General features: G+C 72.2%; 55 protein-coding genes and 3 pseudogenes (2 of these 58 running past the window's edge). 27 read left to right on the plus strand and 31 right to left on the minus strand.

Features of this window, described 5'->3' with window-relative positions; genetic code table 11:
• Window positions 1-804: the 3' portion of a 1,4-dihydroxy-6-naphthoate synthase gene (locus ACH4E8_RS06950; RefSeq protein ID WP_398445132.1), read on the plus strand. Its footprint begins 87 nt before the window's first position; only the last 804 of its 891 coding nucleotides appear in the window; its start codon lies beyond the left edge, outside the window; its stop codon occupies window positions 802-804.
• 117 nt (window positions 805-921) lie between these two features.
• Here ACH4E8_RS06950 and ACH4E8_RS06955 read toward each other — a convergent pair whose 3' ends face one another.
• Window positions 922-1,305, minus strand: a complete 384-nt coding sequence (locus tag ACH4E8_RS06955; RefSeq protein ID WP_398445134.1) for a cold-shock protein — start codon at window positions 1,303-1,305, stop codon at window positions 922-924.
• Window positions 1,306-1,520: 215 nt separating this feature from the next.
• Between ACH4E8_RS06955 and ACH4E8_RS06960 the strand changes: the two genes are divergently transcribed.
• Window positions 1,521-1,778 (plus strand): hypothetical protein, encoded by a 258-nt coding sequence (locus ACH4E8_RS06960; protein WP_361961604.1) that lies wholly within the window; start codon window positions 1,521-1,523, stop codon window positions 1,776-1,778.
• Between the two features lie 26 nt (window positions 1,779-1,804).
• Here the strand turns inward: ACH4E8_RS06960 and ACH4E8_RS06965 are convergent, their stop codons facing one another.
• A complete protein-coding gene (locus tag ACH4E8_RS06965; protein WP_398445136.1) occupies window positions 1,805-2,503 on the minus strand; it encodes an HAD family hydrolase in 699 nt (232 codons plus the stop codon).
• 161 nt (window positions 2,504-2,664) lie between these two features.
• Between ACH4E8_RS06965 and ACH4E8_RS06970 the strand changes: the two genes are divergently transcribed.
• From ACH4E8_RS06970 to ACH4E8_RS06980, 3 genes are read left to right on the plus strand one after another with little or no spacing between them, the layout of a single operon-like run.
• Window positions 2,665-3,678: a FecCD family ABC transporter permease gene (locus tag ACH4E8_RS06970; RefSeq protein WP_398445138.1), complete on the plus strand. Its 1,014-nt coding sequence runs from the start codon at window positions 2,665-2,667 to the stop codon at window positions 3,676-3,678.
• Entirely contained in the window at window positions 3,675-4,745 is a 1,071-nt protein-coding gene (locus ACH4E8_RS06975; RefSeq protein WP_398445139.1) for a FecCD family ABC transporter permease, read from the plus strand. Before ACH4E8_RS06970 ends, ACH4E8_RS06975 begins: the two co-directional genes overlap by 4 nt.
• Window positions 4,742-5,566: an ABC transporter ATP-binding protein gene (locus ACH4E8_RS06980; RefSeq protein WP_398445141.1), complete on the plus strand. Its 825-nt coding sequence runs from the start codon at window positions 4,742-4,744 to the stop codon at window positions 5,564-5,566. Before ACH4E8_RS06975 ends, ACH4E8_RS06980 begins: the two co-directional genes overlap by 4 nt.
• Window positions 5,567-5,578: 12 nt before the next feature.
• On the opposite strand, the gene ACH4E8_RS06985 is transcribed toward ACH4E8_RS06980, so the two are convergent.
• From ACH4E8_RS06985 to ACH4E8_RS07030, 10 genes and pseudogenes are all read right to left on the minus strand, one after another.
• Window positions 5,579-6,028 (minus strand): PaaI family thioesterase, encoded by a 450-nt coding sequence (locus ACH4E8_RS06985; RefSeq protein ID WP_398445143.1) that lies wholly within the window; start codon window positions 6,026-6,028, stop codon window positions 5,579-5,581.
• A gap of 20 nt (window positions 6,029-6,048) precedes the next feature.
• Window positions 6,049-6,570: an NUDIX hydrolase gene (locus ACH4E8_RS06990; protein ID WP_398446058.1), complete on the minus strand. Its 522-nt coding sequence runs from the start codon at window positions 6,568-6,570 to the stop codon at window positions 6,049-6,051.
• Window positions 6,544-7,008 (minus strand): annotated as a pseudogene (locus ACH4E8_RS06995) (hypothetical protein); the annotation flags it as partial. The pseudogene ACH4E8_RS06995 and the gene ACH4E8_RS06990, both read right to left, overlap by 27 nt.
• 80 nt (window positions 7,009-7,088) lie before the next feature.
• The gene (locus ACH4E8_RS07000) at window positions 7,089-7,319 is read right to left on the minus strand and encodes a DUF397 domain-containing protein (protein ID WP_398446060.1); all 231 of its coding nucleotides are present in this window, start codon (window positions 7,317-7,319) and stop codon (window positions 7,089-7,091) included.
• Window positions 7,320-7,458: 139 nt separating this feature from the next.
• Window positions 7,459-8,295 carry a Scr1 family TA system antitoxin-like transcriptional regulator gene (locus ACH4E8_RS07005; RefSeq protein WP_398445145.1) on the minus strand — a complete coding sequence of 279 codons (837 nt, stop codon included), beginning with the start codon at window positions 8,293-8,295 and terminating at the stop codon, window positions 7,459-7,461.
• A complete protein-coding gene (locus tag ACH4E8_RS07010) occupies window positions 8,271-8,804 on the minus strand; it encodes a DUF6879 family protein (RefSeq protein ID WP_398445147.1) in 534 nt (177 codons plus the stop codon). The genes ACH4E8_RS07005 and ACH4E8_RS07010 overlap by 25 nt, the downstream gene beginning before the upstream one ends.
• Window positions 8,788-8,994: a hypothetical protein gene (locus ACH4E8_RS07015; RefSeq protein WP_398445149.1), complete on the minus strand. Its 207-nt coding sequence runs from the start codon at window positions 8,992-8,994 to the stop codon at window positions 8,788-8,790. The genes ACH4E8_RS07010 and ACH4E8_RS07015 overlap by 17 nt, the downstream gene beginning before the upstream one ends.
• A 488-nt stretch (window positions 8,995-9,482) precedes the next feature.
• A complete protein-coding gene (locus tag ACH4E8_RS07020; protein ID WP_398445150.1) occupies window positions 9,483-10,598 on the minus strand; it encodes a hypothetical protein in 1,116 nt (371 codons plus the stop codon).
• Between the two features lie 163 nt (window positions 10,599-10,761).
• Window positions 10,762-12,852 carry an NACHT domain-containing protein gene (locus tag ACH4E8_RS07025; protein WP_398445152.1) on the minus strand — a complete coding sequence of 697 codons (2,091 nt, stop codon included), beginning with the start codon at window positions 12,850-12,852 and terminating at the stop codon, window positions 10,762-10,764.
• Window positions 12,853-13,410: 558 nt separating this feature from the next.
• Entirely contained in the window at window positions 13,411-14,763 is a 1,353-nt protein-coding gene (locus ACH4E8_RS07030; protein WP_398445154.1) for a hypothetical protein, read from the minus strand.
• A gap of 142 nt (window positions 14,764-14,905) precedes the next feature.
• Between ACH4E8_RS07030 and ACH4E8_RS07035 the strand changes: the two genes are divergently transcribed.
• Window positions 14,906-15,685, plus strand: coding sequence for a hypothetical protein (locus ACH4E8_RS07035; protein WP_398445155.1), 780 nt, complete (start codon window positions 14,906-14,908; stop codon window positions 15,683-15,685).
• Window positions 15,686-15,894: 209 nt separating this feature from the next.
• On the opposite strand, the gene ACH4E8_RS07040 is transcribed toward ACH4E8_RS07035, so the two are convergent.
• Together ACH4E8_RS07040 and ACH4E8_RS07045 are read right to left on the minus strand one after the other, a co-directional pair.
• On the minus strand, window positions 15,895-16,443 hold the full coding sequence (locus tag ACH4E8_RS07040; RefSeq protein ID WP_398445157.1) for a DUF1062 domain-containing protein: 549 nt from the start codon (window positions 16,441-16,443) through the stop codon (window positions 15,895-15,897).
• 265 nt (window positions 16,444-16,708) lie between these two features.
• Window positions 16,709-17,821, minus strand: coding sequence for a hypothetical protein (locus tag ACH4E8_RS07045; RefSeq protein ID WP_398445159.1), 1,113 nt, complete (start codon window positions 17,819-17,821; stop codon window positions 16,709-16,711).
• An 81-nt stretch (window positions 17,822-17,902) separates the two neighbouring features.
• Here ACH4E8_RS07045 and ACH4E8_RS07050 point away from each other — a divergent pair, with 81 nt between their 5' ends.
• Both ACH4E8_RS07050 and thpR read left to right on the plus strand, forming a co-directional pair.
• The gene (locus ACH4E8_RS07050; RefSeq protein ID WP_398445160.1) at window positions 17,903-20,665 is read left to right on the plus strand and encodes a helicase-associated domain-containing protein; all 2,763 of its coding nucleotides are present in this window, start codon (window positions 17,903-17,905) and stop codon (window positions 20,663-20,665) included.
• A 283-nt stretch (window positions 20,666-20,948) separates the two neighbouring features.
• Window positions 20,949-21,764 carry an RNA 2',3'-cyclic phosphodiesterase gene (gene thpR, locus ACH4E8_RS07055; RefSeq protein WP_398445162.1) on the plus strand — a complete coding sequence of 272 codons (816 nt, stop codon included), beginning with the start codon at window positions 20,949-20,951 and terminating at the stop codon, window positions 21,762-21,764.
• 204 nt (window positions 21,765-21,968) lie between these two features.
• On the opposite strand, the gene ACH4E8_RS07060 is transcribed toward thpR, so the two are convergent.
• Window positions 21,969-22,961: an aldo/keto reductase gene (locus tag ACH4E8_RS07060; RefSeq protein WP_398445164.1), complete on the minus strand. Its 993-nt coding sequence runs from the start codon at window positions 22,959-22,961 to the stop codon at window positions 21,969-21,971.
• Between the two features lie 107 nt (window positions 22,962-23,068).
• A complete protein-coding gene (locus tag ACH4E8_RS07065) occupies window positions 23,069-23,443 on the minus strand; it encodes a hypothetical protein (protein ID WP_398446130.1) in 375 nt (124 codons plus the stop codon).
• Window positions 23,444-23,483: 40 nt separating this feature from the next.
• Between ACH4E8_RS07065 and ACH4E8_RS07070 the strand changes: the two are divergent.
• Both ACH4E8_RS07070 and ACH4E8_RS07075 read left to right on the plus strand, forming a co-directional pair.
• A pseudogene (locus ACH4E8_RS07070) lies at window positions 23,484-24,392 on the plus strand (glycosyltransferase family 2 protein); the annotation flags it as partial.
• A 2-nt stretch (window positions 24,393-24,394) separates the two neighbouring features.
• Window positions 24,395-25,978 (plus strand): DUF6056 family protein, encoded by a 1,584-nt coding sequence (locus tag ACH4E8_RS07075; protein WP_398445166.1) that lies wholly within the window; start codon window positions 24,395-24,397, stop codon window positions 25,976-25,978.
• A 20-nt stretch (window positions 25,979-25,998) separates the two neighbouring features.
• On the opposite strand, the gene ACH4E8_RS07080 is transcribed toward ACH4E8_RS07075, so the two are convergent.
• Window positions 25,999-26,694, minus strand: a complete 696-nt coding sequence (locus ACH4E8_RS07080; RefSeq protein WP_398445168.1) for a GDSL-type esterase/lipase family protein — start codon at window positions 26,692-26,694, stop codon at window positions 25,999-26,001.
• Window positions 26,695-26,701: 7 nt separating this feature from the next.
• Here ACH4E8_RS07080 and ACH4E8_RS07085 point away from each other — a divergent pair, with 7 nt between their 5' ends.
• Entirely contained in the window at window positions 26,702-27,517 is an 816-nt protein-coding gene (locus tag ACH4E8_RS07085; protein ID WP_398446061.1) for an MBL fold metallo-hydrolase, read from the plus strand.
• Window positions 27,518-27,555: 38 nt separating this feature from the next.
• Window positions 27,556-28,536, plus strand: coding sequence for a WD40 repeat domain-containing protein (locus tag ACH4E8_RS07090; RefSeq protein WP_398445170.1), 981 nt, complete (start codon window positions 27,556-27,558; stop codon window positions 28,534-28,536).
• Window positions 28,537-28,634: 98 nt separating this feature from the next.
• On the opposite strand, the gene ACH4E8_RS07095 is transcribed toward ACH4E8_RS07090, so the two are convergent.
• Window positions 28,635-29,402 carry a TetR/AcrR family transcriptional regulator gene (locus tag ACH4E8_RS07095; protein ID WP_398445172.1) on the minus strand — a complete coding sequence of 256 codons (768 nt, stop codon included), beginning with the start codon at window positions 29,400-29,402 and terminating at the stop codon, window positions 28,635-28,637.
• Between the two features lie 153 nt (window positions 29,403-29,555).
• Here ACH4E8_RS07095 and ACH4E8_RS07100 point away from each other — a divergent pair, with 153 nt between their 5' ends.
• Together ACH4E8_RS07100 and ACH4E8_RS07105 are read left to right on the plus strand one after the other, a co-directional pair.
• The gene (locus ACH4E8_RS07100; protein ID WP_398445174.1) at window positions 29,556-30,608 is read left to right on the plus strand and encodes an ATP-binding cassette domain-containing protein; all 1,053 of its coding nucleotides are present in this window, start codon (window positions 29,556-29,558) and stop codon (window positions 30,606-30,608) included.
• Window positions 30,605-31,468, plus strand: coding sequence for an ABC transporter permease (locus tag ACH4E8_RS07105; protein ID WP_398445175.1), 864 nt, complete (start codon window positions 30,605-30,607; stop codon window positions 31,466-31,468). Before ACH4E8_RS07100 ends, ACH4E8_RS07105 begins: the two co-directional genes overlap by 4 nt.
• A 384-nt stretch (window positions 31,469-31,852) precedes the next feature.
• Here the strand turns inward: ACH4E8_RS07105 and serC are convergent, their stop codons facing one another.
• Window positions 31,853-32,971 (minus strand): phosphoserine transaminase, encoded by a 1,119-nt coding sequence (serC, locus tag ACH4E8_RS07110; RefSeq protein ID WP_398445177.1) that lies wholly within the window; start codon window positions 32,969-32,971, stop codon window positions 31,853-31,855.
• Between the two features lie 91 nt (window positions 32,972-33,062).
• Window positions 33,063-33,659: a GTP-binding protein gene (locus tag ACH4E8_RS07115; RefSeq protein WP_398445179.1), complete on the minus strand. Its 597-nt coding sequence runs from the start codon at window positions 33,657-33,659 to the stop codon at window positions 33,063-33,065.
• Between the two features lie 351 nt (window positions 33,660-34,010).
• On the opposite strand from ACH4E8_RS07115, the gene ACH4E8_RS07120 reads away from it, so the two are divergent.
• Both ACH4E8_RS07120 and ACH4E8_RS07125 read left to right on the plus strand, forming a co-directional pair.
• Entirely contained in the window at window positions 34,011-36,947 is a 2,937-nt protein-coding gene (locus ACH4E8_RS07120) for an FAD-binding and (Fe-S)-binding domain-containing protein (protein WP_398445181.1), read from the plus strand.
• A 76-nt stretch (window positions 36,948-37,023) separates the two neighbouring features.
• Complete coding sequence (locus ACH4E8_RS07125) at window positions 37,024-37,407, plus strand: Uma2 family endonuclease (protein ID WP_398445183.1); 384 nt, start codon at window positions 37,024-37,026, stop codon at window positions 37,405-37,407.
• Between the two features lie 19 nt (window positions 37,408-37,426).
• Here the strand turns inward: ACH4E8_RS07125 and ACH4E8_RS07130 are convergent, their stop codons facing one another.
• Complete coding sequence (locus tag ACH4E8_RS07130; protein ID WP_398445185.1) at window positions 37,427-38,284, minus strand: LysR family transcriptional regulator; 858 nt, start codon at window positions 38,282-38,284, stop codon at window positions 37,427-37,429.
• A gap of 76 nt (window positions 38,285-38,360) precedes the next feature.
• On the opposite strand from ACH4E8_RS07130, the gene ACH4E8_RS07135 reads away from it, so the two are divergent.
• Window positions 38,361-39,353, plus strand: a complete 993-nt coding sequence (locus ACH4E8_RS07135; protein WP_398445187.1) for an EamA family transporter — start codon at window positions 38,361-38,363, stop codon at window positions 39,351-39,353.
• A gap of 20 nt (window positions 39,354-39,373) precedes the next feature.
• Here the strand turns inward: ACH4E8_RS07135 and ACH4E8_RS07140 are convergent, their stop codons facing one another.
• Window positions 39,374-40,108: an alpha/beta fold hydrolase gene (locus ACH4E8_RS07140; RefSeq protein WP_398445188.1), complete on the minus strand. Its 735-nt coding sequence runs from the start codon at window positions 40,106-40,108 to the stop codon at window positions 39,374-39,376.
• An 89-nt stretch (window positions 40,109-40,197) separates the two neighbouring features.
• Here ACH4E8_RS07140 and ACH4E8_RS07145 point away from each other — a divergent pair, with 89 nt between their 5' ends.
• Both ACH4E8_RS07145 and ACH4E8_RS07150 read left to right on the plus strand, forming a co-directional pair.
• Window positions 40,198-41,172 (plus strand): helix-turn-helix transcriptional regulator, encoded by a 975-nt coding sequence (locus tag ACH4E8_RS07145; RefSeq protein WP_398445190.1) that lies wholly within the window; start codon window positions 40,198-40,200, stop codon window positions 41,170-41,172.
• A 111-nt stretch (window positions 41,173-41,283) separates the two neighbouring features.
• Entirely contained in the window at window positions 41,284-41,889 is a 606-nt protein-coding gene (locus ACH4E8_RS07150) for a hypothetical protein (protein ID WP_398445192.1), read from the plus strand.
• Between the two features lie 120 nt (window positions 41,890-42,009).
• Here the strand turns inward: ACH4E8_RS07150 and ACH4E8_RS07155 are convergent, their stop codons facing one another.
• The 6 genes and pseudogenes from ACH4E8_RS07155 to ACH4E8_RS07180 all read right to left on the minus strand — a co-directional run bounded on the left by ACH4E8_RS07155 (window position 42,010) and on the right by ACH4E8_RS07180 (window position 44,485).
• Window positions 42,010-42,342, minus strand: a complete 333-nt coding sequence (locus tag ACH4E8_RS07155) for a hypothetical protein (RefSeq protein WP_398445194.1) — start codon at window positions 42,340-42,342, stop codon at window positions 42,010-42,012.
• 61 nt (window positions 42,343-42,403) lie between these two features.
• On the minus strand, window positions 42,404-42,820 hold the full coding sequence (locus tag ACH4E8_RS07160; RefSeq protein WP_398445195.1) for a hypothetical protein: 417 nt from the start codon (window positions 42,818-42,820) through the stop codon (window positions 42,404-42,406).
• A 117-nt stretch (window positions 42,821-42,937) separates the two neighbouring features.
• A complete protein-coding gene (locus tag ACH4E8_RS07165) occupies window positions 42,938-43,405 on the minus strand; it encodes a hypothetical protein (RefSeq protein ID WP_398445197.1) in 468 nt (155 codons plus the stop codon).
• Between the two features lie 89 nt (window positions 43,406-43,494).
• Entirely contained in the window at window positions 43,495-43,704 is a 210-nt protein-coding gene (locus tag ACH4E8_RS07170; protein ID WP_398446063.1) for a DUF397 domain-containing protein, read from the minus strand.
• A 36-nt stretch (window positions 43,705-43,740) separates the two neighbouring features.
• Window positions 43,741-43,971 (minus strand): annotated as a pseudogene (locus ACH4E8_RS07175) (helix-turn-helix domain-containing protein); the annotation flags it as partial.
• Window positions 43,946-44,485, minus strand: coding sequence for a DUF6879 family protein (locus ACH4E8_RS07180; RefSeq protein WP_398445199.1), 540 nt, complete (start codon window positions 44,483-44,485; stop codon window positions 43,946-43,948). The gene ACH4E8_RS07180 and the pseudogene ACH4E8_RS07175, both read right to left, overlap by 26 nt.
• 98 nt (window positions 44,486-44,583) lie before the next feature.
• On the opposite strand from ACH4E8_RS07180, the gene ACH4E8_RS07185 reads away from it, so the two are divergent.
• Window positions 44,584-44,814 carry a DUF397 domain-containing protein gene (locus tag ACH4E8_RS07185; RefSeq protein WP_398445200.1) on the plus strand — a complete coding sequence of 77 codons (231 nt, stop codon included), beginning with the start codon at window positions 44,584-44,586 and terminating at the stop codon, window positions 44,812-44,814.
• A 99-nt stretch (window positions 44,815-44,913) separates the two neighbouring features.
• Here the strand turns inward: ACH4E8_RS07185 and ACH4E8_RS07190 are convergent, their stop codons facing one another.
• The 3 genes from ACH4E8_RS07190 to ACH4E8_RS07200 form a co-directional block, all read right to left on the minus strand.
• The gene (locus ACH4E8_RS07190; protein ID WP_398445202.1) at window positions 44,914-45,642 is read right to left on the minus strand and encodes a cation transporter; all 729 of its coding nucleotides are present in this window, start codon (window positions 45,640-45,642) and stop codon (window positions 44,914-44,916) included.
• Window positions 45,643-45,644: 2 nt separating this feature from the next.
• On the minus strand, window positions 45,645-45,980 hold the full coding sequence (locus tag ACH4E8_RS07195; protein WP_398445204.1) for an ArsR/SmtB family transcription factor: 336 nt from the start codon (window positions 45,978-45,980) through the stop codon (window positions 45,645-45,647).
• Between the two features lie 249 nt (window positions 45,981-46,229).
• Window positions 46,230-46,691, minus strand: a complete 462-nt coding sequence (locus ACH4E8_RS07200; protein WP_398445206.1) for a nitroreductase family deazaflavin-dependent oxidoreductase — start codon at window positions 46,689-46,691, stop codon at window positions 46,230-46,232.
• 311 nt (window positions 46,692-47,002) lie between these two features.
• Between ACH4E8_RS07200 and ACH4E8_RS07205 the strand changes: the two genes are divergently transcribed.
• The 7 genes from ACH4E8_RS07205 to ACH4E8_RS07235 all read left to right on the plus strand — a co-directional run.
• A complete protein-coding gene (locus ACH4E8_RS07205; protein ID WP_398445208.1) occupies window positions 47,003-47,815 on the plus strand; it encodes a TIGR03084 family metal-binding protein in 813 nt (270 codons plus the stop codon).
• The gene (locus ACH4E8_RS07210) at window positions 47,812-49,542 is read left to right on the plus strand and encodes an acyclic terpene utilization AtuA family protein (protein WP_398445210.1); all 1,731 of its coding nucleotides are present in this window, start codon (window positions 47,812-47,814) and stop codon (window positions 49,540-49,542) included. Before ACH4E8_RS07205 ends, ACH4E8_RS07210 begins: the two co-directional genes overlap by 4 nt.
• Before the next feature lie 140 nt (window positions 49,543-49,682).
• Window positions 49,683-51,281, plus strand: a complete 1,599-nt coding sequence (locus ACH4E8_RS07215; RefSeq protein WP_398445212.1) for an acyl-CoA carboxylase subunit beta — start codon at window positions 49,683-49,685, stop codon at window positions 51,279-51,281.
• 13 nt (window positions 51,282-51,294) lie between these two features.
• The gene (locus ACH4E8_RS07220) at window positions 51,295-53,367 is read left to right on the plus strand and encodes a biotin carboxylase N-terminal domain-containing protein (RefSeq protein WP_398446065.1); all 2,073 of its coding nucleotides are present in this window, start codon (window positions 51,295-51,297) and stop codon (window positions 53,365-53,367) included.
• A complete protein-coding gene (locus ACH4E8_RS07225) occupies window positions 53,364-54,494 on the plus strand; it encodes an acyl-CoA dehydrogenase family protein (RefSeq protein ID WP_398445214.1) in 1,131 nt (376 codons plus the stop codon). Before ACH4E8_RS07220 ends, ACH4E8_RS07225 begins: the two co-directional genes overlap by 4 nt.
• A gap of 106 nt (window positions 54,495-54,600) precedes the next feature.
• Window positions 54,601-55,338 (plus strand): enoyl-CoA hydratase family protein, encoded by a 738-nt coding sequence (locus tag ACH4E8_RS07230; RefSeq protein WP_398445216.1) that lies wholly within the window; start codon window positions 54,601-54,603, stop codon window positions 55,336-55,338.
• Window positions 55,326-55,628 carry the 5' portion of a TetR/AcrR family transcriptional regulator gene (locus tag ACH4E8_RS07235; RefSeq protein ID WP_398445218.1) on the plus strand. 291 nt of this gene lie beyond the right edge of the window, so the window shows 303 of its 594 coding nt (coding positions 1-303); the start codon lies at window positions 55,326-55,328; the stop codon falls past the right edge of the window. Before ACH4E8_RS07230 ends, ACH4E8_RS07235 begins: the two co-directional genes overlap by 13 nt.

Consider the following 55,628-nt stretch of genomic DNA (forward strand, 5'->3'; position numbering starts at 1 on the left):
GTCTTCGACGCCCTGGCCCACGGCCGGGTGCCGGGCGCGCCCGCGCTGGACGTCACCTTCGCGGACATCGACGTCACCAACGGCATGGCGGAGCGCGGCGAGGGCACGGTCTTGAAGGTGTCGTACGCGGTGCTGCCGTGGATCCTCGACGAGTACGCGCTGCTGCCCTGCGGCGGCGCGCTCGGCCGCGGCTGCGGCCCGCTGGTGCTGACCCGGGACGCCGGGGGCTCCGGCGCCGACCTCGCGGGCCGTACGGTCGCGGTGCCGAGCGAGCGGTCGACGGCGTACCTGCTGTTCCGGCTGTGGGCGGCGACCGAGGTGCCGGGCGGGGTCGGCGAGGTGGTCGTGCTGCCGTTCCACGAGATCATGCCGGCGGTGCGGGACGGTCGGGTGGACGCCGGGCTGGTGATCCACGAGGCGCGGTTCACGTACCAGGAGTACGGGCTGCACCGGCTCGCGGACATGGGCGAGCACTGGGAGTCGACGACCGGGCTGCCCATCCCGCTGGGCGCGATCGTCGCCAAGCGGTCGCTGGGCGACGAGCGGCTGCGGGCCGTCGCGGAGGCGGTCCGGACGTCGGTGCGGATGGCCTGGGACGACCCGGAGGTCTCGCGTCCGTACGTGCGGGAGCACGCGCAGGAGATGGATCCGTCGGTGGCCGACCGGCACATCGGGCTCTACGTGAACGAGTTCACCGCGAACCTGGGGCCCGACGGGTACGCGGCGGTGCGCGGGTTGCTCACGCGCGCGGCGGCCGAGGGGCTCGTGCCGGCGCTCGCGCCGGGCGCGCTCGACTTCCCCTGAGCGCCGGAGTGCTTCCGAAGGTGCTCCGGGGCGGGTCGAAGACCCCCTGAAGCGCCGAACGGCCGAAGGGCCTCGCACCGCCCCTCGGCCGGGATGCGCCTTCGTAGCGCGGGACCGTCACACGTCCAGTTGGTCCGCCACCGCCCGCAGCATGCCCGCGATCTTCGAGCCCTGTGCCTTGTCGGGGTAGCGCCCGCGCTCCAACTGCTGGGTGACGTTCTCCAGCAGGGTCGTCAGGTCCTGCACGATGGAGGCCAGCTCGTCCGGCTTGCGGCGCTGCGCCGCCGCGACGGACGGGGTGGGGTCCAGGACCGTGACGGACAGGGCCTGGTCGCCGCGCTGACCGGCGACGACTCCGAACTCGACGCGCTGACCGGGCTTGAGCGCGTCGACCCCGTCGGGCAGCACTGACGAGTGGACGAAGACGTCGCCGCCGTCGTCGCGGGAGAGAAAGCCGAAGCCCTTCTCGCTGTTGAACCACTTCACCTTGCCGGTGGGCACGTCTGTCCTCGTCCTCGTACTCGTTGGGGCGCTTCGTCGGGCGCTGATGCGCCGAAAACGGCTCTCGAAAAAGGGCTCTCGAAAACGACTCTCGACAGCCTGGATAGCAATGCAGCGGGTCGATCGACCCGCTTCGACTCCAAGGCTAATGGTCCAGGGGCTGGTGACAAGACGTCGCCGAACGGTTCCTACCCGCAGGGAACTACCCTGGCTGGATGACTGCTACTCCTTCCGCGCCGGGTGACGGGCTGGTCCGGGTCGGTGCCATCGTCTTCATCGTCGGCGCAGTGGCCACGCTCGTCACGCTGGCCCCGCTGTTCCTGGGCACCGAACCGTTCCCGCCGCTGGCGTACGGGGTGTGCATGCTGATGGGCGTCGGCTTCGCGATCGCCGGCGCGGGGGTACTCCGTTCGGTCGCGGCCCAGCGGCGGGCGGCCAAATCGGTGATGCCGCAATCGTCCGGGATGTCCTGACCCAACGAGGGCTCGCGCCCGGTGCGTTACGCCTGCTGCGCGCGCGGCGCGCGCCGGTCCGCGAGGTGGTCGCGTAGCCAGTCGGGGAAGGCGAGCAGATCGTCGAGGACCACGTCGGCCCCGGCTTCTTGCAGGTCAGTGCGGCTGCACGGGCCGGTGGGCACGGCGACGGAGAGCGCGCCGGCGGTGTGTGCCCCGCGGACGTCCCCGATGTGGTCGCCGACGTAGGCGCTCGCGCCGTACTCGCGCAGCGCCTCCGCCTTGCCCTCGGCCCACAGCCAACCGATCACCGCGTCCGGCGCGATGTCGAGGTGGTCCAGGTGGAGCTTGGCGTTCGGCTCGTGCTTGGCGGTGACGACGATGGCCCGGCCGCCGTGCTCGCGCACCGCGCGCACGGCTTCGCGCGCGCCGGGGAGCGCCAGCGAAGGCTCGATCGCGTACGTCGGGTATATCTCGCGATACCGATCACCCATGGCTGGAATTCGATCATCGGGGAACCAGTGCGCGAGCTCCTGCTCCAGCGGCGGCCCCAATCGGGTGACCGCGAGGTCGGCGTCGATCCACACTCCGGTCTCCGCGGAGAGCGCGCGGTAGGCGGCGCGGATGCCGGGCCGGGAGTCGATCAGCGTCATGTCCAGGTCGAAGCCCACGGTGAAGGGTGCAGGTGGAGCCGGTGCCGCGGGGGCGGATCCGGGTCGGGGCGTCGTCTCCTGGTGTGCGGCCATGGGGCCATTGTGCCCGTCGTTGCGCCGCACGAGCCCTCTCGTACACTCAGCTAAGCCTTACCTATCCTTTTCGGTCACGCTTTACTGCTCAACTTCTTCTCGTCCGCTCTCCTTCTCCTTCCGCTACTGCTTCTGCTTCTCGACTCCTTCGATTGGTCGCCATGTCAGCCAGACGCGCGCTTGCGGCCCGCCGCATCGGCTGGACGGCGGCGGCCGTCGCTGCCCTGCTGGTCGCGGTGCTGCTCAGCCTCGGGGTGGGGGCGCGGACCATTCCGCCCTCGGCCGTCTTCGAGGCGCTGTTCCAGGACGGGGGCGGCGCCGACGCCCAGGTCGTCCGGGAACTGCGAGTGCCCCGCACCCTCATCGCCCTGATGGTGGGCGCGGCGCTCGCGCTTGCCGGAACGGTTCTGCAAGGGCTCACCCGCAACCCCATCGCCGACCCCGGCATCCTCGGGATCAGCCAGGGGGCGTCCGTCGCCGTCGTCCTCGCGATCGCGTACGCCGGCGTGCACACCCTCACCGGATACGTCTGGTTCGCCTTCGCGGGCGCGGCGGTGGCGTCCGTCGCGGTGTACGCGATCGCCTCCAGCGGGCGCGGCGGCGCCACACCGGTGAAGCTGGCGCTCGGCGGCGCGGCCATCAACGCCCTGCTCGTCTCCGTCACCAACGGCGTGCTCACCACCAAGGCGGCGGCGCTCGACGAGTACCGCTTCTGGCAGGTCGGCTCGGTGGCCGGCCGGGAGCAGGAGGTCGTCGAACAGGTCTGGCCCTTCCTGCTGCTGGGCGTGGTGCTGCTGGCGTTCGTGGCGCGCGGCCTGGACGCGCTCGCGCTCGGCGACGACGTGGCGAAGGGCCTCGGGCAGAACGTGGCGACCGTACGGGTCGTTGGCGGCGTCGCCGCGACCGTGCTGACCGGGGTCGCGGTCGCCGCGGCCGGCCCGATCGCCTTCGTCGGCCTCGCCGTGCCGCACATCGCCCGCGCGGTCGTCGGCGGCGACCACCGGTGGCTGCTGCCGATGGCGGCGCTGATCGGCCCGGTGATGTTGCTCGTGGCGGACGTGGTCGGACGCGTGGTGTTCCCGCCCGGGGAAGTGCCGGCCGGGGTGACCACGGCGCTGATCGGGGTGCCGTTCCTGGTGTTCCTGCTGCGTCGGAAGAAGGCGGTGGCGGCGTGAGTGCAGACGTGCGCAGCGGGGGAGTGCGGCCCGCGGGGTACGGGGTGCTGCGCGGCCGCGGGCGCGGCAGCGTGCTGGTGCACCGCCGCAGCGTGGTGGTCGCCGGCGCCCTCGCCGTCCTCCTCGCCGCGATCTGCGTGGCGTACCTCTCCGTCGGCGAGAGCTTCGTACCGCCGGCCGAGGTCGTGAAGGTGCTGCTCGGCGAGGAGTCCCCGAACGAACTCGTCGTCGGCACGCTGCGGCTGCCGCGCCTGGTGACCGGGCTGCTGGTGGGCGCGGCGTTCGGGATCGCGGGCGCGCTGATCCAGACCGTGGCGCGCAATCCGCTCGCCAGCCCCGACGTCATCGGCATCAGCCAGGGCGCGAGCGTCGTCACGGTCGCGGCGATGACCTTCGGCGTCACCTCGTACACCCTGCTGCCGTACCTCTCCGTCGCCGGCGGGATCGCGGCGGCGGCACTGGTGTACGCCTTCGCCTGGCGCGGCGGGCTGCACGCGGCGCGCTTCGTGCTGATCGGCATCGGGTTCGCGATCGCGCTGCGCTCGCTGACCACGCTGTTCATGACGAAGGGCGACTACCTCGTCGCCCAGCAGGCGCAGATCTGGATGACCGGCTCGCTCAACGGGCGCGGCTGGGACGAACTCGCCCCGCTGGCCTGGACGCTGCTGGTGCTCGCGCCCGCGATCGTCTGGGCGGCCCGGGCCCAGCGGACCGTGGCGCTCGACGACGACACCGCGACCGCGCTCGGCGTGCGCCTCGGCCGGGTGCGGCTGGGGCTGGTGGCGCTCGGGGTGCTGCTGGCTTCCATGGCGACGGGCACGGCGGGGCCCGTGGACTTCGTGGCGCTGCTCGCGCCGCAGATCGCCCGCCGGCTGACGCGCACCGCGCAGCTCCCGCTGCTGAGTTCGGCGCTGACCGGCGCGGTGATCGTGGTCCTCGCGGACCTGCTGGCGCGCCGGCTGTTCTCGCCGACGGAGCTGGCCGTGGGCGTGCTCACGGCGGCCGTCGGCGCGCCGTATCTGATCTGGCTCATCATGCGGAGCCGTACCACCGGAGGGAAGGCGTGAGCCGACTGACCGCGCGCGGGCTGACGCTCGCGTACGAGGACCGCACCGTGGTCCACGAACTGGACCTGGCGATCCCCGACGGCGCCGTGACCGTGATCGTGGGCCCCAACGCCTGCGGCAAGTCCACGACGCTGCGGGCGCTGGGCCGGCTGCTGAAGCCGAAGGGCGGCGCGGTGCTGCTGGACGGCCGGGACCTGGCCGAGCTGCCGACGAAGAAGATCGCGCAGCGGGTGGGGGTGCTGCCGCAGTCGCCGGTGGCGCCGGAGGCGATCACCGTCGGCGACCTGGTGGCCCGGGGCCGCCAGCCGCACCAGGCGTGGTGGCGGCAGTGGTCCGAGGAGGACGAGCGGGCGGTCACGGACGCGATGGCCCGCACCGACGTCACCGCGCTCGCGGACCGTCCCGTCGACGAACTCTCCGGCGGCCAGCGGCAGCGGGTGTGGATCGCGATGGCGCTGGCCCAGGAGACGGAGCTGCTGCTCCTGGACGAGCCGACGACGTTCCTGGACATCGCCCACCAGGTGGAGGTGCTCGACCTGGTGCGCCGCCTCAACCACGAGCGCGGCCGCACGGTCGTCGCGGTCCTCCACGACCTCAACCAGGCGGCGCGCTACGCGGACCACCTGGTCGCGATGAAGTCGGGCCGCGTGGTGGCGGAGGGCGCACCTGCCGAGGTGGTCACGGCGGAACTGGTGCGCGAGGTCTTCGGCCTGACGGCGGTCGTGGTCCCGGACCCGGTGACGGGGTCGCCGCTGGTGGTGCCGGGGGCGCCGTACGGGGCGGGGGTGCCGCACGGGTCGAAGGTGCCGGATCCGCGCTGAGGCGTTGCCGGGCTAGGACTTGGCGATCCGTATCAACGTCTGCTGCCCGTTCGCGACGAGCGTGCGCTGCTCACCCTGCACGGCGTACGCCTCCAGCGTGCACACGGTCAGCGTGCGCCCGGCCTTCAGCACGGTCCCGATCGCCTCGATGTGGTCGCCGACGGCCGGCGCGAGCAGGTTGATCTTGTACTCGACGGTGAGGACTTCGGTGCCCGCGGGGAACAGCGTGTAGGCGGCGTACCCGCCGGCGGTGTCCGCGACGGCGCTGGTGGCGCCCGCGTGGACGTACCCGTTCTGCTGGGTGACCTCCGGCCGGCTGGGCAGCACGATGTGCACGCGCCCCGGTGCGACGTGCGTCAGCCGCGCGCCGAGGTGGGCCATGAGCCCCTGGCTCTCGAAGCTGGTCCGGATGCGCTCCTCGACGTCTGGGGCGAGCGTTTCCCGGTGCGTCCGGTCTGCCACGGCCTCTCCTTCGCGGGGCGTCACAACTTCGGCAGCACGTCGGTGAAGAAGGAGTGGTCCCCCGGGAACGTCGGCTGCAACTCCATGAACTCCTCGGCGGTGACCCAGCGGACCTCGCTGACCTCGCCCGGGTCGAGGACCAACTCCCCGCCCTCGACCGCGGCGGTCCACCAGTGCAGGACGAAGTCGCCGTCGTCGGTCGCGCTCTCCCACACCTTCGCCAGCGGAGCCACCCGCAACCCGAGCTCCTCCTGCACCTCGCGCACCAGCGCGTCCTGCTGCCGCTCGCCCGCCTCGATCGTGCCGGCTGGCGGCGCCCAGTGGCCGGGTTGCCGCGCCTGCGGGCCCCGCAGGATCACCAGGATCCGGCCGTCCTCCCGGAGGACGGCGACGACGGCTTCCCGCTTGACTCCGGTCGTCTCCACGGTCGCTTCCATGGCGTGGACACTACCCACGTCGAGCATCATCACGGCGTGCTGGTCCGCGGTCTGGGGAGTGTGCGTCGCCGACCATCCGGCCGTCGGGCATCCCAGCCCGGGCATGCTGCGGTTAGGGGAGCAGCACACCAGCGCCAGGGACAGGAAGGCGGGGCGTTCGAGGTAGCAGCCGTACGTCACGTCCCCACCCCAGCACAGTCGTTCGGCAGCGGAGTTGGCCAGCGGCGTCAGCCGTGTACGGTCGCGTTCCGACGCGGACGAGAACCGGGGCGCGTACTCGGTGAGCCGGCCCCCGAGCCAAGCCGCCGCCTCCTTCGGCTCCTCCCAGGTGCCGCGCACGAGATTCCTTGGCTTGACCAGCCAGTACGCCGTCTCCAGCGGCGGCAGGTCCACGATCGGAAACTCCGCCTTCAGTTCCCTGTGTCGCTGGATCAGCTCCGGTTTGCCGTCGGTCGGGGGTGGATCGGGGTGCGGAGGGCGTCGCAGCGCCTCGTCGTCAAAGCGCTGCTTGGCGCCGGTCCACAGGTAGCCGTGGTAGTGCAACCGTTCGTCCTGTCCGGAGCGGTTGGAGGCGGCCTCTGACCTCCTCGGAGGTCAGAGGCCGCCAGCCGGTGAGCGGTCCCTCAGGCCGAGACGGTGAAATGCGCGGGGTCGATGCCGGCAGCGTCCAGTTCGGCGGTGGTGAAGCGCAGCGGGGGCATGTCAGGCCGTTTGTCGTCGCCCAAGGCCCATGCGTCGGGGCCGATCCGCGCCAACGTCGCGCAGGACTCGCCGTCCGGATGCGTGTTGCCCCCGCACGCCTTGAAGTACCTGGCTCCGTGGACGGGCAAGCTGTACAGGTCGGTGCCGGGCATGGGTGTGCCTTCCTGTGAGGTCAGTGATGGGCCGGCGCAGAAACGACATTGCTCCGACTTCGCATCGGTCGCCGGCATGGGAATATCCTCGGCCCGCCGAAGGGGAACTCCTAGCGTTATGCGCGTTGTCGAATAAAGATCATCTGCGGCAGTGTTCTGCCCAGGACGCCAGGTGTTCCCTTGCTTGCTCCCCGAAGACCGAGTGTTCCTCGTATCCGCTGAATCGGCGGATCAGGTCGTGCACGTCGCGACTGTCGCGGAACACGATCGCTCCGAGGTCGAGTTCGGCGGTTGCGAGCGCTTCGTCGTAGACCGTGAAGGTGTTCAAGGCCCCGGATGCGAAGTGATCTCCCATGGGAATGACGCCGATGCGAATGTTCGGCTGGTGACTCAAGGACGCCAGCCGGTCGATCTGCATCGCCAGTTGATCAGGCGGGACGAGCGGGTATCTGACGGCCTGCTCGGTCAGGATGAACGTGAAGTGCTTGGACCGGTCGAACAGCACCCGTTGTCTGTCCAACTTCATGGCCACGGCTTTCGCCTGTTGCTCCGGCGGTGCCTGCGCCAGGCTGGCCCGGACGTACTCGGGCGTGGCCAGGAGCCCTGTGACCATGGAGAGAAGGAAGTAGCGAAACGTCGTTGATGTTGCTTCGAGCCCGGCCAGCTGCAGCTGCTTCTTGTCGAGGCCCTTCCTCCGGAGGGACCTGCCGTCCTGCCACTCGGTCTGAGCGATCCGCGCCAGCGCCATGACCTCGGCGGCCACGGCGGACGAAACCCCAAGACCTCGGAGGATCTGTTCCACGTCCAGCAGCGAGGGGCGGGTCCTGTTGCCCTCGATCCGGCTGACCTTGGACTGACTCATGTTGCAACGCGCGGCAAGCCGGGCCCCAGAGAGCCCGGCTTGTTTGCGTAGGTGCTTGAGCGCGGCTGCCAGTTCACGGCCCGTTTGGTCTAGCTGGTCAGGCTCGATGGCCACCGGTTCACGTACTCCCTGAACGGCATCGATTCCGCCAGCGCGATTCGCTGGTATTCGACGTACGGTGCGGGATCGCCCTCGTGTAGTTCCCTGCTGATCTGTGCCCCGTCTTCTTCATAGTTCATGAGGACCACCTCGGACCGGTCGAAGAGCCAGAAGTCCTGAACCCCTTCTAGAGGGTTCGTCCGGTCCGTGACGTCGAGAATGCGGATCTCGTCTCCGGCGGCTTCGTGTACGTCGTAGTACATGAACTCAAACCGCAGATAGTCCGTCAGCGGCCGGGAAACGATGTGGACACGTCCCTTGGATCTCCCCTCCGACCGGATTCTCCGCAGGCTCTCCGTGTAGCCCGAGGAATAGCCTCGTGGGTCGATCCGGTGACCGGCGAGGAAGTCCCGGATGTCTCCGTCCTCGCTGGGGACTCGATACTGGGGAAGCGTTTCGAGCCGCCACGCTTCCTGCTCGAAGCCCTGGACCTTGGCGGTCCAGTCTTCACCATCCAAGAGCACGCACGGCCTCCTTCAGCACGCTCTCAGGGACACGAACCAGAGCTTCCCCAACGGGAGGCTGGAAGGTGGCGTCCGCGTCCCCCTGCACCACGATGGAGCCGTCCGATGCTCGATACACGTTCGGGCAGTCGTCGTTGTTGCAGTTGCCGTTCCCGTTGCCGGTGAGCCTGGTCAGTTCCTCACGAGCCATGTGCGAACCCCCTACTGCGGGCCCCTGCGGGCCGGTCGTCACGACCGTACGAGCGCTTCGGGTGCGTCGTCCACGAGGGGACGCGGCTATGCACGTCATTGCATAAAGTCCCTGGCCGGGTCGGTGCGGAGGATGCACGGGCCGTCGTCGTGCCTGGAACGACGGCACGTCACGCCTTGAGCGCTGCGATCTCGATGACGCGTGGGGCCAGTTGTCGGACGGCGCGGGTCTTCTCGAAGGGCTTGAGGCGGTGGCGCATCGTCTTGAAGTGCTCGTCGCCGCGCGCGGACGAAAGGTGTTCCTAGTCCGTCAGGAAGCGCGTCCACGCGTCGCACGCGGCGTCCACGTGGCCGTGTTCGAGTTGGCGTTGGGCGAGTACGGCGTGGAAGTGGGCCCGGCCCTGGCGCTCGTGGGCGGGCTGTGCTCGGGCTGAGAGGGGTGCGGCCTCGACCGCGCCGGCGCCGCGAACCGGTGCTGCTCGCTGCCGGTCACAGCATGAGGAGGGGCCGGCGGAGGTGCCCGTGCGGGAGGTTCTTGAGGATCGTGCGCAGCCAAGGGCTCCGTACCGCCGGTAGCCGGACCAAGGTGTGCTGGAACGTTCCCCAGTCGGCCCAGAACGAGTGGTTGGGGAGCAGGGGGAGAGGGTCGTCGCGGAGGACGTCTCGGGGCAGGCGTCCGGACGCGGGAACCGGCAAGTGCGGCCGGGTGGAGACCAGCCACAGCCACACCCCCAGCGGCAGGGGCACGAGGTGTGCCGATGCGGTCGGGCTGGCGGGTGTCCAGGTCTGACCCGTCTGGGGGTGCACCGGTACGAGGAGGATGTCGACGCCCGCGTCCGGGCGGGGCTGTCCCGGTCCGGCCAGGACGGCGCGCCGCTCGGGGGAGTCGGCGGGCAGCAGGGCGTCGAGCTCGCGTTGGAAGACGTCCGCGGTCAGCCCGCCCGGGACCCTCACCGGCCGCCCTTGGGAGGCAACGAGCAGGTGGGCGAGTGCCCGGCCGGCTGCGGCCTCCCACTGCGGACTCCACGACCAGTAGTGGTTCGACCCCAGCCGTCCTCCCCATGTGGCGATCGGCTCGAACGGGGGCGTCTTCTCGCCCTGCTCCACCAACTCCGCCCAGGAGAGGGGGGCGGGCTGGATGCCGTCAACGGGGACGCGGTGCACGGCGTCCGCGCTGAGCCGCACCATCTGCCAGAGCGAGCAGTCGTCGACCCTGGCCGCCACGGGGAGGTCGCATGCCTCGCAGGCCATGTTGGGCCCGCCGGCCCCGTCGAGGCCACAGCAGGCACCGCCGCGTTCCTCGGGCATCAGCCGCGTTCCCCGGACGTCCCCGGGCGCGATGACAGCCGCCCCGGGCGGGCCGTCGGAAAGGGCGTGGACCGGGGCGTAGATGCCGCGTGCCGCCGCCTCGCCCGGCTCGATCTCGTCCCACATCCGCCACGGCCCGCCCCAGGGGTCCGGGTCCACGGCGAACGTCCCCGACCGCATGAGTACGGGGAGTTGGGCCCCGTTCCCGTACGTCTGGCGGGCGTGGACCGGGAGGGCGACCTGGGACAGCGGGGCGGTCAACTCGGAGCCGCATCCCTTACACACGAAAACGAACAAATATCCTCCGTCGGGGAGCAGACGCATCTTCGCAGTACGTCGGCGCCCGGCCGACCTGTTTTTCCAGGAGGTTGCTTTGAGCCAGTACTACGACATGGGCGACGAGACCCTGTGGAACCCGTCCAACGGGGCCTCCCGGCTGTTGTGCTAGCCACGACGGACATCAGCGTTGAGCGAGGTGATGCTGGATCTCGATGTGGCGGAACTGATACACCGCCCCTGCCTGTCGCAGAACACCTCGTTGATGGGCGTCTGCCAGGAAGGCCATGAGGTCCCGAGGCAGTCGGTGGCGCAGCATGAGGTAGTAGCGGGCGAGAGTGAAGTGGCCCCAGGCCGAGTATGCGAAAGACCCGCAGACTCCGAAGGCGGTGATGAGGGAAAGGGTGGTGATCCTGACTGAGTCTGCCGTCGTGCCGTTCAACATGGCGGTTAGCGCGAGTGCCAGCACGAGCCCGTAGCCGAAACCGAACTCGATGGTGAGCCGCCAGAAGACGCGACGGTCCCTGCGGAGAAGTAGCGTCGGTCCGACAGCAAATGCGAGATCGGGTGACCGAGTTTCCTGGCTGGCCAGCGCCACTACCCCGCGCCCAAGCCAGGCGCCCGTCACAGGGCCTAGGAACAGACCGCTCAGCAGGCCGAGTACTGGGTCGTTTTGGGCTGACAGGACGAGGATGAGACCGAACCATAGAGCCCACGCCAGGCCAAGAACAAACCCCATACCGGACCATCGGAAGGCAATGGCCGGTAGCCGTCTGGGCTTACCGCCGGTGCGCCAACCTAGAAAGCCGGCTGCGAGACCGATCCCGAGGCTGACGCCCGGATCGGCACTCAGGGCGCTGAGTCCAGCAGCGAACGCGGTGGCTGTGGCGAGGAGGAACTGGTACGCGCGCCGACATACGGCTTCGTGCAGCTGCCACCAGGCCAGATCGGGGGTCCCGATGAGCGTGTGTTGCAAGTGCTTGGCCAAGTAGATCAATACGTGTTTCGCACGATCAGGGCCCCAACGGCAGTTTCTCCCCGAGCGCCGCCGGTATGCCGCAGGGATGAATGCATCGAACAGATGCCGCTCAACGGCTTCCTTGGTAGGTAACCGATCTTCATCGCAGAGTTCGGCAGGGTTGGGCAGGCTGGCCGCGTAGTCGCCAGGACGCGGGTTGTAGACGGTCCGGGCGAGGAACACCATCAGTGGGGTGCGCAGAGCCTGCCCGACGGGTGTGTCAGAGCCGAGCTGGGCGAGGACGCGCTCCCAGCGGACAGCCGACACGCTGTGCTCCCCACCAGCGTCACGAGTCAGATAGGCAACTGTTTCAGCAGCCGCCTGCGGTCGCAGGCTGATGCCTGCTGCTCCGGCCAATTTCACCGGAACCCCTGCCGCGGGGAACTGCGCCTGCCGGTATTCATCGACACGGCTGGATAAAACCACGGCTTGGCCGGGGGGCAGAGCATGGCTGATCGCGTCGAATGCCATGGACCGGGTGGTCGGGGGGAGTTCGTCGAGCCCGTCCAGGATCGGAAGGATCAAGCGGTGCTCCACCAGCGCCCGGGCTCGGTCCATGTTGCCTGACGACGCCGGGGCGGGGTCTCGTAGGCTGGCGTAGTCCCGGGTCAGCTGTTCGACAAGCCATGCGTTCAGGTCCTGTGCAGCCGGATTCCATGAAGCAAGGGGAAGTAGCACGGGGACGGCGTCGCCGGGGACACGCTGCTCGACCACAGCCAGCAGGAGGCGGACCATCAGCATGGTCTTACCCGACCCCGGTGCCCCAAGTATGACCAGGCGTCGGGTGGGGATCCTGCGCATGAGGACGTCGACAATCTCCATGTCCGTCCCCGCCAGGTCACCGGGGCCCGCTGCCCATTCATGTGGGTCGCATGGCGGACCTCCCGGCCAGCTTGTCGCAATCGCGCGGAGCCGCGGCCAGTCCTCGGTCAAGTCCGGATCCGCCGGTGCCCAGGAGACTGACATGGGATAGGGATCGTAGAGGCGACGTACCTGTGCCTCAGCTTCCCACTGGTTGCGTACGGCCACCGCCAACTGGTCTGCAACTTCCGCCAGGCCAGGGTCCTCCGACGCTTCGGCGCGGTCGGCGCGAAAGCTCTCCCACGCCAAATACAGCCCCGCCGAAGCAGGCAGCAGAGTGGCTGCGGACTCCGCAACTCCCGACTGACGTTCGTAAGCCACCCACAGTGCGCTAACCGTTCCGGCCAGTGCCAGAGCCAGATAGATCAGGCCGGCGAGCCGCGTCTGCCCAGTCACGAGGCATGGACCGTACTGGACGCCGAACCACGGTGATCCACGGCTCGCCCTGGCGGGTGGTGACCTTCACCCTGCCCGCCGAGCCGTCGGCGAGCGGCGCTGACAGCCGGTCCAGGTCGCCCGTCGTCCGCCGCTTGAGGACGGCGGCGAACTCTTTGGGGACCTCGGGCCGGCGGATCGCGGCGTAGTGCACGGTGCGGGCGCGCCCAGCACGCCACCACGTCCTCGGATGACCACTCCTGGCACATGAACGCCCCGCCCCTCCGTCGACAACTCGTTCGGGCTAACGAAGGGATCAGGCGCAAAGCAACGGGGAGAGGTAGCGGACCGACGGCACCTACTTTGCACTGTGGTCAGTGATGGGAGACCGAGGCCAGCATTGAGGTGTCGGCGGCCCTAACTCCCCCTGGGGGGAGCTTGGGCAGCCGTCCTCCAGGACAAGTCACGTGAGCTGAGCCGCATCATGGCGGCCTGAGCCTGGTCTGCCTGGCGTGCGCGGTCTTGTAGGCGCTCCGGGTCAGGAGGGAGCGGTCGGTGATGCCGGTGGAGTCCTTCACGTCACGCCTTGAGCGCCGCGACCTCGGCGACGCGTGGGGCCAGTTGCTGGACGGTCCGGGTCTTCGCGAAGGGCTTCAGACGGTGGCGCATCGTCTCGAAGTGCTCGTCGCCGCGCGCGGACGAAAGGTGTTCGTAGTCCGCCAGGAAGCGCGTCCACGCGTCGCACGCGGCGTCCACGTGGCCGTGTTCGAGTTGGCGTTGGGCGAGGACGGCGTGGAAGTGGGCCCGGCCCTGGCGCTCCTGGGCGGGCTGCGCCCTGATTGCCTGCTGCAATGCGCGGATCGAGCCCGGCAGGTCCTTTCCCTCGTACAGCACGTGGGCGACGTGGAAGGAGTACGCGGCCCGGTCGTACCCGCCGATCGACTCGCGCCGGTCGTCGGCCTTCAGCAGCGCCGACTCCGTCGCGGCCAGCAGCCGGCGCGCCCGCCGGTGGTCGCCCACCATCGAAGCGGAGTGGGCCTGTTGCCCCGTGAGGAACGCCCGGAGCCGCGGCCCGGCCTGGGGCGCCGCCTCGGCCGCGGAGTCCGCGAGTTGGAGCGCCCGGGTGCCGTGTCCGAGGTGGGAAGCCTGGAGGCTCATGCCCCGCAGGGTGCGGCAGTACGTCAGGTGGTCGCCCGCCCGGGCCGCCAGCTTCAGCGCCTTGACGTAGTAGTCCTGCGCGGTGCCGTGGTCCCGTTCGTACATCGCCATCCAGCCCGTCAGGTACACCAGGTCCGACGCGGCCGACCACATGTCCTTGCGCACCGCGCTGCCGGCCTCCGCCCGTAGCCACGGGACGACCGTGTTGACCAGGAACGCCGCGGCCATCGGGCGGGCGTGGGCGCCGCCGAGTTCGTCGAGGATGTCGGCGATCCGGTCCGTCATCGTGCGCACCGCCGCGACTTGAGCGGCGCCGATGCGTACGGTCCCCGGCGTCGAGGGCGGCGCCTCGGTGGCGTGCGCGGTGGAGTCGGCGAAGAGCGGCACCGCCAATGCCGCGGAGAACAGACCTGCTGCTGCGACGACGCCACGGCGCGACGGATCCATGTCGGCCCTTCCGAGATCGGCGACTTCTTCCACGGTGTCGACGCCTGGCGGAGGCTGGTCACTGGCGGCCAGGGTCAGCCCGGCTTCCGCGTGCGTCACGCTCCGGTGCAACTTGCGCGAGAAGGCTTCCACGATCAGACGCCTGACCGCGGGCTTAGGGGTCGTGCCGGCCACCCAATGGGAGACGGCCGACTGGTCGTAGCGCAGCTCCAACCCGACTTCTGCGCCCATGCGGTTGACGACGAGGGCGAACTGGGAGCGCGACCATTTGGCCTGTTGGAGCAGGCTTTCCAAGCCCGTATTGGGGGTGCGTGCGCGTGGGGCCATGTCGTCAACTCCCGAAGAGGCGCGTGGTGCTCATGGCTTTCATACTCCGACCGCTCCTCCACCGTACCGCTGTGCGTAGCCGTGCGGTTGCGTAGAGGGAGGAGAGAGCGAAAGGTGGAGGTGTTCCGTGAGAGGGAACAAGGTGCCTCGCGGGTCTGCGGGGCTGCACGCGGTACGGCACGCGCTGGACGCGCTCGGGTGCTGGCGGCTGCGGGAGTGGGCCGAGACGGCGCGGGTCGCCGGGGAAGCGCCGGTGCTCGTGTGGGACGCGCTCAAGGAGACGGGGGCCTGGGGCGAGTTAGCCGAGCACGACCGCGCCGGGCTGTACTGGTGCCTCGCCGACGGGCACCGGATCAGCATGGGGTGGCCGCTGAGCGTCAGCGCGGAGGAGTACCGGGGGCCGATCACCGCGCTCTGCTCCGACGTGGCGTACTTCGCGAGCCGCTGCGACCCCGCGGGCGAGGTCGCCTGGTGGCCCGAGGCCGACGGGGAACGGAGCGATCACGGGTCGCGGGCCGTGGAGTTGTTGCGGCGGTACGAGAAGCTGCCCGTCCTCTGGCGGGCGGCCGTGCTGCGGCGGGTGCACAGCACCCGGAGGGCCGTGCTGATCGCGGGGCCGCCGATGCACCGTTCGTACCCGTCGTTCGTCGAAGTCCTGGACTGGGCCGCCGACCGGGCGGAGCGCGGGGTCGCGCCGCCCGAGCCGGACTATCAGGAACTGCGCACGGTCGACGGGCCCGAACTCGTCAAGCGGATCGGTGAACTGCCCGAGGGGTGGCAGGTCGAGGCGGTGCGGCGGGTCGCCGCGGGCGGGGAACCCGTGGCCGTCGAGTCCGGGGCCCGCGACGCGATCGGCACCGTACGCAGCTACGGAGTGCTGGCGGGTGGCGCGGAGGGGGACGCTGCTTCCCTGTGTCCCTGATGAAGAAGCCCGCCACAGGCGCCGTGCCGTTGTGCAGCAACTCGCCGCGGAGGGGGTGGGTACGGGGGCGAGTGCGAGGTCGGATGCGCGGACGACGACATCGGCGACGAGCGCGGGAGCATCGGAACCAGTCGACCGCAGGCGGCCCGGAGCTGGGGCGGGGTCTGCCCGGCAAGGTCTGCCGGGCAGGCCCCTGGCCAGGGGTGGGATCAGGGCTTGAGCGTGAACGAGAAGTCGCCGGAGAGCTTTCCGCTCAGCCGAACTGCCGAAACGAGATTCCCCTCCCCGATCAGTCTCTCGACCTCGGCCCGCGAAAGACCGCAGGCTTCGGCGATCAGGCGTACCGGCCGGACGGGGATCCGCGCCGCGAAGCGCACCGAGACGTCGATCACCGCACGGTCCAGGTGGTCCGATCCGCCGGTGTCGAGGCGCCAGGCGTTGGTCCAGTCGAGGGCGATGCGATTGCGGCGCCGTAGGACCGGGTCCTGGAGCAACTCGGCCGCCAGGCCGGGGTCGTTCTCGTGCATCCGGTCCAGCAGTTCGGGCCGAACCGAGCGCACGTTCACCCGCTCCAGGACCGTGAGCTTCGCCGTGTCCCCGCAAGCGGTGCAGAGCACGAGGAGCCAGACGTCGAGGAGCTTGTGGTGTGCGTTGACGCGGAATTTGCCGTTCGCCCGGAAGCGGTCCGACGCGCACGCGTGGCAACGGCGGACGACGGTCGGCAGGCAGGTGGGCATGACCACCCATTCATGGAGCACAGAAGTACACCGGTTTCAGTGAGAAGTCCGCAGCAAAAAGCAGCGCGGCGCAGCAGCGCGACGCGCGACAGGTCAGCTCTCGGGAGGTCTCACAGGGTGTACAACGGCACGTCCTTGCCCAGACGACTCGGTTCGACGGCACGGTAATGGCGCACGGCGGCGCCGCCCACTGGTTTTCGAGCGCCGCACCGCCTGTGCGGTCAGCACGGGTGCGGTGCGTTGATCTCGGCCGCGGGCCGGCCCGGAAGCCCTGACCGGCGGGCGGCTACGCCCGGCGCGCCCGCACGACCAGGTACAGCGCGGACGCGAGGGCCGCGGCGCGGACGACCCAGGGGCCGGTCGAGGCGATCGCGTCGCCGAGGGCGTCTTCGGGCAGGGCCTCGCCCCAGCGGCCGGTGGAGCGGCCCCAGAGCCAGACCAGGCCCGCGGTGACCGCTGTTGCGGGCAGGCCGATGACGGCGACCTTGCGTTCGGTGACCGTCAGTTTCCGGGAGGCGTAGGCGCAGAGCCAGCCGAGGCCGAGGGCGAACCAGGAGGTGAACAGGGCGCCGCCGATCAGGAGGAGGGCGGCGAGGAGGAGGAAGGGGTTGCCGAGGCCGGAGGTGGCGGCGGGGGCTTCGTCGGAGGTGGGGCGGCGGCGCAGGCGGGAGAGCAGGCCGCGGGGCTGGGGCTGCTCGGTGGCGGGGTCGTCCTCCGCGGCGCCCTCTTCGGCCTCGCCGTCCTCGTCGTCGGGGGCGTCGTCCTTGCGCGGCGGTCGCAGTATCTCCGGGATCTCGACGCCACCGGTGAAGCCCGCGATGCGCTCGCCGGCGCCGTACGGTTCGGGCTTGACGCTCCACCAGTCGCCGTCGGCGTCGGGGCCCGCGGACGGGCCGAGTTCGTCGAGGCCGGCGAGGTGCGGCGGCAGGCCCTGGCGCGGGGGTGCGGGCGGGGCGGGGGGCGCGGCGGGGGCGGTCGGACGGTCCTTGCGGGGGTTGGGGATCAGCTTGCGCAGGCGCTGGCCGGGGAGCGTGATGCGCGGGGGCTCGGGCGCAGAAGGGGGCGTGCCCGCCGGTTTCGCGCTCTTGCGCGCCGGCGCGGACGGCGCGGATGCCACGGGCGGCGCCGACGGCGTGGACGACACGGACGACGGGGAAGGCGGGCGCGCGGAGCCGTCCGTCGCCGCCTCCACGACCTCCTTCGGCGTGCCGAGCCGGCCCAGGATGCGCCGTACGGACGCAGGGCTGTCGCCCGCCCCGCCGGCCCGCTGCCGGTCGATCTCCCCGCGCAGCGACGACACCAGCTCCATCCGTGTGCCGGACGGCAGTTGCCGCTGCTGGGCCAGATCGCCGACCCGGCTCAGATAGTCGTAGACGAGCTGGTCGCTCTCGATCCCCACGGACGGTTCCCCTCGGACGCTCCCCGTACCCTGCACCGACGTTAGCGCGGCGTCGGCGCCGCAGCGACTACCGTGGTGCGGATGGGGACCACGCCCGAAGCCGCGCCCGGATCGCCTCAAGATCCGCCCGACGGATCACACACCGGATCGTTCGACGGTTCAACTGAAGGTACGCCCGAAGGTACGCCTGACGGCCCGTCCGGCGGGCCGTCCGACGGCACACCTGCCCGCGCCCCCGCCCCGAGCGGCCCGCGCACCCTCGCCGAAGCCCTGCGCTCCTGCGGCGACGACGAACTCGCCGCGCTGTTGCGCACCCGCCCCGACCTGCTGAACCCCGTGCCCGGCGACCTCACGCAGCTCGCGACCCGGGCGGGCACCCGCGCGTCCGTCGTCCGCGCGCTCGACCGGCTGGACCGGTTCGCCCTCCAGACCGCCGAGGCGCTCGCGGTCGCCCTCGAGCCCACGCCGTACGGCACCCTGCTCGCGCTGCTCACCGGCGACGACGCGTACGGCGACACCGACGGAACGATCGCCGGCGCGCTGCCCGGCGCACTCGGCGCGCTGCGCGCCCAGGCCCTGGTGTGGGGCGACGACGACCGGCTGCGGCTGGTGCGCACCGCCCGCGAGCTGCTGACCCCGTCCCCGGCCCGCCCGTCCCCGACCGGCCTCGGGCCCACCGCCGCCGAAGCGACGGCCGGGATGTCGCCGGGCCGGCTCCAGGAGGTCGTCACGGCGGCCGGGCTGCCGTCCACCCACGACCCGGTGTCCGCGGTGGCCGCGCTGACGGCGCTCTTCACGGACCGCACGCGCATGGCGGCGCTCCTCGACACGGCGCCGCCGGGCGCGCTGGCGGTGTTGGACCGGCTGGTGTGGGGGCCGCCGTACGGCGAGGTCACGGCCGACCCCGCGCCCCCGGTGCGCTGGCTGCGCGACCGTGGCCTGCTGCTGCCGGCGTCCCCGCGCACCCTCGTCCTGCCGCGCGAGGTCGCGCTGCACCTGCGCGCCGGCCGGGCGCACCGCGCGCCCGAGCCGCTGCCGCCCGAGGTGCGGCCCGCGGTCTCCGCGCTCGCCGCTCGTCCACAGGTTGTGGACAGCACGGCGGCGGGCCAGGCGCTGGCGGCGCTGTCGACCGTCGAGGACCTGCTCCAGGACTGGCACGAGGGCGGCCCGCAGGTGCTGCGCGCCGGCGGTCTGTCCGTACGCGACCTCAAGCGCACGGCGGTCGCGCTGGACGCGAGCGAGCCGATGGCCGCGTTCTGGGTGGAGCTGGCGTACGCGGCGGGGCTGCTGGCGTCCGACGGCGAGGCGGACGAGGCGTACGCGCCCACGCCGGCGTACGACGACTGGTTGGAGCTGCCCGCGGCCGACCGCTGGGCGGTGCTGGCTGCGGCGTGGCTCGCTGCGACCCGTACGCCCGGGCTGGTCGGCGACGTCGACGGCAAGGGGCGCACGCTGGCGGCGCTCGGGCCCGGCATCGACCGGAGCGTGGCGCCGGAAGTGCGCCGGCGCGTGCTCACGCTGCTGGGTGCGCTGCCGGAGGCGCAGGCGCCGGATCCCGACACGCTGTTGGCGCGGCTGCGCTGGGAGCGCCCGCTGCGCCGCCCGGAGGGGGCGACGGGGGCAGCCGGTCCGGCGGGCAGCGCGATGGACGGGATGGACCTCAGGGCCAGGGTCGCGACCTGGACGTTGGCGGAGGCGGAGTCCCTGGGCGTGACGGGCCGCGGCGCGCTCGCCTCCCACGGCAGGGCACTGCTGGCCGCGCTCCGGCCGACGGCAGGGACCGAAGCCGAAGCCGGGCCCGAGGCGGGCGCGGGGGCCGATGCGGGAGCTGGGGGAGGGGGCGTGGGTGCGGCGGTGCGCGCTGCCGCGGACGCCTTGGCGCCGCTGCTGCCCGCGCCCCTGGACCACGTACTGCTCCAGGCCGACCTCACCGCCGTCGCCCCCGGCCCGCTGGAGCGCCCGCTCGCCGAGACGCTGTCGGTGCTCGCGGACGTGGAGTCCAAGGGCGGGGCGACGGTGTACCGCTTCACGCCAGGCTCCGTGCGCCGCGCGCTGGACGCCGGCCGGACCGCGTCCGAACTGCACGCCCTGCTGGCCGCCCACTCCCGCACCCCGGTGCCGCAGCCGCTGAGCTATCTGATCGACGACGTGGCCCGCCGCCACGGCCATCTGCGGATCGGCGCGGCTTCGGCGTACGTCCGCTGCGACGACGACGCCCTGCTCGACGAGATCCTCGCCGACAAGCGTTCGGCGGGGCTGCGGCTGCGCCGGCTCGCCCCCACCGTCGTCGCGTCCGCCGCCGACCCGGCGACGCTGCTGACCGGGCTGCGGTCGATGGGGTACGCCCCGGCGGCCGAATCGGCGGAGGGCGACGTGTTGATCGCCCGCGCGCACGCCCGCCGCACCCCGCCCCGTAAGCCCCCGGCACCGCAGTCGGACGGCCTGCCGGTCCCGGCCCCCGCGCTGCTCGCAGCGGCGGTGAAGGCGATCAGGGCGGGCGACCTGGCGGCCACGGTGGCGCGCAAGCCGGTCCACGACACGGCGCACGGGGCAGCGCGCGAATCGGCGCCCGCGCCGGGGCCCGACGAGGCGCCCGCGCCGGGGCGGGGCGAACTGCCGCGCACCAGCGCCGCGGAGACCCTGGCCACCGTCCAGGCGGCGGCGATGACGGGCTCAGCGGTGTGGATCGGCTACGTCAACGCCGACGGCGCCGCCAGCCAGCGGGTGATCGCCCCGGTCCGGGTCGAGGGCGGCTTCGTCACCGGCTACGACCACACCGCCGACGAGGTCCGCACCTATCCGCTGCACCGGATCACGGGCGTCGCGGAACTCGCGGAGGACTGACCGGCCAGGACTGACCGCCCAGGGCCGGCAGGCCGGGACTGACCACTGCCGCAACGAGAGAAGGCGCCGCCGCCGGGGGCAACGGCGGCGCCTGGTCCAGGGGTTTCTTGCTGCCCGCGTCATCGTGTGATCGCGCGCCACCATTACGCAACGGGATGCGCGCAATGGGATTCAACGGACGTTCGCCATCACCGCGCGATAAGCGTCCGAATGGCAATCCCCGGCCCGTTCAATTGGTGGTCCGGAATTCTCGGCATCGAATGCGCTCGGCGATGGATGGTCCATGCAGGCATTTGGTGGTACGGCGTACGGCGCAGCTCGGAAGACCATCGGCCCGGGCATCGGCCCGGCCGTCAGCCCGGGCATCAGTCCGGCTAATGGGGCGGCCGAGAGCGCGGCCGTCAGCGCGGCCGTCAGCGCGGCCATCGGCTCGGCTGCCGGCACGGTCCTTTCCCGCATCGCCGGTGATACTCGGGTGATGAGACTCTTCGTCGCCGTCGTGCCGCCCGCGCCGCAACTCGACGAATTGGGCGCCGCGGCCGCGCGCCTCGAAGGGCTGCCCGGGGCTGACGGACTGCGGTGGACGGGGCGCGCCGGGTGGCACTACACCCTGGCCTTCTACGGATCGGTGCCCGAGGACGTCCTGCCCGAGTTGTCGGAGCGGCTGGGGCGGGCCGCGCGGCGCTCCGATGCGTTCCCGCTGTCGATCAGCGGCGGCGGGCACTTCGGGAACGGGGTGCTGTGGGCGGGTGCCGCCGGCGCCGTCGAAGAGCTGCGGCGGCTCGCGGCCCGGACGGACGCCGCGGGCCGGCGCAGCGGGATCGCGATGGAGGAGCCGCGGCGCTTCACCCCGCACCTCACGCTCGCCCGCGCCCGCCGTCGACGCGGCGCCGCGGGCGGGGGCCCCGCGCTCAGCACGTACGCGGAAGCGCTCGGCGACTTCGTCGGCACCCCTTGGGACGTGTCGGAGTTCGTGCTCGTCCGCAGCAGTCTGCCGGCCGGCGGCACCCCGGGCGCCGAGCCGCGGTACGAGACCTTGGCCGCTTGGCGCCTGGGCCGGGACCCAGGCGCCGCGGGCCCGCTCGAACAGGCGCGTTAACCTCGTGATGTGAAGACCAAGACCAGGAACCGGATCATGGCCGGTGCGCTCGTGCTGATGTTCGCGATCATCGCGGTGGCGTCCGTGCTCGGCTAGTAGCCCCCAGGCCGACCGCGACCGGGCCGACCGCGACCGAGCCGGCTGCCACCGACACCGGCCGCGACCGACCCGGACGTCAACCCCCGAACGCCGCTGAACCGTACGTCACCAGGCGAACGCCTCCGGCGCCGGACCGACCGCCGGGAACACCTCCTCCAGCGCCGCCAGCAGCTCGGCGCCGAGCTTGAGCTCGACCGCGCGCAGTGCGCCCGTGAGCTGCTCCGCCGTCCGCGGCCCCACGATCGGCCCGGTCACCCCGGGCCGGGTCAACAGCCAGGCCAACGCGACCTCGCCGGGCGCCAGCCCGTGCTCGTCCAACAGGTCCTCGTACGCCTGGATGCGCTCCCGCACCCCCGGCAGCGCCAGTGACTCCGCGCCCAGCCCGGTGCCGCGCCGGGTGCCGTAGCCGTCCTTCTTCAAGATCCCGCCGAGCAGCCCGCCGTGCAGCGGCGACCAGGGGATGACCCCGAGGCCGTACTCCTGCGCGGCCGGAATCACCTCCATCTCGGCGCGCCGCTCGAAGAGGTTGTAGATGCACTGCTCGCTCACCAGACCGAGGGAGCCCCTGCGACGTGCGGCTTCGTTCGTCTGGGCGATCTTCCAGCCGGGGAAGTTGGACGAGCCGGCGTAGAGGATCTTGCCCTGCTGGACCAGGGTGTCGAGCGCCTGCCAGATCTCGTCGACCGGGGTGCTCCGGTCGACGTGGTGGAACTGGTACAGGTCGATCCGGTCGGTCTGGAGCCGCTTGAGGCTGGCGTCGACCGCGCGCCGGATGTTGTACGCGGAGAGCTTGTCGTGGTTGGGCCACTGGGTGCCGTTCGCCCCCACGTGCCCGTACACCTTGGTCGCGAGCACGATCTTGTCGCGCCGCCGCTCGCCGCCCCGGGCGAGCCAGTTGCCGATGATCGTCTCGGTACGGCCCCGGTGCTCCGGGCCGCCGTAGGTGTTGGAGGTGTCGAAGAAGTTGACGCCCGCGTCGAGCGCGGCGTCCATGATCGCGTGGCTGTGCGCTTCGTCGGTGTGCGGCCCGAAGTTCATCGTCCCGAGGACGATGCGGCTGACCTTGAGTCCGGTACGTCCTAGCTGCGTGTACTCCATGGGTGCACAGCCAACTGTGTCGAGCGGGCGTCAGGCAAGACGCATTTACCCGTGCCGGCAAGGCCAATTGCTGCGGAACGCCCAGCAGAAGACATGTAGCGGTTCTGCTACACAAGAGTGGGCGTCAGTTGACGAATCGGGTCGAATCTCGCCATCCTGGGCCGGCCGCGCAGCCATTGCGTGTTTGACGTCACATCGGGGCGGGGGAACCGGCCGAGTCCGGAAGCGCTCTGACTGCCTGACCACCACAGAGGATTCGTCCACATGCCCGAGATCTCCATTGTCGTTCCGTGTTTCAACGAGAGCGAGGTGATCGAGACCTTCCACGCCACGCTTGTCACCACGTTGGAAACGGCCCAGACCAGGCCCGCGCCCAATGGCCCGAGCACGTCCACCGACTCGGCCGAGGCCGGCGTCAAATCCAGCACGAAATCCAGCACCAAATCCGGCGCCACCGCCAAGAGCGGCACGATTACCAGCACCAAAACCGCGCCTGATGCCCCGTCCGCCGCCGCCCCCGCGAGCTTCGAGATCTGCTACGTGGACGACGGCAGCCGCGACGGCACCCGCGACCTGCTGCGCAAGCTCGCCGAAACCGACCCGCGCGCCCGCTACACCTCCTTCAGCCGCAACTTCGGCAAGGAGTCCGCGATGCTCGCCGGACTGCGCATGGCGCACGGCGACGCCGTCGTCCTCATGGACGCCGACCTCCAGCATCCGCCGTCCCTGATCCCCCGGATGCTGGAGCTGCACCGGCACGGTTACGACCAGGTGATCGCCCAGCGCGACCGCGCCGGCGAGGGCGTGCTGCGCACCGCACTCAGCCAGCTCTACTACCGCCTCGTGCGCCGCTTCATGGACGTCGAGATCGTCGACGGCGCCGGCGACTTCCGGCTCCTTTCCCGGCGCGCGGTGAACGCCATGCTCGCGCTTCCCGAGAGCAACCGCTTCTCCAAGGGCCTCTTCTCCTGGATCGGCTTCGACACCGTCACCTTCGCGTACGAGAACCAGCAGCGCGCGGCCGGCAGTTCGAAGTGGGGCGGGCGCCGGCTCCTGAACTACGGCATCGACGGACTGCTCTCCTTCAACAGTCGCCCGCTGCGCCTGGCCATCCACGCCGGGCTGTGGCTGGTGCTCTCCGCGCTCGCGTACGCCCTGTGGATCGTCGTCAACGTGATCGTCAGCGGCGTCGACACCCCCGGATACGCCACCATCATCGCCGCGATGGTCGGCCTCGGCGGCATCCAGATCGCCACGCTCGGCGTGATCGGCGAGTATGTGGGGCGGATCTACCACGAGTCGAAGCGGCGACCGCACTACGTGGTCCGGGAGACCGATCTGGCGAGCGGTCCGCCCGACTTCCCGCCCGACCACCCCCTGCTGGAGGCCGCGACCGCCCGGCCCCGCCCCCTGCACGAGAGGCACCCCTGACGATGAGCGTCGACGCGTCCGCGAACGCGGCGGACGAGGCAGCGCGCAAGACGAACGCGGCGGACGAGGCGGCGCGCAAGACGAGCGCGGCGAGCGCGGACGGCGGCGGACCGGCGCCCGACGGCGGCCCCGAGCGGCCGGCGATCTGGCCGCTCGCCCTGGCCGCGCTGCCGCTGGGACTCCTCGCCCTCGCCATGTGGTTCGGCCGGCACGTACGGCCCAGCGCCGACGAGTGGTGCTTCCTGCCGCAGGTCCGCGAGGACGGCATGTGGGGCCTGGTCCACACCTTCTACTTCAACGACAACGGGCGCGTCGCCAACGGCATCCTGGTCGGCGCGTACACGAAGTTCCCCGTCGGCGGCCACCAGTGGTACGGCCTGGTCAGCGGGGCGCTGATGCTGGTGCTGCTGTGGGCGGTGGTCGCGCAGGTGCTGGCCAGGGCGGGGCAGCGGGCGCCGCGCGGAGTGCCGCTGCTGGTCGCGGCGATGATCAGCGCGGTGTTCCTGTTCGCCACGCCCAACACGTACAAGACGTTCTACTGGCCGGCCGCCTCCGTCTCGCACACCCTCGCACCCGTGCTCGCGGTCGCCGCCGCCCTGCCGCTGCTGCGGGCGCACGACCGGCGCAGCCGCGTCGCCGCGCTGGTGGTCGTCGTCCTCGCCGGCGTCTTCATGGGCACGCTCTCCGAAGAGGCGTCCGTGGTGGCGCTGGTGGTGCTCTCCTGCGTGGTCCTCTTCGCCGGGCAGTTCTTCGTGGCGAGGGTGCGCCGCTTCGTACGGATCTGGTCGCTGGCGGGGATGGCCGGCATCGCCGTCGGCACCCTGGTGCTCTTCACCTCCCCGGGCTCGCGCAACCGCCGCAACCGCTTCGACGCGGAGAGCACCTCGATGCTGGCGCCGGAGTCCTTGGAAGGCGCACTGCGCGGGTACGTCCGCATCCTCGGCACGGTCTTCACCACCTGGCAGTACGTGGGCGCGATCGCCGCGGGCGTCATCATCGGGCTGCTGGCGCGGCGCCGGGCGGGCGGCTCGCGCGTGCTGCTGCCGGCCCGTCCGCTGCCGCTGCTCGGGCTGGGCGCGGCCGCGTTCCTGGTCGCCGGCTACCTGTGCACGGTGATCACGTACCCGGTCTTCGGCCCGAAGGTCTTCACCACGGAGCGGACCTGGAACGACTACCTGCTGATGTACGCGTTCCTGCTGGTGGCCGCGGGCGCGTTCCTGGGCCGCTGGCTGCGGCTGCGGCTGGGGGCTGGCGCCGCGGGGTCCGGGCGCCGCGACCGTACGACGCTCGCGCTGACCGCCGGCGCCGCCGCGGTGTGCGCGGTCACCGTCGCCGGTCTCACCGTGCCGCTCCTCGACCTGGGCCGCGACATGCGGACGCGGGCCGAGCTGTGGGACCGTCAGGACGCCTACCTGCGGGACGGCGCGGCGCGCGGTGAGACGGAGATGCCGTACACCCCGACGAAGGTCGGCCGGATGCTGGAGCCCTTCAGCAAGAACGGCACCGCGCTCTGGCCAGGCCAGTGCGTCGCCGAGTGGTACGGCCTGGAGAAGGTCACCCACTCGAAGGACTTCCAGGCCCCGTAGCCCGCGGCCAAGCGGAAGCGCTACCGCTCGCCCCGCCAGCGGTACGGGCCGCCCACGCCCCACGCCTGGTGGAGCGCCGTTGCGAAGGCCGCGGCGAGTTTCTGTTCGCCCGTGGGGCCCGGGTGGGTGCCGTCGTAGGTGTCGGCGTCGAGGTCGTAGTCGGCCGGCGGCGACGCCAGCAGTAGCGGTGACGCCGGCTCGTCCAGGTCCGCCACCGCCTTCGCGAGCAGCTCGTTGAAGCGCACGCACTCCGCGGCGAACGGCGCGTCGGTGCGGGCCCGGACGTTCGGGATCACCGGCAGCAGCACCATCCGCAGCCCGGGCGCCGCGGCGCGCGCCCCGGCGACGAAGCGGCGCACGTTGACCGCGGTCTGCTCGCTGTTGGTGTAGAAACCGAGGTCTATCAGCCCCAGGGAGACCAGCAGGACGTCCGGGCGGTGCTCGGCGACGGCCGCCCCGACGGTCGGCGCCTGGTGCAGCCAGCCCTCGCCCCAGCCCGCGAGGTGGCGGCGCGCGTCGGCGGGGAAGGCGGGGTCCGCGTACGCGGTGGACAGCGGCGCGTCCGCCGCCGGGTCGTACAGCCCGCTGCGCGGCCCCACGATCTCGGGCGGCCAGGGGAAGGATGAGGCGGACAGGTGCTGCCACATCCGGTAGCGCCAGGTGTAGTCGCCGGCGCGTCCGATGGTCATGGAGTCGCCGACGAACATGAAACGCATGGGGGTCATGATGTCCGAAGCCGCAGGTGGGACGCGATGTGAGAACGGCCACGGCGCCCCCGTGGTCGGCGGTGCGGTCCGGGTGCACCGGCTCGATCTGGGGTACTTCGTCCGGCCCGCCGGCGAGACGGGCACCGGCCGTCCGCGCGCCGAGCCCGTCTTCGCCCATCTCGTACGCCATCCGCGCGGGTTGCTGCTCTTCGACTCCGGGATCGGCACGGGCGACCCGGAGGCCGACGCGCACTACCGGCCGCACCGCAGGTCACTGCGGGCCGCACTGGCGGCGGTGGACGTCGCCGTCGAGGACGTCGCGATGGTGGTGAACTGCCACCTCCACTTCGACCACCTGGGCGGCAACCCGCTCTTCCCCGGCGTCCCGATCGTCGTCCAGCGCACGGAACTGGCCACCGCCCGCGCCGGCGACTACACCATCGACGCGCTCGTCGACTTCCCGGGCGCGGTGTACGAGGAGGTCGACGGCGAGGTCGAGCCGTGGCCGGGGCTGCGCGTCGTGCCGACCCCGGGCCACACGCCCGGTCACCAGTCGCTGTGGGTGGCGCGGCCGGGCGGCTCGGTGCTGCTGGCGGGGCAGGCGTACGACTTCGCGTCCGAGTACGCGTCGGCGGAGCTGGCGCGCCGGGTGGTGGCGGAGGGGCTGGAGCCGCCGTTGCCGCCGTACCGCCCTTGGCTGGATCGGATCGCCCGGCTCGCACCGCTCGCCGTGCACTTCGCCCACGACGCGGCCCAGTACGTCCCGCCGCCGGACGCCGTGCGCTTCGCCCATGACACGGCTGTGTACCAGGGCGGATGCACAGCGGTCTGAAGCGGGCCCCGCCCCGCGCGGGATGGCAGGCTTGGTCCATGCGTTCGCTTCCGTACGTCGCCGGTGCCGCCGCCCTCGCGCTCTGCGTGCTGCCGGCCGCTTCCCCGGCCTTCGCCGCCGAGCCCGACTCCGAGTTCGCCTTCCAGGACTCCCGGATCACGGAGTCCAGCGGGCTCGCGGCCAGCCGGGCGCACCCCGGCGTCTACTGGACGCACAACGACCAGGACGAGCCGCGGGTGTTCGCGGTCGACTCGCGGACGGGCAAGACGGTCGCGACGGTGACGCTGAAGGGCGTGGGCAAGCCGCGGGACATGGAGGCGATCTCGGTGGGCGCCGACGGCAAGGTGTACGTCGGCGACATCGGGGACAACCGCAACGGCACGTGGGACCACGTGTGGATCTACACCTTCCCCGAGCCGGCCGAACTGGGCGACACCACCGTGCGCGCCACCCAGTACACGGTGCAGTACGCGGACGGCCCGCGGGACGCGGAGGCGCTGATGGTGCACCCCACGACGGGCCGGGTGTACATCGCGTCGAAGAACGAGGAGGGCGGCGGGCTCTACGAGGGCCCGCACCCGCTGCGCGCCAAGGGCACCAACGTCTTCAAGAAGATCGGCGAGGTGCCGTGGGTGACGGACGGCGCCTTCTCGCCGGACGGGAAGCGGCTGGTGCTGCGCTCGTACTTCTCCGCGCGGGGGTACGAGTGGGGCTCCGACGGCCGCCTCGGCGCGGACTACCGGGTGAAGGGGCCCATCCAGCGGCAGTCCGAGGGGGTGTCGTACACGGCGGACGGCAAGGGGCTGATGTTCAGCTCCGAGGGCGTGGGCGCCGAGGTGCGCAAGGTCGAGGTCGAGGGCGGCGGGGACGACGGCAAGGCGTCGTCGAAGGGCGGCGGTTCGGCTTCGGGCGACGACACCGAGGGAGAGGTGCCGGCCAAGGCCGCGTACGGCGCGGTCGTGCTGGTGGTGGCGACCCTGCTGTTCCTCGGCGTGCGCCGGCTGTTCAGGAAGGGCTGACGGGACGGGCAGGACGGTGCGTGGCTGACGGGACGGGCGCGACGGCACGGGGCTGACGGGACCGGCGTACGCCACGGACGCGCGGACGCGGGCGTACGTCAGGCCGTCGGGCTCTCCGTGCTGCGCTGCACCATCGCCTCCAGTCCGCCGATCAGCATCGCGAGCCCGAACTCGAAGTGGTCGAACTCCTCGCTGAAGGTGTCGTCGTCCATGTTCGCCATCATCGGGTAGTCGCCGCTCGCCATCGCCCGCTCCAGGAACGGCCGCTGCGCCGACCAGAACTCGTAGTGCCCCAAGCCGGTCTCCTCGGCGGCGTCCTTCGCGTCCGCCTCCATCCGTACGACGCCGGTGACCAGGCTCTGCACGGAGATGATCACCGAGATCTTCTCGGCGTCGCGCAGTTGGAGGCCCTGGAGTCCGGTGAGCGCGGCCTCCAGGCCGCCCAGGGTGCTGGGGCCGAGGACGCTGCGCGCCTGGTTCACCCGCAGCAGCCAGGGGTGCTTCTGGTAGAGGTCGCGGTAACTGTGGGCCAGGCGCTCGACGGCGGCGCGCCAGTCGGGGACCTCGCCGGCGGGCGGCGGCTCCCAGGGGTCGGGCGCGCTGACCCGGTCGAGCATCAGGTCGAGCAGTTCGGCCTTGCCGGGGACGTAGCGGTAGAGCGACATCGTGCCGGTGCCGAGTTCCGCGGCGATGCGGCGCATGGAGACCGCGCCGATGCCCTCCGAGTCCGCGACGTCGACGGCGGCGGCCACGATCGCGTCGAGCGTGAGCCCCGGCTTGGGGCCGCGGCTCGGTCGCTCCGCCGTACCCCACAACAGCTCCAGGGTGCGGGCGATGTCACCGCTGCCGCTCGTCTCGGTCGTCATGTCCGCCACTTTATTCCTCCTGCCGTCACTGCTGGTCGCGGGCCCGGGGAGGCCGTGCGTTTTAAAACTGGGTACAACGTACTCTGTTTCGGGTACGCTGTACGCACTGATGACGGGGACGCTCCCGCACCAGTACGGAACCTGGAGGGACACGTGAACGGAAACGGCGGGCGCGACCGGAGCGCCGCACGCAGCGAGTACTCGGTGGTCGCCGAGTCCGTCGAGAAGAGGTACGGGCAAAAGCGCGCCCTGGACGGCCTGGACCTCACGGTCCGCAGGGGCACCGTGCACGGCCTGCTGGGACCCAACGGCGCCGGCAAGACCACCGCGGTCCGGGTGCTCGCCACGCTCCTCAAGTTCGACGCCGGGCGCGCCGAGGTCGCCGGCCTCGACGTGGCCCGCGACGCGCGCGGCGTACGCCGCCGCATCGGGCTGACCGGCCAGTACGCGGCCGTCGACGAGGTGATGTCCGGCCGGCAGAACCTGGAGATGTTCGGTCGCCTCTTCCACCTCGACGGCAAGCGCGCCGCGCGCCGCGCCACCGAACTGCTGGAGCAGTTCGACCTGGTGGACGCGGCCGACAGGTCCGCCGGCAAGTACAGCGGCGGCATGCGCCGCCGGCTCGACCTGGCGTCGTCGATGATCCTGGCGCCCGAGGTGCTCTTCCTCGACGAGCCGACGACCGGGCTCGACCCGCGCAGTCGCGGCGAGGTCTGGCAGGCGGTGCGGGACCTGGTGGCCGGCGGCACGACCGTGCTGCTCACCACCCAGTACCTGGAGGAGGCGGACAAGCTCGCCTCCCGGATCACCGTCATCGACAACGGCCGGGCCATCGCCGACGACACCCCCGACGGGCTCAAGTCCACCGTCGGCGGCGACCGCATCGAGGTCGTCGTCGCCGACGCGGACGGCTTGGACGCGGCGTGGCGGGCCGTCGCCCGGGTCGCGACCGGCGTCCCCGAGATGGACCGCGAGGAGCTGCGCGTCCACGCCGCCGTCTCCGACCGGGTCGCCGCCCTGACCGACGTGGCCCGCACCCTCCAGGACGACGGCGTCGCCGTGGAGGACCTCGGGCTGCGCAGGCCGAGCCTCGACGACGTCTTCATGCGGCTGACGGGCCACCGCACCGGAGACGACGAGCAGGACCGGCCGAAGCAGGAGCAGGAGCAGAAGCAGCAGCAGGAGAAGGAGGTGGCCGCGGCATGAGCGCCACGACCGTCAAGACTGAAGCCGTCGACGTCGAACGGGTCGACCTGACCGTGCACGGCGACGGGCGCGAGCGCCGCGCGTACTGGGCCGTCGTGGACTGCTGGAGCGTGGTGCGCCGGGGGTTCCTCAACTACCAGCGCCAGCCGCTCGCCATCGTCTGGCAGCTCGGCTTCCCGATCCTGTCCGTGCTGCTGTACGCGTACGTCTTCGGCGGCGCGATGAAGTCGCCGGGCGGCGACTACCGGGACTACCTGATGCCGGGCATGTTCGTGATGACGATGGCCTTCGGCTTCATGGGCACCGCGATGACCGTCGTCGTCGACGCGCAGAAGGGCGTCATCGACCGGTTCCGCTCCATGCCGATGTCGCCGTCCGCGGTGGTCTCCGGCCGCGGGGTCACCGACCTCTTCGTCGCCGCCGCCGAGTTGACGATCCTCGCGGCCACCGCGCTGCTCATCGGCTGGCGTTCGGACGGCGGCTTCCTGGGCACCCTCGGCGCCTTCGGGCTGCTGATGCTGCTGCGCTTCGCGCTGATCTGGGTCGGCGTGTGGCTCGGGCTGATGCTGCCGAACCAGGAGGCCGCCGGCGGACTGTACGCGGTCGTCTTCCCGCTCACGATGGTCTCCAGCATCTTCGTCCCGCCGTCCTCCATGCCCGACTGGCTGGGCGCGGTCGCGGCGTGGAACCCGATCTCGTCGACCGCCGGCGCCACCCGCGAACTCTTCGGGAACCCGGTCGCCAGCGACGGGAGCTGGATCCAGGAGAACGCGATCCTGATGGCGACGGTCTGGCCGCTGGTCATCACCGCGATCTTCCTGCCGCTGGCGGTGCGCCGCTTCCAGCGACTCAGCCGGTGAGGGAAAGTCCTGCACCGGCAGCCGCGGTCTCGCCGTGCGGCGGGCCGCGGTGCGGCGTCTGTGGTTGATCGCGCAGTTCCGCCCCCGTGCCCGCAGGGCACGGGGGTACCCCCAGCGCTCCTAAAGACCAGCGCCCTAGCCGCAGGCGAGTGACGGGAGCAGCGAAACAGGGGCGCGGGGAGTACCACCACGCCCGCAGGGCGTAGGGGGCGGAACTGCGCGACAAGCCCACCACCGGGCCGCAGAGACCAACGCTCCCGCGGGGAAACGGCGGCTACATCCAAGGCGCAGGGAAGCGCGCGGGACCTTCCGGTGAAGCCCTGGACGTGCGGAAGGGCCCACCGAGCGGTGGGCCCTTCCGCACTCAGGTACGCGGCGTGCTGCTCAGAGGCGTTCGATGACGTAGTCGATGCAGACCGTCAGCGCCTCGACGTCCGCCGGGTCGATCGCCGGGAACATCGCGACGCGGAGCTGGTTGCGGCCCAGCTTGCGGTACGGCTCGGTGTCGACGACGCCGTTGGCGCGCAGCGCCTTGGCGACCGCCGCCGCGTCCACGTCGTCGGAGAAGTCGATCGTGCCGATGACCTGCGAGCGCTGCGCCGGGTCGGCGACGAACGGGTCCGCGTACTTGGACGCCTCGGCCCAGCCGTACAGGGCGCGCGAGGACGCGGCGGTGCGGCCCGTCGCGAAGTCCAGGCCGCCCTGCCCGTTCAGCCACTTCAGCTGCTCGTTCAGCAGGAAGAGGGTGGCCAGCGCGGGGGTGTTGTACGTCTGGTTCTTCAGGGAGTTGTCGATCGCGGTCGGCAGGCTGAAGAACTCGGGCACGTGGCGCCCGGAGGCGTGCACCCGGGCCGCGCGCTCCAGCGCGGCGGGGGAGAAGAGCGCGAGCCACAGCCCGCCGTCGGCGGCGAAGGACTTCTGCGGTGCGAAGTAGTAGACGTCGGACTCGGCGACGTCGACCGGCAGGCCGCCGGCGCCCGAGGTGGCGTCGACCAGCACCAGCGCGCCCTCGTCGGCGCCCGCGACGCGCTTGATGGGCGCGGCGACGCCGGTGGAGGTCTCGTTGTGGGTGAGGGCGTAGACGTCCACGCCCGCCTCGGCCTGCGGCTCCGGGTGGGTGCCCGGGGCGGAGGAGATCACGGTCGGCTCGTCCAGCCACGGCGCCAGCTTGGCGGCCTTGGCGAACTTGGAGGAGAACTCGCCGAACGACAGGTGCTGGGACTTGCGGTCGATCAGTCCGTGCGTCGCGACGTCCCAGAAGGCGGTGGAGCCGCCGTTGCCCAGGATCACCTCGTAGCCCTCGGGGAGCTGGAACAGCTCGCGCACTCCCTGGCGCACCTCGCCGACCAGGTTCTTCACGGGAGCCTGGCGGTGGGAGGTGCCGAGCAGGGACGTGCCGGTGGCGGCGAGGGCGTCGACCGCCTCCTTGCGCACCTTGGAGGGGCCCGCACCGAAACGGCCGTCGGCGGGCTTGATGTCAGCGGGAATCTGGATCTCAGCCACGTATGCGAGCGTATCGGGTGCCGGGGGGCGGCCGTCCCGCGGTCCGGCGGCTGAGACGCCGCAGCCCCGGGGCCCGCAGCCCGTCGGCCCGTCAGTCCTTGGCGTCCTGCCGCAGGGACAGCGCGTGCAGGTGTTCCACCAGGGCGATCAGGACGAACTTGCTGGACGAGTGGTCGCGGGCGTCGAACTCCATCAGCGGCACGTTCGGGTCCAGCGCCAGCGCCTGCCGGATCTGGGCGTCCGTGTGGAAGGGCCCGCCGAAGTCGTTCACGGCGACGATGAAGGGGATCCCGTGGTGCTCCAGCCGGTCCAGCGCGTACCAGGCGTCCGGCAGCCGCCGGGAGTCGACGAGCAGCACCGCGCCGATCGTCCCCGCCAGCAGCCGGTCCCACAGGAACCAGAACCGCTCCTGGCCGGGCGCGCCGAAGAGGTAGAGGACGGCGCGCTCGTCGACCGCGATCCGGCCGAAGTCGAACGCGACCGTCGTGGCGCTCTTGCGCGAGGTGACGCGGGAGGGGTCGTCGAGGGCGCGGCCCTCGCTGCTCATGACCTCTTCCGTGTGCATGGGGCGGATCTCGCTGACGGAGCGGACCATCGTCGTCTTGCCGACCCCGAAGCCGCCGACCACGACGATCTTCAGTGCCTGCGCCGCCTCCGCGGGTCGGAGGGCCGGTGCGCCGCGGGTCATCGGCTGTGGGCGGTGCCGGTCATCGAGTGTTGCCTTCCGAGGGGTGGCGGGGGCAGAACTGGAGCCGAGGGTTCCTGATCAAGTTCTCGTCACTATAGGAGAGTTGACGATCACTTTGGGCGCTTCCCCCTGGCTTTGCCAAGGGTCCAAGGACTCTAATGGCCCGGACGGGGGGCTTTTCCTCTCCCCGGCGGCGACTTTCGGGCACCTTTCCGGCATCTTTTTGGCTCCTTTGCCATGGCTTTCCAGCGGTTTTCCGATGCCCCTGCGGCGGCTTTCCGGTGGTTTTCCGGCGGTTTACTGGCGATTTTCCAGGGGTGCGACGGGGGCGGCGCGGGCATGCTGGAACGCATGGCCGAGCCACGGAGTGCACGGAGCGACGCGAATCAGGGGCGGGGCGACCGGGGGCGGGGCGACCGCGGCCGGGGCGGTGGCGGTCGGGGCGGTGGCGCGGACGCCGAGTTGAGCGCCGCGCTCGGTGCCGACCTGCGCGCGGCCGTCCGCGGCGGGGTGGACTTCTCGACCACCGCCCGCGCCCTGACCACGATGGACGCCTCCAACTACCGCCGCGTACCGCTCGGCGTCGTCGCCCCGCTGGACGCCGCGGACGTCGCCGCGACGCTGGAGGCGTGCCGCACCCACGGCGTCCCGGTGGTCGCCCGCGGCGGCGGTACGTCGATCGCCGGCCAGGCCACCGGCACCGGGGTCGTACTCGACTTCGGCCGGCACATGAACGCGGTCGTGGAGGTGGACGCGGCCGCGCGCACGGCGGTCGTGCAGCCGGGCGTCGTCCTGGACGTGCTGCGGGACGCGGTCGCGCCGCACGGCCTCACCTTCGGCCCGGACCCCTCCACCCACGCCCGCTGCACCCTCGGCGGCATGATCGGCAACAACGCGTGCGGCTCGCACTCGGTGGCCTGGGGCACGACCGCGGACAACGTCCGCGAAGCGTCGGTGGTGACGTACGGGGGCGTACGGCTCCGGCTCGGCCGGGGCCGGTCCGACGGTGACCCGGGCGCCGATCCGCGCGCCCGGGCGCTCCTGGCCGCGACGCACGACCTCGTCGCGGACCACCTCGCCCTGCTGCGCACCGGCTACCCGACCGGGCTGCCCCGCCGCATCTCCGGATACGCCCTCGACGCACTGCTCCCGGAGAACGGCGTCGACCTCGCCCGGGCCTTCTGCGGCACCGAGGGCACCCTCGGCGTGCTCACCGAGGCCACCGTCCGACTCGTCGAAGCCCCCCGCGCCCGCGCCCTCGCCGTGCTCGGCTACCCCGACGAGACCGCGGCCGCCGACGCCGCCGCCGGGCTGCTCCCGCACGCCCCGCTCACCGTCGAGGGCATGGCCGACGACCTCGTACCGCCCGGTCACGGCCTGCCCCGCGGCCGGGCGTGGCTGTTCGTCGAGACCGGCGGCGACACCCCGGCCGAAGCCCGGGCGCACGCCGGCGCGATCGTGCGCGCGGCCGACGCGCTGGGCGCGGCCGTGGTGACCGACGCCGCGCAGATGCGCGCGCTGTGGCGGGTCCGGGAGGACGCGGCCGGCACCGCGACCCGCACCCCCGCCGGCGCCGAGGCGTGGCCCGGCTGGGAGGACTGCGCGGTGCCGCCCGCCCGACTCGGCGCGTACCTGCGGGACTTCCGCGCGCTCCTCGCCGACCACGGGCTGCACGGCACCCCGTACGGGCACTTCGGCGACGGCTGCATCCACGTCCGCATCGACGCGGACCTGATCACCGAGGCGGGCGTACGGGCCTACCGCCGCTTCTCCGAGGACGTCGCGGCGCTCGTCGTCGCGCACGGCGGCTCCCTGTCGGGCGAGCACGGCGACGGCCAGGCGCGTGCGGAGCTGCTGCCGCGGATGTACGGGCCGGAACTCGTCGCGCTCTTCGGCCGGTTCAAGGACCTGTGGGACCCGGCGGGCGGGCTGAACCCCGGGATGCTGGTGCGGCCGGCGCCGCTCGACGCCAACCTGCGCTTCGCCGTCCTGCCGAAGGAGCCCGTCGATGTCGCCTTCGGATATCCGCACGACGGCGGGGACTTCGCCGCCGCGGTGCGCCGCTGCGTCGGGGTCGCCAAGTGCCGGGAGACGACGCCCGGGCCCGGGGTGATGTGCCCGTCCTTCCGCGTCACCGGCGAGGAGGAGCACTCCACCCGCGGCCGGGCCCGGCTGCTGCACGAGATGCTCGCCGGCGAGGTCGTGCAGGGCGGCTGGCGCTCGACCGAGGTGCGGGACGCGCTCGACCTGTGCCTGTCGTGCAAGGGCTGCCGCAGCGACTGCCCGGTGGGCGTCGACATGGCCACGTACAAGGCGGAGTTCCTGCACCACCACTACCGGGGCCGGCTGCGCCCGGCCGCCCACTACGCGCTGGGCCGACTGCCGCAGTGGCTGCGCGCCGCGGCCCCGCTGGCGCCCGCCGTCAACGCGCTCGCCCGGGTGCGCCCGCTCGCGGCGCTCGCGAAGCGCGCCGCGGGGATCGCGCCCCAGCGCGCACTGCCCCCGCTCGCGCCGGTCACCTTCCGCCGCTGGGCGCGCGGCCGGCTCCCCGGCGGCGAACGCATGACGGTGCTCTGGCCCGACACCTTCACGGAACACCTGTCGCCCCAGGTCGGCCGGGCGGCGACCCGGGTGCTGGGCGCGGCCGGGCTCGGCACCGTACTCCCGCCGGACCGGGTGTGCTGCGGGCTGACGTACGTCACCACGGGCCAACTGGACCGCGCCCGTACGGTCCTGCGCCGCACCCTGGACACCATGGCGCCGCTGCTCGCCGCCGACCCGCAGCTCCCGATCGTCGTCCTGGAACCGAGCTGCGCTGCCGCCCTCCGCACCGACCTCCCCGAACTGCTGCCCGCCGACCCGCGCGCCGCCCGCCTCGCCGCGTCGGTGCGCACCTTCGCGGAGACGCTGGAGGAGTACGCCCCCGAGTGGACCCCACCGGTCCTGGACCGCCCCGCCGTCGGCCAGACCCACTGCCACCAGCACGCCGTCCTCGGCACCGCCCCCGACCACCGCCTGCGCGCCCGCGCCGGCCTGCACGGCGACCTGAGCGGCGGCTGCTGCGGCCTCGCGGGCAACTTCGGCTTCGAACGCGGCCACTACGAGGTGTCCGTGGCGTGCGCCGAGGAACAACTCCTCCCCTCCGTCCGCTCCGCACCCCCGGAAGCAGAACTCCTGGCCGACGGCTACTCCTGCCGCACCCAACTCACCCACCTCACCGGCCGCCCCGCCCGGCACTTGGCGGAGGTGCTGGCGGAGGCGCTTGCGAAGCGTCCGGCGGAGGGCTGAGGCGCCCGCCGGACACTGCGACACCGGCCGGCGTGCCGAGGCACACTGTCCGTGTTGTCCACGAGGAGGTGGAGGAGTGAGCGTCGCCGGCTTTACGCACCACCACGGGCCCTGGACCGTCGCCGACGTCCTGGCCCTGCCCGAAGACCGCTCCGTACGGTACGAGCTGCTGGGGGAGTCCCTCGTGATGTCCCCCGCCCCGGGCCTGCGCCACCAGCGCGCCAGCTACCGACTCCACGTCGCACTCGACGCAGCCGCCCAGGCCGCCGAAGCGCCGGTCGAGGTCCTGGAGGCGGTCAACGTGACCCTGCCCTCCGGGCTGGTGGTTCCCGACATCGTCGTTGCGGACGCGGGGGCGACCGCCGAGGACGCCGTCAGCATCGACGCAGACGCGGTGCAACTGATCGTCGAACTCGTCTCGCCCGGCAACAAGACCATGGCGGGGATCGCCCGGCAGTAGCCCGTACGGGGCCAGTTGCTCACCGCGCGCCCGTCACCTCGCGGGCCAGGGACACCAGGGCCCGGACCGCCGGGTGGCTCGGTGGGGTGCGGTGGGCCAGGTGGACGGGGACCGCGGGGGTGTCGGGGAGGGGGCGGTAGACCACGTCGGGGTGGGGGTGGAGTTCCGCCGTGGAGGAGACCGAGACGCCCGAGCCGCGGCCCGCCGCGATCGCCGCGAGCCAGTCGTCCGTGTTGCCCACGGTGACCGTGGCCGCCGGGCGGGCGTCGGCCGGCCACAGGTCGAGGCCGGTGATGCCGGAGACGGTGTTCAGCAGGACCGGGCCGGTCGCCAGGTCGGCCAGGGTGAGCCGGGGGAGCGCGGCGAGCGGGCCGTCCGCCGTCACCGCGGCCACCCTCGGCTCCTCGTAGAGGTCCACGACCACCCCGTCCGGGACCGTCACCGGCCCGCGCACCACCGCCACGTCCACCGCGCCGCGCCCGAGGCCGGCGAGGCGCTCGTCGAAGCGGAGGAGTTCCAGCGGGACGTCCGGGTGCTCCTGCTCCCAGCGGCGCAGCAGGGTGGTGGTGTACGGGCCGAGCGCGGACCAGGCGTGGCCCAGCCGCAGCGGGCGGTCCGGCAACCGGGCCGTGTCCACCGCGTCATCGAACGCGGCGACGGCCGCCGCCGCCCGGTCCCGGAAGACCCGGCCCTCCGCGGTGAGGGTGACGTGGTGCGTGGAGCGGTCCATCAGCCGTACGCCCAAGTGCTTCTCCAGCGAGGCCAGCGAGCGCGAGACCGCGGGCTGCGTGATGTGCAGCCGGGCGGCGGCCCTGGTCATGCTGGACTCTTCCGCGATGGCCAGGAAGCAGCGGAGATGGCGCAGCTCGATGCTCATGCGTCCCGAGCATAACCGCAGCACATTAAGCATTTTACGGCGCCACACACGGCCATTAGCGTGGAACGGGACGGTCATGTCGCAAGCTCGGTGGCACGGAAGGTTCGGAGGTCCGGCGGTGGACGAGGCAGGGAAGCAGTCGGCTCAGTCGGCGGGGACCGCGGTCGCGGGCGCCGTCGCCGCCCCGGACGCCGCCGCACGCAGCCGCACCGGCACCCTCGGCCCCGTCGGGCTCGTCGTCGGCGGTGTGGTCTCCGTCCAGTTCGGCGCGGCCGTCGCGGTGATGCTGATGGACCGCGCCGGCTCCATCGGCGTCGTCACCCTCCGACTCGTCCTCGCCGCGGTCGTGATGCTCGCGGTCTGCCGCCCCCGGGTGCGCGGCTACTCCCGCGCCGACTGGGGCACCGTCATCGCCTTCGGCTCCGCCATGGCCGCGATGAACCTGCTCTTCTACCAGGCCCTCGACCGCATCCCGCTCGGCCCGGCCGTCACCCTCGAATTCCTCGGCCCGCTCGCGCTCTCCGTGATCGTCTCCCGCCGCCTGGTGAACCTGCTGTGGGCCGGCCTCGCCCTCCTCGGCGTCTTCCTGCTCAGCGGCATGCTCAGCGGCGACGGCTTCGACCGGCTCGACCCCGTCGGCGCGCTCTTCGCGCTCGCCGCGGGCGCGATGTGGGCCGCGTACATCGTCTTCAGCGGACGCACCGGCCGCCGCTTCCCGCAGGCCGACGGCCTCGCCCTGGCCTTCGCCGTCGGCGCGCTGCTCAGCCTCCCGCTGGGCATCGCCCAGTCCGGTACGGCGCTGATCGACCCGGAGATCCTGCTGCTCGGGCTCGCCGTCGCGCTGCTCTCCTCCGTCCTTCCCTACACCCTCGAACTCCTCGCCCTGCGCCGCCTCCCCTCCGCCACCTTCGCGGTCCTGATGAGCCTGGAGCCCGCGGTCGCCGCGCTGGCCGGCTTCCTGCTGCTGCACCAGGCGCTGTCGCTGGCGGACGCGGCGGCGATCGCGCTGGTGATGGCGGCGAGCGTGGGAGCGGTCCGTACGCAGGTGGCGGCGGCGAAGTCGCCTTAGTCAGTCGTCGGCAGTCGCCGTCAGGACACCGCGGCGTGGAGGACGTCGGCGAGTTCGGCGGGCGCCGACAGCATCGGCCAGTGCCCGGTGGGCAGGTCGAAGCGCCGCCACGGCGCCTGGTTGAGGAAGGCCAGCATCGGCACCCCCGCATCCAGCAGCCCCGTGAAGTCACGACAGGCGACCAGGACGCGGTCCACGTCGGGGCCGGGCTCGACCGGGCCGGAAAGGCGCTGGGCGTACGGGCCGAAAGGCTGCGGAGTGGCCCGCGCGTACAGGACGTCCCGCTGCTCCTCGTCGATGCCGTCGAGGCTGCCGGACCGGCCCAGGACCTCGAAGGGCGGGATCGGCAGCCGCCAGCCGTCGCCGTGGGCCGCGACCTGCTGCCGCATCTCGTCCGCTTCCTCCGGCGGCACGAGGTCCAGCAGGCACATGCCCTCGGCGAACGGGGCGCTGTCCACGTAGACCACGCGCTCCAAGCGGTCCCCGAGGCGCCCGGCCGCCCCGCTGACGGGCAGGGCCCCGTAGCTGTGGGCGACGAGGGTGACGTCGCGCAGGTCGTTCTTCCCGACGAACTCGACGACGTCCGCGATGTGCGTCTCCAGGTCCGTCCGGGGCCCGCCCTCCTCCGCGCGCTCGGCCAGGCCCGTCAGCGTCAACGGCAGCGCCGTGTGGCCGTGTGCCCGCAGGGCACGGGCGGTGTCTTCCCAGGCCCACGCGCCGAGCCAGGCGCCGGGAACGAGGACGAAGGTAGCCATGTGATCTCCCTGAAGTGCGCGAACTGAGGTGTTGTGGGGAGCGTAGAGTCCATACAGGACAGAATCGGCCCTGAAATGTCGAGGGACTCGTGTCGCATCCCCTGACCCGCGTACTGACCCTGCTGGAACTGCTCCAGTCGAGCCCCGTGCTCACCGGGACCGAGCTGGCCGACCGGCTGGGCACCGATGTCCGCACGGTCCGCCGGTACATCGCCCACCTGCGCGACCTGGGCATCCCCGTGCAGGCCGAGCGCGGCCGGCACGGCGGCTACCGACTGGCCCGCGGCTACCGGATGCCGCCCCTGGTGCTCACCAACGACGAGGCCCTCGCCGTCGTCCTCGGGCTCCTCGCGGCCGAACACCTCGGGATGGGAACGACCGTGCTGGCCGGCGCGGGCGCCCGCGCCAAGATCGAGCGAGTGCTTCCGAACGCCCTCCGGGAACCCCTCACCGCCATACGGGAGAGCCTGTCCTTCACCGCGCACGCCGTGAGCGCGCAGGCGCCCGAGAGCGGCGTGCTGCTGGCCCTGGCCCAAGCCTCCCGCGCCAGGACGACCGTGGGCATCCACCACCGGTCGTGGCGGCAGGACCGGACCGACCGCGACGTCGACCCCTACGGCGTGGTCTTCCGCACCGGCCGTTGGTACGTCGTCGGCCACGACCACCTCCGCGGCGAGCTGCGAATCTTCCGCATCGACCGCATCGTCTCCGTCGTCCCCCGCACGGAGGCGTTCACCGTCCCCGACGGCTTCGACCCCGTCGCCTACCTCACCTCGACCCTCGCCGAGGGGGCCTACCGATGGCAGGTCGAAGTGACCGTCCACGGCCCCCTCGCCGAGATCGCCCGCAGCCTGCCGAGCCCGGCGGTCACCCTCACCGCGCAACCCGTCGGCGTCCTGCTGCAAGCCCACGCGGACTGCCTCGACGGCATGGCCCGCCTGCTCGCCTCGCTTGAGTGGCCCTTCACCGTCCACCACCCCGACGAACTGCGGCAGGCCCTCAAGGGCCTGGCCGACCGGCTCACCGCGGCAGCCGAACGCACGCCGGACGAACTGCCGCGGTGAGCTACGGATCGTCGACGCCGTCAGGCGTGAACTGTCGGTGCGCCACGGCGCCCCAGCCCTGGTGCACCGTCGGGCGCGGGCGGCTTCACCGGCGCGCCGTAGGGTGAAGACGTGGACGCATCCGAGGTGTTGGGGGAACAGGACGAGCTGCGAGCCGCGGCGGAGGACGTGTACCGGGAGCTGCGGCTGGACGAGCTGCTGGCCGGCGTCGGCACGCCGACGGTCGTCGGGAGCGCGGCGCTGGGTTTGATGGTCCGCCGGGACCTGGATCTGGACGTGACGTGCGAACGTCTGGACGACGCCGCCGTGGCGGCCGTCGCCGCGGTGGGCGCCCGGCTCGCGACCCACCCGCAGGTCCGCCTGGTGACCTTCCGCAATGACTGCGGGGCGTGGAACCGGGAGCCGGACGCCTACCCCAACGGTCTGTACCTCGGGGTGGAGTGCGTGTCGTCCGGGGCCACCTGGAACCTCGACGTCTGGTTCCTCGACGAGCCCGAACGCCAACCCTCGACCGCCCACCTGACCACCCTGCGCCCGCGCCTGACGGACCGGACCCGCGCGGCCATCATCGACATCAAGCGGGCCTGGGCCGACCGCCCCGAGTACGGCACGACCATCAAGAGCCTCGACGTGTACCGCGCGGTCCTCGACGACGGCGTCCGCGATCCCGCGCAGTTCGAGACCTGGGTCGGGCAAGCGAAGAAGCCGCGCCCCTAGAGCGCGTCTCTTCGGCCGGTTGTCAGCTGATCGGATCCGTCCGTTCGCTGAGCGATCACCAACCAGCCGGACGGGCTTGGCCCGTTTCAGGCAGCGCACAAAAGACTGGTCAAGTGGAGCTCAGGACGGGATGGGCGGGCACTCAAGGACCTCGATCGAGTTCCCCGGCATCAAAGCGACATGGGGGTGGTCAGTGAAGAGCCGCGCCGCGTCTTCATGCGTCTCGGCCTCCACGATCGCGTATCCGGTCTTCGAGTCCGTGAAGTCCTCGACACCTTGGGCCGTCACCAACTTCTTGCGAAAGAGCGGCGCGCCGGGATCGATCAGGGACTGCTCGTTCTTCTGGGCCCAGGCCGCCCACGCATTCATGAATTCACTCTGCTGCTGCTCGGTGAACTCCGCCTTGTCGGCGTCGTCGGCCGCGCCGTTGAGGACAGCGAGAAACTTACCCATGGCCGGAGGCTAGCCCACGAACGAGGAGGCGCGCCCCAGATCCGACTGGGTCGCACGGGGACTACGATCTGGCGATCTCTTGCCGGAGCTGCGCAGTGAAGCGACGCAGAAGGTCCAAGGTCTCCCGGAACTCGGCCCTGCGATCGTCCCTCCCGTCGGTGGGCCTGGTGTTCCAGACCCGACGCGCGAGCGCGTCGGCCAGATCGACGGTCTCGCTGGCACAGAGCAGATAGAGGGCCGAGCGCGCTTCCTGCATCTGGTTCGCCAACTCGTTGGCACCGGGCCCGTCGTCGCCGAGCCGTGCTTCCTTCAGGTGGTCCAGCAGTTGAACCACGGCCGTGTTGAAGCCGATCCCGGCTTTGAGCTTCTGTTCCCGGATCCACATGCGGTCCTGCCGCCGCACGGTGAACCACGAACCGAACACCACCCCTATGAGGCCGATGGCGGCCCCGATGGCTACGGCCAGGATGTTCTCCACGATCAGCCCCCCGACATCGGCAACGCCCCAGGCTACCGACGCCGTTGGAGCCGCCACGCTCAATGAGCGCGTCGCACGCGGTCGCCACCGGGCCTCGGGGCGCCGAGGCGGGATGAACTACGTGAGTGGGCAGTCCAGCGACGGCATGGTGCGGTTCGGATCGCAGCACACCAGCGCCAGGGACAGGAACGCCGGCCGTTCGAGGTAGAAGCCGTGGGACAGGTCGCCGCCCCAGGAAAGCCGCTCGGCAGCCGAGCCGACCAGCATCGCCAGGCGCGTGCCGTCGCGGTCCGCCGGCCAGGCGTACCGGGGCGCGTACTCGGCGAGCCGCTCCCCGAGCCAGTCCGCCGCTTCCTTCGGCTCGTCCCAGGTGCCCCGCACCAACGTGCGGGGCTTGATCAGCCAGTCCGCCGTCTCCAGCGGCGGAAGGTCCGCGACGGGGAACTCCGCCGCCACCTCCTTGTACCGCTGGAGCAACTCCGGCTTGCCGCCGGCCGGGGGTGGGTCGGGGGGTGGAGGTCGCCTTGGAGCTTCGTCGTCGAACGATTGCTTCGTGCCGGTCCACAGGTAGGCGTGGTGGTGCAACTTGTCCTTCCCCTTCGAGCGGTTGGGGAGGGGCCGACCCCGCCCGGGGAGGGGCCGGGGGCCGGGGGCCGGTCCAAGGGGGGGAAGGGTCAGACGGAGAGACCGAACCGGGCGGGATCGATCCCGGCGGCCTCCAGTTCGGACGTGGTGAACCGCAGGGGATCCGCGCCGGGGCGCTTGCTGTCGCCCAGCGCCCACGCATCGGTGCCGATCCGCAGGAGGGTCACGCACGATTCGCCGTCAGCTTGCTTGTGATAGAGCCCGACCCGCGCGTACGCACGCCAGGACGCGTAATCCACATTGGCCCTGCGCGCCAGCCTAAGAAGCTCTTCGGCAACGTCGTCGGGAACGGAAAGCGCCTTGAGGATGCGCTCGACGTCCATCACCGTGGGGAGCGCGCGGCCGGTTTCGATCCGACTGATCTTGGTTTGACTCATGTTGCAGCGAATCGCCAGGCGTTCACCACTGAGACCGGACGCGCGGCGGAGACCCCGAAGTGCCTCCGCCAGACCCTTCCGTTCCCTTGCCTGCTTCTCAGGTTCAATGGGCACTGAACGGTACGGCACTTTCTAGGGCCAGGTCCCGCCAGGTGAGGTACTGGCCGATGTCCGGCTCCTGGGTCAGTTCCCGGTTGATCTGGGTGCCGTCGGCGCGGTAGTTGAGGTGCACGACCGTCGATTCGTCGAACAGCCAGAAGTCCTGGTCCGGGAGCCCAGGGTTCTCCAGGTCGGTCAGGTCGACCAGTTGATAGTCCTCCCCGCCTTCGACGTTGCCGGGGATGCACCACTCGAACAGGTAACGGCTGTACGGCGTCAGCGGCTGACGTACGACCTTCGCCCGGGTCATCGTCCGCCCGGCCGCCGCGTGCTCCCTGATCGTCCGGTGCCACGCCGCGTTGAAGCCGTCCGGCCGCGCGGCTCCGGAGAGGAAGTCCCGGACCGTGTCCGCCTCGGTGGGCATGGTGTACGTCTGGTGCACTTCGAGCCGGAAGGCGGAACGCTTGAAGTCGCCGTTGGCGCACTTGTCGTCGCCACCGCTGTTCCGGCACGGCCCGCCAGCAATGATCCGCAGTTCGTCCATTGAGCCTCCGTCCCACCGAATGACCAGCAAACTACGGACGGTCATACCCCCTCACAAGCGCGGCCCGCGGTCTGGTCACGTAGTCGCATAGAACCGTCATGGAGTACGGCCGCGTCCTGACAGCGCGGGCTACCTTGGCGCACGTTCCGGCCTCCGCCCGAGGCCGGTCCGGCCAAGGCGGCGAGTGCGTCGAGTGGGCACCGGGGTGCGCATCCGCCACCGGTGTTGTTCTGGTCCGTGACTCCAAGGTCCCGGCCAGTCCCGTACTGAGCCTCCCTGGCGACGCGTTCGTTGTGTTCGTGACGGGCGTCAAGGGCGGCTCGGGCTGACACGACCTACCCGCACTTGGGTGCCCCGCCGAGTCCCATTCTCTGGCTCGGTGGGGCACCTCTTTGCGTCCCGCGCAAACCGGTCGCCGCGGCAGCGGGTCAGCAGCAGTCGCAGTTGGCGCGGCAGCCGCACGCGTCCGACCCGGCGTCGGTGGACGGCGCTGTCGCGGGTGCGGGCGCGGGCGCGGGCGCGCAGCAGCCCTTGCCCTGCCAGGCGTCACGGCCCTCCTTCACGGCGATGGCGGCGATGACGAGAGCGGCGATCGGATCGGCCCAGGACCAGCCGAGCGTGGCGTTGAGGACCAGGCCGACGAGGAGCACGGCGGACAGGTATGTGCACAGGAGGGTCTGCTTGGAGTCGGCGACCGCGCTGGCGGAGCCGAGTTCGCGGCCGGCCCTGCGCTGGGCGGCGGACAGGAACGGCATCACGGCCAGGGACAGCGCGGCGATCACGATGCCGGGGACGGATCGCTCGGCCTCGCCCGCGCCGGTCAGGGCGCGGACGGCGTCGAAGGTGACGTACGCGGCGAGTGCGAAGAAGGACACCGCGATGATCCGTAGGGTGGTCTTCTCCCTCGCCTCGCGCACGACGTGCTCGCGGGCGGAGAACTGCCAGGCCACGGCCGCGGCGGAGGAGACCTCGACGACCGAGTCCAGGCCGAAGCCGATCAGCGCCGTTGAGGAGGCGATCGTCCCGGCCGTGATGGCGACGATCGCCTCGATGACGTTGTAGGCGATGGTCGCGGCGAGCAGGAGCCGTATCCGCTTGGCGAGCGCATCGCGCCGGGCCGGGGAGGGGCCGCGGGACGTGGACATCTCGGCGGCCATGGTCAGCAGCAGCCCTTCTCGTCCGCGTCCGTGCAGGTCCGGTCGGTCTCGACGGCGACCACGGCGGTGCGCAGGTCGTCCAGGGCGTGGCCCAGGCGCTCGTCGGCGAGCTCGTAGCGGGTGCGGCGGCCGTCGGGGACGGTGACGACCAGGCCGCAGTCGCGCAGGCACGCCAGGTGGTTCGACAACCGCGTCCGAGAGATGCCGAGGGCTTCGGCGAGGTCGGCTGGGTAGGCCGGGGCGTTCCGGAGGGCGAGCAGGATGCGGCAGCGGATCGGGTCGGCGAGCGCGCGGCCGAACCGGGCCAGCACCTCGATGTCGGAGGCAACAGTCAGCACACCACGACAGTACACTCAATCCTGAATTCAGGAAATCGTGAATCGTAAGCCGGGGCTTGACCCCTCACGGGGCCTTCATTTTCTGAAGATCACCCGAGAGGGGCGCCCGCGCTCCGCAGGGCCGGTCGAACCCCCTGGCGGACAGGGCGACTCGACGCCTTCCTCGGCGCCGGCAGCACGCCCGTCGGCCCGCTGGTTCGTAGCGTTCGAGCGGTAGGCGGACCGGGCCCGGTGAGTGGGCCCGGCTGCTCAGTTGCCCGGCGCCGTCGGCGACCCGGGTTCGAGGACGAAGACCGGGATCACGCGGCCGGCCTTCTCCTGGTACTCGCCGTACGGCGAAAACGCCGCGACCGCGCGCTGCCACCACTCCGCCCGCTCGTCGCCGGTCACCTCGCGGGCCACCATGCTCCGGCACTCGGGGCCGTCCTGGAGGTCCACCTGAGGATCGGCCCGGAGGTTGTAGTACCAGACCGGGTGGTTCGGAGCGCCGCCCACCGAGGCGACCGCGGCGTACCGGCCCTCGTGTTCCACGCGCATCAGGGGGACCTTGCGGATCTTGCCGCTCTTGGCGCCGCGCATCGTGACGATGACGACCGGGAGGCCCGTGTCCCGGAGCGTCGTGCCCTGGGTGCCACCCGAACTCTCGTACAACTCGACCTGCTCGCACACCCATTGCGTCGCACTCGGCTCGTACTCGCCCTCAAGCGGCATCGCATGTACCCCAATGTCGTGTACGGATGATGTCTGCACCGGCAGGCCCGCGCGCAAGCGCGGCGCACCGCCGGTCAGTCTCGCGCCCGGTACAACGACTCGGCGAGCGAGCCGTATTCCGGCTTCCGCCGCCGAAGCCCCGCCATCGCGACCGACCGAAGCCCCGCCATCGCGACCGACCGCAGGTCCGTCGTCGGGCACCAGCCACCACCACCGGCCTCCCGGCCAATCAAAGCAAGCACGCTTGCTTGTTTTGAGGGGCGCTGCCATGCTCCGGGGCACGCAACTGGCCCGCCCCGAGGGAGCGCACCGTGGTCGACCCCCGTGTCGTGTTCGACGACCTGCGAGACGAGAGCGACGAGCTCGACTCGCTGGTGGGCGGCGCGTCCGTGGCGGACTGGGGGCGGGTGACGCCAGCGCCGGGGTGGAGCGTCGCGCACCAGATCGCGCACCTCGCGTGGACGGACCGGGTCGCGCTGCTCGCGGTCACGGACGCCGACGCGTTCGCCGGCGAGGTGGAGAAGGCGTTCGCCGCGCCGTACGCCTTCGTCGACGAGGCCGCCGAGGAGGGCGCCGCACTGCCGCCCGTCGAACTGCTGGCGCGGTGGCGCGAGGGGCGGGCCGCGCTTCAGGACGCGCTGCGCGCCGCGCCGGCCGGGGCGCGGTTCCCCTGGTACGGGCCGCCAATGAGCGCCGTGTCGATGGCGACGGCCCGGCTGATGGAGACGTGGGCGCACGGGCAGGACGTCGCCGACGTCCTCGGCGTCACCCGCGAGCCCACCGCCCGCCTGCGGCACGTCGTCCACATCGGGGTGCGGACCAGGGACTACGCCTTCGGGGTGCGCGGGATGACACCGCCGGGTGACGCGTTCCGCATCGAACTGACGGCGCCGGGGCCCGGTGGTGAGGTGTGGGCGTACGGGCCCGAGGGCGCCGCCCAGCACGTCACCGGGCCCGCGCTCGACTTCTGTCGGCTGGTCACCCAACGGGCGCACCGCGCGGACCTCGCGCTCACCGCGCACGGCCCGGACGCGGACCGCTGGCTGGACATCGCGCAGGCGTTCGCCGGGCCCGCCGGACCGGGCCGGGAACCTCGGGGCCACGGTCGCGAGGGGGGCGCATGACGTCCGCCGCCCCCTTACGCATAGGGAACGCGTCCGGCTTCTACGGCGACCGCTTCGACGCACTGCGCGAGATGCTCACCGACGGCCCGCTCGACGTCCTCACCGGCGACTACCTCGCCGAGTTGACGTTGCTGATCCTGGGGCGCGACCGCCTCAAGGACCCCGGGCTCGGCTACGCCAAGACCTTCCTGCGGCAGTTGGAGGAGTGCCTCGGCCTCGCCCACGACCGCGGCGTGAAGATCGTCGCCAACGCGGGCGGCCTCAACCCCGCGGCCCTCGCGGACGCGGTGCGCGACCTCGCGGAGCGGACCGGAGTGCCGACGGCCGTCGCGCACGTCGAGGGCGACGACCTGATGGGACGCGGCGATTGGGGGCCTGGCGTGCTCACCGCCAACGCCTACCTCGGCGGCGCCGGCATCGCCGCCTGTCTGCGCGCCGGCGCGAACGTCGTCGTCACCGGGCGGGTCACGGACGCCGCACTCGTCACCGGGCCCGCCGCCGCGCACTTCGGCTGGGACGCCGGTGCCGACGGCGACCTCGACGCGTTCGCGGGCGCGCTCGTCGCCGGCCACGTCCTGGAGTGCGGCACCCAGGCCACCGGCGGTAACTACCCCTTCTTCCAGGAGGTGTTCACCTGTGAACCGGGCGCGCGCCGGCCCGGCTTCCCGCTCGCCGAGATCCACCACGACGGCACCTCCGTCATCACCAAGCACCCCGGCACCGGGGGCCTGGTCGACGTCGGGACCGTCACCGCGCAACTGCTGTACGAGACGGGGGACGTGCGCTACCGCGGCCCCGACGTGACCGCGCGCCTGGACACCGTACGGCTCGCGCAGGACGGCCCGGACCGGGTCAGGATCAGCGGGGTGCGGGGCGAGGCTCCGCCGTCGACGCTGAAGGTCGGGCTCAACCGGATCGGCGGCTGGCGCAACGAGGTCGTGTTCGTCCTCACCGGGCTCGACATAGAGGACAAGGCACGGCTGGTGCGCGAGCAGTTGGAGGGCGCGCTCGCCGGGGACCGGCCGGCGGACGTCCGCTGGGAGCTGGCCCGTACCGAACACGCCGACGCCGACACGGAGGAGCGGGCCAGCGCCTACCTGCGGCTGGTGGTGCGCGACCCGGACGCCGCCCGGGTGGGGCGCGCGGTCAGCGGCGCCGCGGTCGAGCTGGCGCTCGGCAGCTACCCGGGCTTCCACGTGACCGCACCGCCCGGGAAGGGCTCGCCGTACGGGGTGTTCGAAGCGCGGTACGTGCCGGCGGCCGGGGTGCCGCACACCGCGGTGCTCCCGGACGGCACGCGCACGCCGATCAGGGCGGGTCGGGGGAGCGCGGCGCAGCGGCCGTCCGCGGGGACGACGCCGTACGGCGCCCTGCCCGAACCGCTGCCGTCAGGCCCCGTACGGCTCGCGCCGCTCGGGTGCGTCGCCGGGGCCCGCAGCGGCGACAAGGGCGGGGACGCGAACGTCGGCGTCTGGGCGCGCACCGACGCCGCCTGGCGCTGGCTCGCCCACCACCTCACCGTCGAGCGCTTCCGCGAACTGCTCCCCGAAACCGCGCACCTCGCCGTCGCGCGGCACGTCCTGCCCAACCTCCGCGCCCTGAACTTCACCGTCGAGGGGATCCTCGGCGAGGGCGTCGCGGCCCGGGCCCGCTTCGACCCGCAGGGCAAGGCGCTCGGGGAGTGGCTGCGCTCGCGGAGGGTGGAGATACCCGAGGTGCTGTTGTGACCCAGGCGACCTGTGTGTCCTGCGTGACCTGCCTGTCCTGCGTGACCCGCGCGACCCCCTTGACCTGCCTGACCCCCCTGTTCCGTGTGACCCCCTTGCCGTGACGCCAGGGGAGCCGTCGAGCTCCCGGAGGGACCGCCGTGACCGTACTGCCGACCCGTACCGACCCGACGTCGCCCGAGTACGCCGCCCGGCGCGCCGCCCTGCTCGCCAAGCTCGCGGACCTCGACGCCGAGCACGCGAAGGCCCTCGCGGGCGGCGGCGAGAAGTACGTCGCCCGGCACCGCGCCCGCGGCAAGCTGCTCGCCCGCGAGCGCGTCGAGCTGCTGCTCGACCCCGACACCCCGTTCCTGGAGCTGTCGCCGCTCGCGGCCTGGGGGAGCGAGTACCCCGTCGGCGCGTCGATCGTCACCGGCATCGGGACCGTCGCGGGCGTGGAGTGCGTGATCACCGCGAACGACCCGACCGTGCGCGGCGGCGCGTCCAACCCGTGGACCCTGCGCAAGGCGCTGCGCGCCAATGAGATCGCGTTCGCCAACCGGCTGCCGGTCGTCTCGCTCGTCGAGTCCGGCGGCGCCGACCTGCCGTCGCAGAAGGAGATCTTCATCCCCGGCGGTGCGCTCTTCCGCGATCTGACCCGGCTGTCCGCGGCCGGCATCCCCACCGTCGCGGTCGTCTTCGGCAACTCCACCGCGGGCGGTGCGTACGTCCCCGGGATGTCGGACCACACGGTCATGATCCGGGAGCGGTCGAAGGTGTTCCTCGGCGGTCCGCCGCTGGTGAAGATGGCGACGGGGGAGGAGAGCGACGACGAGTCCCTGGGCGGTGCCGAGATGCACGCCCGCACCTCCGGGCTCGCGGACCACTTCGCCGACGACGAGCACGACGCGCTGCGGCAGGCGCGCCGCGTCGTCGCCCGGCTCAACTGGCGCAAGGCGCACCCGGACCCGGGGCCGGCCGCGCCACCGAAGTATCCGGTTGAAGAGTTGCTGGGGATCGTCCCGGAGGATCTGAAGACCCCGTTCGACCCGCGCGAGGTGATCGCCCGGCTCGTCGACGGCTCCGATTTCGACGAGTTCAAACCGCGGTACGGAACGAGCCTTGTCACGGGCTGGGCACGGCTGCACGGCCACCCCGTCGGGGTCCTCGCCAACGCGCAGGGCGTGCTGTTCAGCGCCGAGTCCCAGAAGGCGGCGCACTTCATCCAACTCGCCAACCAGCGCGATGTACCGCTGCTCTTCCTGCACAACACCACCGGATACATGGTCGGCAGCCAGTACGAGCAGGGCGGGATCATCAAGCACGGCGCGATGATGATCAACGCGGTGGCGAACTCGACGGTGCCGCACCTGTCCGTGCTCATGGGCGCCTCGTACGGCGCCGGCCACTACGGCATGTGCGGCCGGGCGTACGACCCGCGGTTCCTCTTCGCCTGGCCGAGCGCCAAGTCCGCGGTGATGGGCCCGCAGCAACTCGCCGGGGTGCTCTCGATCGTGGCGCGCGCCTCGGCGGCGGCGAAGGGGCAGCCGTACGACGAAGCGGCGGACGCCGGGCTGCGCACCATGGTGGAGCAGCAGATCGAGGCGGAGTCGCTGCCGGCGTTCCTGTCCGGGCGGCTGTACGACGACGGGGTGATCGACCCCCGGGACACCCGCACCGTGCTCGGGCTCTGCCTGTCCGCGATCCACACGGCCCCCTACGAAGGCGCGCGCGGCGGCTTCGGCGTCTTCAGGATGTGAACCCACGATGCCCCTGATCACGAAATTGCTGGTCGCCAACCGGGGTGAGATCGCCTGCCGGATCTTCCGCACCTGCCGGGAGTCGGGCATCTCCACGGTCGCGGTGTACGCCGACCCGGACGCGGACGCCCGCCACGTACGGGAAGCCGACTTCGCCGTACGGCTGCCGGGCGCCGCCGCCGTCGACACCTACCTCCGCGCCGACCTCGTCGTACGGGCCGCGCTCGCCGCGGGCGCCGACGCCGTCCACCCCGGCTACGGATTCCTCTCCGAGAACGCGGACTTCGCCCGCGCGGTCGTGGCCGCCGGCCTGCTGTGGGTGGGCCCGCCGCCGTCCGCGATCGAGGCGATGGCGTCCAAGACGCGCGCCAAGGAGCTGATGGGCAGCGCACCGCTGAAGGCCGCCGACGTGACGGCGGCGGACCTGCCGGTGCTGGTGAAGGCCGCGGCGGGCGGCGGCGGCCGGGGCATGCGCGTCGTACGCGAACTCTCGGAGCTGGTCGGAGAATTGGCGGCAGCCCGGTCGGAGGCGGCGGCTGCCTTCGGGGACGGCGAGGTCTTCGTCGAGCCGTACGTGGAGCGCGGACGGCACGTGGAGGTGCAGGTCCTCGCGGACGCGCACGGCACCGCGTGGGTGCTCGGCACCCGGGACTGCTCGCTCCAGCGCCGCCATCAGAAGGTGGTGGAGGAGTGCCCGGCGCCCGGGCTCCCCGCCGAACTCGTCACCGAACTGCACACCGCGTCCGTACAGCTGGTGCGCACGGTCGGCTACGTCGGCGCCGGCACCGTCGAATTCCTCATCTCGCCAAACGGTCGGGCGCACTTCCTGGAGGTGAACACCCGACTCCAGGTCGAACACCCCGTCACCGAAGCGGTCTTCGGCCTCGACCTGGTGGCCTGGCAACTCGCCATCGCGGAGGGCGCCCGACTCCCCGCCGAGCCGCCGTCGGCCACCGGGCACGCGGTGGAGGCGCGGCTGTACGCGGAGGACCCGGCGGCGGACTGGGCCCCGCAGACGGGCGTGCTGCACGAGCTGTCCTTCCCCGCCGCGGAAGGCGGACCCGGGCTGCCCGCGCTGCGCGTCGACACCGGATACGGGCCCGGCGACCGCATCCCCGTCCACTACGACCCGATGCTCGCGAAGGTGATCGTCTGGGCGCCGACCCGGGCCGCGGCGGTGCGCCGGCTCGCGGACGCACTGCGCCGCGCCCGGCTGCACGGCCCGGTCACCAACCGGGACCTGTTGGTGCGCACGCTCACGCACCCCGAGTTCCTGGCGGCCGACGGCATCGACACCGGCTTCTACGAACGGCACTTGGCCGAGCTGATCCGGCCGCTGCCGGGCGAGGAGCACGCGGCCGTGGCGGCGGCGCTGGCGCGGGCCGTCACGGGTGACGGCGCCGGGCTGCCCGGCCGACTCGGCGCATGGCGCAACCTGCCGTCGCGGCCCCAGTCGAAGGCGTACGACGGCCGGGCCGGCCACCACGAGGTCCACTACCGCACGACGGCCCGGGACGGCGTCCGCTGCACCGTCGAAAGCCCTCCCGGCGTACGGGTCGTGCACGTCGCGCCGGACCGGGTGGCGCTGGAGGTCGACGGGGTCGTACGGACGTACGCGGTGCGCGAGTACGGGGACGACGGGACGGACGGCAGCGGCCGGGCGGACGGTGGTGGCGGCCGGGTGTACGTGGACGGGCCGACCGGCTCGTACGCCCTCACTCCCCGCCCCCGCTTCCCCGAACCGCAGGCCCGCCACGAGCCCGGCTCGCTGCTCGCACCCATGCCGGGCACGGTCGTACGCATCGCGGACGGACTCGCCACCGGGGCGCGGGTGCTCCGCGGCCAGCCGCTGCTGTGGCTGGAGGCGATGAAGATGGAGCACCGGATCGTGGCGCCCGCGCCCGGCGTCCTCACCGCGCTGCACGCGGCGCCCGGCGCCCGGGTCGAGGTGGGCGCCCTCCTCGCCGTCGTCAACGAAGGCGTCGTCAACGAAGGCGTCGGCCACGAAAGTGTCGGCCACGAAGCCGTCGGCCACGAAGAACAGCGCAGGGAACGGGAAGAGCCCCCGGCACAGGAGGAATCGTGAGCATCGAGAGCCAGGAGCACCAGGACCTGCGCACGGCCGTCGCCGCGCTCGGGCGCCGGCACGGCGGCGACCACGACCGCGACGCGCTCTGGGCCGAGGCCGCCGAACTCGGCTATCTGGGCGTGAACCTCCCCGCGGAGTACGGCGGCGGCGGCGCCGGACTCGCTGAACTCTCCACAGTGTTGGAAGAGTTGGGTGCGGCCGGCTGTCCGCTGCTGATGATGGTGGTCTCGCCGGCGATCTGCGGCACGGTCATCGCCCGCTTCGGCACCGAGGAGCAAAAGCGCGCCTGGCTGCCGGGGATCGCCGACGGCAGCCGCACGATGGCCTTCGGGATCACCGAGCCGGACGCCGGCTCGAACTCCCACCGGATCACCACCACCGCCCGCCGCGGCGACGACGGGGGATGGGTCCTCACCGGCCGCAAGGTCTTCATCTCGGGCGTGGACATCGCCGACGCGACGCTGATCGTGGGCCGTACCGAGGACGCCCGCACCGGCCGCCTCAAGCCGTGCCTGTTCATCGTCCCGCGCGACGCCGAGGGCTTCCGCCGCACGCCGATCGACATGGAGCTGGACTCGTACGAGAAGCAGTTCGAACTGGTCCTGGACGACGTGCGGCTGCCCGCGGACGCGCTCGTCGGCGACGAGGACGCGGGGCTGCTCCAACTCTTCGCCGGGCTGAACCCGGAGCGGGTGATGACCGCGGCGTTCGCCATCGGGATGGGCCGCCACGCGCTGGCGCGGGCCGTCGAGTACGCGCGCCAGCGCCAGGTGTGGAAGGAGCCCATCGGCGCCCACCAGGCCATCGCCCACCCCCTCGCACAGGCCCACATCGAACTCGAACTCGCCCGGCTGATGATGCAGAAGGCGGCCCGGCTGTACGACGAGGGCGACGACGTCGCCGCGGGCGAGGCGGCGAACATGGCCAAGTACGCGGCGGGGGAGGCGTGCGTACGGGCCGTGGACCAGTCCGTGCACACCCTCGGCGGCAACGGGCTGACCAGGGAGTACGGCCTGGCGCGGCTGATCACCGCGGCCAGGGTGGCGCGGATCGCGCCGGTGAGCCGGGAGATGGTCCTCAACTACGTGTCCCACCAGACGCTGGGCCTGCCCAAGTCGTACTGACCCAAGTCGTACTGACCCACGTCGTGCTGACGCGCGTCGCACTGATCCACGTCGTGGACCCACGTCGTGGACCCACGTTGTGCTGACCTGATGGACGGCGGGAGCCATGAGCCCACTGATCACTTCCGCGCACGAGCGCGGCATCACGACCCTCACCCTGAACTCGCCCGCGACCCGCAATGCCCTGTCGGCGCCGCTGGTCGACGCGCTGACGGGGGCGCTCGCGGAGTGCGGGCGGGACGACGGCGTACGGGCGGTCGTCCTCACCCACCAGGGCGGGGTGTTCAGCGCGGGCGCCGACCTGAAGGCCCCGCCGAGCCCGTACGCCTTCGTGGACCTGCTGCGGCGCGTCGTCGAGCTGCCGAAACCGGTGGTCGCCCGGGTCGCGGGGCGGGCGCGCGCGGGCGGCATCGGGCTGATCGGCGCGTGCGACGTCGCGGTGGCGTCGACGGCGTCCGACTTCGCCTTCACGGAGGTGCGCATCGGGGTCGCCCCGGCCGTGATCTCCCTCCCGCTGCTGCCCCGCCTCCAGCCGCGCGCGGCGGAGCACCTCTACCTGACGGGGGAGCGCTTCGACGCGGCGCGGGCCGTCCGGATCGGGCTGCTCACCCGCTGCGCCGACGACGTGGACGCGGCGCTCGCACCCGTACTGGCCGGCCTGCGCAAGGCGTCCCCGCAGGGGCTGGCCGCGGCGAAGCGACTGCTCACGACTAGGGTGCTGGAGACCTTCGACCGGGACGCCGAAGACCTGGTGCAGCGCTCCGCGTCGCTGTTCGCGTCGGCCGAGGCGCGCGAGGGGACGGCCGCCTTCCTCGAACGACGGGACCCCGCATGGGAGCTGTGACCCCCTCCCCCTCCACCGCGCCCAAGCAGGACCGCAGCCGCGCCACCCGGCAGCGGCTGCTGGAGGCGGCGGTGGCGTGCCTGGCCGAACACGGCTGGGCGGGCTCGACGGTCTCGGTGGTCGCCGAGCGCGCGGGAGTGTCGCGGGGCGCGGCCCAGCACCACTTCCCGACCCGCGAGGACCTGTTCACGGCCGCGGTCGAGTACGTCGCCGAGCAGCGCTCCCGGGCCCTCGCGGAACTCCCCTGCGACGACCGCACGACGGTCGTCACCGCCCTCGTCGACCTCTAC

This window comes from Streptomyces sp. NPDC017979, from assembly GCF_044328175.1.
In the GTDB taxonomy this organism is placed as follows: Bacteria; Actinomycetota; Actinomycetes; order Streptomycetales; family Streptomycetaceae; genus Streptomyces.

What these genes read in the sequence shown, in the direction of transcription:
- ACH4E8_RS07105 (WP_398445175.1), top strand. Translation starts at nt 30,605, where the DNA reads ATGAGCGCCACGACCGTCAAGACTGAAGCCGTCGACGTCGAACGGGTC.
- ACH4E8_RS07210 (WP_398445210.1), top strand. Translation starts at nt 47,812, where the DNA reads ATGACGTCCGCCGCCCCCTTACGCATAGGGAACGCGTCCGGCTTCTAC.
- ACH4E8_RS06970 (WP_398445138.1), top strand. Translation starts at nt 2,665, where the DNA reads ATGTCAGCCAGACGCGCGCTTGCGGCCCGCCGCATCGGCTGGACGGCG.
- ACH4E8_RS07135 (WP_398445187.1), top strand. Translation starts at nt 38,361, where the DNA reads ATGTCGCAAGCTCGGTGGCACGGAAGGTTCGGAGGTCCGGCGGTGGAC.
- ACH4E8_RS06960 (WP_361961604.1), top strand. Translation starts at nt 1,521, where the DNA reads ATGACTGCTACTCCTTCCGCGCCGGGTGACGGGCTGGTCCGGGTCGGT.
- ACH4E8_RS07120 (WP_398445181.1), top strand. Translation starts at nt 34,011, where the DNA reads ATGGCCGAGCCACGGAGTGCACGGAGCGACGCGAATCAGGGGCGGGGC.
- ACH4E8_RS07085 (WP_398446061.1), top strand. Translation starts at nt 26,702, where the DNA reads ATGATGTCCGAAGCCGCAGGTGGGACGCGATGTGAGAACGGCCACGGC.
- ACH4E8_RS07075 (WP_398445166.1), top strand. Translation starts at nt 24,395, where the DNA reads ATGAGCGTCGACGCGTCCGCGAACGCGGCGGACGAGGCAGCGCGCAAG.
- ACH4E8_RS07095 (WP_398445172.1), bottom strand. Translation starts at nt 29,402, where the DNA reads ATGACGACCGAGACGAGCGGCAGCGGTGACATCGCCCGCACCCTGGAG.
- ACH4E8_RS06990 (WP_398446058.1), bottom strand. Translation starts at nt 6,570, where the DNA reads ATGCCCGGGCTGGGATGCCCGACGGCCGGATGGTCGGCGACGCACACT.
- ACH4E8_RS07030 (WP_398445154.1), bottom strand. Translation starts at nt 14,763, where the DNA reads ATGGCCCCACGCGCACGCACCCCCAATACGGGCTTGGAAAGCCTGCTC.
- ACH4E8_RS07140 (WP_398445188.1), bottom strand. Translation starts at nt 40,108, where the DNA reads ATGGCTACCTTCGTCCTCGTTCCCGGCGCCTGGCTCGGCGCGTGGGCC.
- ACH4E8_RS06965 (WP_398445136.1), bottom strand. Translation starts at nt 2,503, where the DNA reads ATGGCCGCACACCAGGAGACGACGCCCCGACCCGGATCCGCCCCCGCG.
- ACH4E8_RS07000 (WP_398446060.1), bottom strand. Translation starts at nt 7,319, where the DNA reads ATGCCCGGCACCGACCTGTACAGCTTGCCCGTCCACGGAGCCAGGTAC.
- ACH4E8_RS07200 (WP_398445206.1), bottom strand. Translation starts at nt 46,691, where the DNA reads ATGCCGCTTGAGGGCGAGTACGAGCCGAGTGCGACGCAATGGGTGTGC.
- ACH4E8_RS07060 (WP_398445164.1), bottom strand. Translation starts at nt 22,961, where the DNA reads ATGGAGTACACGCAGCTAGGACGTACCGGACTCAAGGTCAGCCGCATC.
- ACH4E8_RS07190 (WP_398445202.1), bottom strand. Translation starts at nt 45,642, where the DNA reads ATGGCCGCCGAGATGTCCACGTCCCGCGGCCCCTCCCCGGCCCGGCGC.
- ACH4E8_RS07180 (WP_398445199.1), bottom strand. Translation starts at nt 44,485, where the DNA reads ATGGACGAACTGCGGATCATTGCTGGCGGGCCGTGCCGGAACAGCGGT.
- ACH4E8_RS07115 (WP_398445179.1), bottom strand. Translation starts at nt 33,659, where the DNA reads ATGACCCGCGGCGCACCGGCCCTCCGACCCGCGGAGGCGGCGCAGGCA.
- thpR (WP_398445162.1), top strand. Translation starts at nt 20,949, where the DNA reads ATGCAGGCATTTGGTGGTACGGCGTACGGCGCAGCTCGGAAGACCATC.
- ACH4E8_RS07230 (WP_398445216.1), top strand. Translation starts at nt 54,601, where the DNA reads ATGAGCCCACTGATCACTTCCGCGCACGAGCGCGGCATCACGACCCTC.
- ACH4E8_RS07130 (WP_398445185.1), bottom strand. Translation starts at nt 38,284, where the DNA reads ATGAGCATCGAGCTGCGCCATCTCCGCTGCTTCCTGGCCATCGCGGAA.
- ACH4E8_RS07090 (WP_398445170.1), top strand. Translation starts at nt 27,556, where the DNA reads ATGCGTTCGCTTCCGTACGTCGCCGGTGCCGCCGCCCTCGCGCTCTGC.
- ACH4E8_RS07155 (WP_398445194.1), bottom strand. Translation starts at nt 42,342, where the DNA reads ATGGGTAAGTTTCTCGCTGTCCTCAACGGCGCGGCCGACGACGCCGAC.
- ACH4E8_RS07080 (WP_398445168.1), bottom strand. Translation starts at nt 26,694, where the DNA reads ATGCGTTTCATGTTCGTCGGCGACTCCATGACCATCGGACGCGCCGGC.
- ACH4E8_RS07185 (WP_398445200.1), top strand. Translation starts at nt 44,584, where the DNA reads ATGGAGTACGGCCGCGTCCTGACAGCGCGGGCTACCTTGGCGCACGTT.
- ACH4E8_RS07050 (WP_398445160.1), top strand. Translation starts at nt 17,903, where the DNA reads ATGGGGACCACGCCCGAAGCCGCGCCCGGATCGCCTCAAGATCCGCCC.
- ACH4E8_RS07015 (WP_398445149.1), bottom strand. Translation starts at nt 8,994, where the DNA reads ATGGCTCGTGAGGAACTGACCAGGCTCACCGGCAACGGGAACGGCAAC.